Annotated in this window: 52 protein-coding genes and 1 other RNA gene (2 of these 53 running past the window's edge); 32 read left to right on the top strand and 21 right to left on the bottom strand. The window is 45.0% G+C overall.

Annotated features, from left to right (window positions below; genetic code table 11):
• Window positions 1–436, bottom strand: the 5' end (the start) of a protein-coding gene (locus L0U88_RS10235; RefSeq protein WP_234865954.1) for a DUF8428 domain-containing protein. The gene continues 539 nt to the left of window position 1, outside the view; the window shows 436 of its 975 coding nt (coding positions 1–436); its start codon is at window positions 434–436; its stop codon lies off the left edge, out of view.
• A 210-nt stretch (window positions 437–646) separates the two neighbouring features.
• Here L0U88_RS10235 and holA point away from each other — a divergent pair, with 210 nt between their 5' ends.
• Entirely contained in the window at window positions 647–1,645 is a 999-nt protein-coding gene (gene holA / locus L0U88_RS10240) for a DNA polymerase III subunit delta (protein WP_234865955.1), read from the top strand.
• On the opposite strand, the gene L0U88_RS10245 is transcribed toward holA, so the two are convergent.
• On the bottom strand, window positions 1,646–2,596 hold the full coding sequence (locus tag L0U88_RS10245) for a bifunctional riboflavin kinase/FAD synthetase (protein ID WP_234865956.1): 951 nt from the start codon (window positions 2,594–2,596) through the stop codon (window positions 1,646–1,648).
• 119 nt (window positions 2,597–2,715) lie between these two features.
• Here L0U88_RS10245 and L0U88_RS10250 point away from each other — a divergent pair, with 119 nt between their 5' ends.
• From L0U88_RS10250 to rluF, 12 genes are all read left to right on the top strand, one after another.
• The gene (locus tag L0U88_RS10250; protein ID WP_234865957.1) at window positions 2,716–3,891 is read left to right on the top strand and encodes an AIR synthase related protein; all 1,176 of its coding nucleotides are present in this window, start codon (window positions 2,716–2,718) and stop codon (window positions 3,889–3,891) included.
• A gap of 234 nt (window positions 3,892–4,125) precedes the next feature.
• Entirely contained in the window at window positions 4,126–4,983 is an 858-nt protein-coding gene (locus L0U88_RS10255; protein WP_039132713.1) for a sigma-70 family RNA polymerase sigma factor, read from the top strand.
• Between the two features lie 91 nt (window positions 4,984–5,074).
• Entirely contained in the window at window positions 5,075–5,956 is an 882-nt protein-coding gene (locus L0U88_RS10260) for a DUF4249 domain-containing protein (protein WP_234865958.1), read from the top strand.
• A 63-nt stretch (window positions 5,957–6,019) separates the two neighbouring features.
• Entirely contained in the window at window positions 6,020–6,973 is a 954-nt protein-coding gene (trxB, locus tag L0U88_RS10265) for a thioredoxin-disulfide reductase (protein WP_234865959.1), read from the top strand.
• Window positions 6,974–7,043: 70 nt separating this feature from the next.
• Window positions 7,044–7,400 carry a dihydroneopterin aldolase gene (gene folB, locus L0U88_RS10270; RefSeq protein WP_234865960.1) on the top strand — a complete coding sequence of 119 codons (357 nt, stop codon included), beginning with the start codon at window positions 7,044–7,046 and terminating at the stop codon, window positions 7,398–7,400.
• Between the two features lies 1 nt (window position 7,401).
• Complete coding sequence (locus L0U88_RS10275) at window positions 7,402–8,160, top strand: tetratricopeptide repeat protein (RefSeq protein WP_234865961.1); 759 nt, start codon at window positions 7,402–7,404, stop codon at window positions 8,158–8,160.
• 32 nt (window positions 8,161–8,192) lie between these two features.
• On the top strand, window positions 8,193–9,038 hold the full coding sequence (locus tag L0U88_RS10280) for a DUF3822 family protein (protein WP_234865962.1): 846 nt from the start codon (window positions 8,193–8,195) through the stop codon (window positions 9,036–9,038).
• Entirely contained in the window at window positions 9,026–9,568 is a 543-nt protein-coding gene (locus L0U88_RS10285; protein ID WP_234865963.1) for an RsmD family RNA methyltransferase, read from the top strand. Before L0U88_RS10280 ends, L0U88_RS10285 begins: the two co-directional genes overlap by 13 nt.
• Window positions 9,569–9,570: 2 nt before the next feature.
• A complete protein-coding gene (locus L0U88_RS10290; RefSeq protein WP_234865964.1) occupies window positions 9,571–10,143 on the top strand; it encodes a 5-formyltetrahydrofolate cyclo-ligase in 573 nt (190 codons plus the stop codon).
• Window positions 10,133–11,209, top strand: a complete 1,077-nt coding sequence (gene lpxK, locus L0U88_RS10295; protein ID WP_234865965.1) for a tetraacyldisaccharide 4'-kinase — start codon at window positions 10,133–10,135, stop codon at window positions 11,207–11,209. The genes L0U88_RS10290 and lpxK overlap by 11 nt, the downstream gene beginning before the upstream one ends.
• A 10-nt stretch (window positions 11,210–11,219) precedes the next feature.
• Window positions 11,220–13,262, top strand: coding sequence for a ribonuclease R (gene rnr, locus L0U88_RS10300; protein ID WP_234865966.1), 2,043 nt, complete (start codon window positions 11,220–11,222; stop codon window positions 13,260–13,262).
• 4 nt (window positions 13,263–13,266) lie between these two features.
• Window positions 13,267–14,178, top strand: coding sequence for a 23S rRNA pseudouridine(2604) synthase RluF (gene rluF / locus L0U88_RS10305; RefSeq protein WP_234865967.1), 912 nt, complete (start codon window positions 13,267–13,269; stop codon window positions 14,176–14,178).
• A 12-nt stretch (window positions 14,179–14,190) separates the two neighbouring features.
• Here the strand turns inward: rluF and L0U88_RS10310 are convergent, their stop codons facing one another.
• Window positions 14,191–16,326: a DUF2207 domain-containing protein gene (locus L0U88_RS10310; RefSeq protein ID WP_234865968.1), complete on the bottom strand. Its 2,136-nt coding sequence runs from the start codon at window positions 16,324–16,326 to the stop codon at window positions 14,191–14,193.
• An 11-nt stretch (window positions 16,327–16,337) separates the two neighbouring features.
• Window positions 16,338–16,895, bottom strand: coding sequence for a LemA family protein (locus L0U88_RS10315; RefSeq protein ID WP_234865969.1), 558 nt, complete (start codon window positions 16,893–16,895; stop codon window positions 16,338–16,340).
• Window positions 16,896–16,996: 101 nt separating this feature from the next.
• Between L0U88_RS10315 and L0U88_RS10320 the strand changes: the two genes are divergently transcribed.
• Entirely contained in the window at window positions 16,997–19,333 is a 2,337-nt protein-coding gene (locus L0U88_RS10320; RefSeq protein ID WP_234865970.1) for a PAS domain-containing sensor histidine kinase, read from the top strand.
• Here the strand turns inward: L0U88_RS10320 and L0U88_RS10325 are convergent.
• From L0U88_RS10325 to L0U88_RS10345, 5 genes are all read right to left on the bottom strand, one after another.
• Window positions 19,284–21,821 carry a cation-translocating P-type ATPase gene (locus L0U88_RS10325; RefSeq protein ID WP_234865971.1) on the bottom strand — a complete coding sequence of 846 codons (2,538 nt, stop codon included), beginning with the start codon at window positions 21,819–21,821 and terminating at the stop codon, window positions 19,284–19,286. The two genes, L0U88_RS10320 and L0U88_RS10325, sit on opposite strands and share 50 nt — an antisense overlap.
• A 10-nt stretch (window positions 21,822–21,831) precedes the next feature.
• Window positions 21,832–23,451 (bottom strand): amidase, encoded by a 1,620-nt coding sequence (locus L0U88_RS10330; RefSeq protein ID WP_234865972.1) that lies wholly within the window; start codon window positions 23,449–23,451, stop codon window positions 21,832–21,834.
• Window positions 23,452–23,735: 284 nt separating this feature from the next.
• The gene (locus L0U88_RS10335) at window positions 23,736–25,070 is read right to left on the bottom strand and encodes a Gfo/Idh/MocA family protein (RefSeq protein ID WP_234865973.1); all 1,335 of its coding nucleotides are present in this window, start codon (window positions 25,068–25,070) and stop codon (window positions 23,736–23,738) included.
• A gap of 64 nt (window positions 25,071–25,134) precedes the next feature.
• Window positions 25,135–26,100 carry a formylglycine-generating enzyme family protein gene (locus L0U88_RS10340; RefSeq protein WP_234865974.1) on the bottom strand — a complete coding sequence of 322 codons (966 nt, stop codon included), beginning with the start codon at window positions 26,098–26,100 and terminating at the stop codon, window positions 25,135–25,137.
• A 29-nt stretch (window positions 26,101–26,129) separates the two neighbouring features.
• Complete coding sequence (locus tag L0U88_RS10345) at window positions 26,130–27,161, bottom strand: FAD:protein FMN transferase (RefSeq protein ID WP_234865975.1); 1,032 nt, start codon at window positions 27,159–27,161, stop codon at window positions 26,130–26,132.
• A 53-nt stretch (window positions 27,162–27,214) separates the two neighbouring features.
• On the opposite strand from L0U88_RS10345, the gene L0U88_RS10350 reads away from it, so the two are divergent.
• The gene (locus tag L0U88_RS10350) at window positions 27,215–28,156 is read left to right on the top strand and encodes a hydroxypyruvate isomerase family protein (RefSeq protein ID WP_234865976.1); all 942 of its coding nucleotides are present in this window, start codon (window positions 27,215–27,217) and stop codon (window positions 28,154–28,156) included.
• Between the two features lie 130 nt (window positions 28,157–28,286).
• Window positions 28,287–30,827 carry a prolyl oligopeptidase family serine peptidase gene (locus L0U88_RS21065; RefSeq protein WP_234865977.1) on the top strand — a complete coding sequence of 847 codons (2,541 nt, stop codon included), beginning with the start codon at window positions 28,287–28,289 and terminating at the stop codon, window positions 30,825–30,827.
• 52 nt (window positions 30,828–30,879) lie between these two features.
• Here the strand turns inward: L0U88_RS21065 and L0U88_RS10360 are convergent, their stop codons facing one another.
• Together L0U88_RS10360 and L0U88_RS10365 are read right to left on the bottom strand one after the other, a co-directional pair.
• Complete coding sequence (locus tag L0U88_RS10360; RefSeq protein ID WP_234865978.1) at window positions 30,880–31,371, bottom strand: hypothetical protein; 492 nt, start codon at window positions 31,369–31,371, stop codon at window positions 30,880–30,882.
• A 19-nt stretch (window positions 31,372–31,390) separates the two neighbouring features.
• A complete protein-coding gene (locus L0U88_RS10365; protein ID WP_234865979.1) occupies window positions 31,391–31,999 on the bottom strand; it encodes an ankyrin repeat domain-containing protein in 609 nt (202 codons plus the stop codon).
• A 24-nt stretch (window positions 32,000–32,023) separates the two neighbouring features.
• Here L0U88_RS10365 and L0U88_RS10370 point away from each other — a divergent pair, with 24 nt between their 5' ends.
• The 8 genes from L0U88_RS10370 to L0U88_RS10405 all read left to right on the top strand — a co-directional run bounded on the left by L0U88_RS10370 (window position 32,024) and on the right by L0U88_RS10405 (window position 41,499).
• A complete protein-coding gene (locus L0U88_RS10370; protein ID WP_234865980.1) occupies window positions 32,024–33,643 on the top strand; it encodes a serine hydrolase domain-containing protein in 1,620 nt (539 codons plus the stop codon).
• Window positions 33,644–33,705: 62 nt separating this feature from the next.
• Complete coding sequence (locus tag L0U88_RS10375) at window positions 33,706–34,776, top strand: helix-turn-helix domain-containing protein (protein ID WP_234865981.1); 1,071 nt, start codon at window positions 33,706–33,708, stop codon at window positions 34,774–34,776.
• A gap of 84 nt (window positions 34,777–34,860) precedes the next feature.
• The gene (locus L0U88_RS10380) at window positions 34,861–35,997 is read left to right on the top strand and encodes a type 1 glutamine amidotransferase domain-containing protein (RefSeq protein ID WP_234865982.1); all 1,137 of its coding nucleotides are present in this window, start codon (window positions 34,861–34,863) and stop codon (window positions 35,995–35,997) included.
• Window positions 35,998–36,069: 72 nt separating this feature from the next.
• Entirely contained in the window at window positions 36,070–36,585 is a 516-nt protein-coding gene (locus L0U88_RS10385; RefSeq protein ID WP_234865983.1) for a hypothetical protein, read from the top strand.
• 1 nt (window position 36,586) lies between these two features.
• Window positions 36,587–36,793 carry a helix-turn-helix domain-containing protein gene (locus L0U88_RS10390; protein WP_234865984.1) on the top strand — a complete coding sequence of 69 codons (207 nt, stop codon included), beginning with the start codon at window positions 36,587–36,589 and terminating at the stop codon, window positions 36,791–36,793.
• Between the two features lie 74 nt (window positions 36,794–36,867).
• Window positions 36,868–37,743: an ABC transporter ATP-binding protein gene (locus L0U88_RS10395; RefSeq protein ID WP_234865985.1), complete on the top strand. Its 876-nt coding sequence runs from the start codon at window positions 36,868–36,870 to the stop codon at window positions 37,741–37,743.
• On the top strand, window positions 37,740–40,904 hold the full coding sequence (locus tag L0U88_RS10400; RefSeq protein ID WP_234865986.1) for an ABC transporter permease/M1 family aminopeptidase: 3,165 nt from the start codon (window positions 37,740–37,742) through the stop codon (window positions 40,902–40,904). The genes L0U88_RS10395 and L0U88_RS10400 overlap by 4 nt, the downstream gene beginning before the upstream one ends.
• Before the next feature lie 10 nt (window positions 40,905–40,914).
• On the top strand, window positions 40,915–41,499 hold the full coding sequence (locus L0U88_RS10405) for a Crp/Fnr family transcriptional regulator (protein WP_234865987.1): 585 nt from the start codon (window positions 40,915–40,917) through the stop codon (window positions 41,497–41,499).
• On the opposite strand, the gene L0U88_RS10410 is transcribed toward L0U88_RS10405, so the two are convergent.
• From L0U88_RS10410 to L0U88_RS10420, 3 genes are read right to left on the bottom strand one after another with little or no spacing between them, the layout of a single operon-like run.
• Window positions 41,486–42,382, bottom strand: a complete 897-nt coding sequence (locus tag L0U88_RS10410; protein WP_234865988.1) for an alpha/beta hydrolase fold domain-containing protein — start codon at window positions 42,380–42,382, stop codon at window positions 41,486–41,488. The two genes, L0U88_RS10405 and L0U88_RS10410, sit on opposite strands and share 14 nt — an antisense overlap.
• Window positions 42,379–42,972, bottom strand: coding sequence for a hypothetical protein (locus L0U88_RS10415; protein WP_234865989.1), 594 nt, complete (start codon window positions 42,970–42,972; stop codon window positions 42,379–42,381). Before L0U88_RS10415 ends, L0U88_RS10410 begins: the two co-directional genes overlap by 4 nt.
• The gene (locus L0U88_RS10420; protein WP_234865990.1) at window positions 42,969–43,754 is read right to left on the bottom strand and encodes a DUF3108 domain-containing protein; all 786 of its coding nucleotides are present in this window, start codon (window positions 43,752–43,754) and stop codon (window positions 42,969–42,971) included. The genes L0U88_RS10415 and L0U88_RS10420 overlap by 4 nt, the downstream gene beginning before the upstream one ends.
• A 128-nt stretch (window positions 43,755–43,882) precedes the next feature.
• On the opposite strand from L0U88_RS10420, the gene L0U88_RS10425 reads away from it, so the two are divergent.
• Window positions 43,883–44,443, top strand: coding sequence for an ankyrin repeat domain-containing protein (locus L0U88_RS10425; protein ID WP_234865991.1), 561 nt, complete (start codon window positions 43,883–43,885; stop codon window positions 44,441–44,443).
• Here the strand turns inward: L0U88_RS10425 and L0U88_RS10430 are convergent.
• Window positions 44,436–45,854 carry a hypothetical protein gene (locus L0U88_RS10430; RefSeq protein ID WP_234865992.1) on the bottom strand — a complete coding sequence of 473 codons (1,419 nt, stop codon included), beginning with the start codon at window positions 45,852–45,854 and terminating at the stop codon, window positions 44,436–44,438. The two genes, L0U88_RS10425 and L0U88_RS10430, sit on opposite strands and share 8 nt — an antisense overlap.
• A gap of 98 nt (window positions 45,855–45,952) precedes the next feature.
• Between L0U88_RS10430 and L0U88_RS10435 the strand changes: the two genes are divergently transcribed.
• Window positions 45,953–47,908 carry a glycoside hydrolase family 127 protein gene (locus L0U88_RS10435; protein ID WP_234865993.1) on the top strand — a complete coding sequence of 652 codons (1,956 nt, stop codon included), beginning with the start codon at window positions 45,953–45,955 and terminating at the stop codon, window positions 47,906–47,908.
• On the opposite strand, the gene L0U88_RS10440 is transcribed toward L0U88_RS10435, so the two are convergent.
• Together L0U88_RS10440 and L0U88_RS10445 are read right to left on the bottom strand one after the other, a co-directional pair.
• Window positions 47,902–48,444: a M23 family metallopeptidase gene (locus L0U88_RS10440; RefSeq protein ID WP_234865994.1), complete on the bottom strand. Its 543-nt coding sequence runs from the start codon at window positions 48,442–48,444 to the stop codon at window positions 47,902–47,904. The two genes, L0U88_RS10435 and L0U88_RS10440, sit on opposite strands and share 7 nt — an antisense overlap.
• 16 nt (window positions 48,445–48,460) lie before the next feature.
• Window positions 48,461–48,988, bottom strand: coding sequence for a hypothetical protein (locus L0U88_RS10445; protein WP_234865995.1), 528 nt, complete (start codon window positions 48,986–48,988; stop codon window positions 48,461–48,463).
• A gap of 242 nt (window positions 48,989–49,230) precedes the next feature.
• Here L0U88_RS10445 and L0U88_RS10450 point away from each other — a divergent pair, with 242 nt between their 5' ends.
• The 5 genes from L0U88_RS10450 to L0U88_RS10470 all read left to right on the top strand — a co-directional run bounded on the left by L0U88_RS10450 (window position 49,231) and on the right by L0U88_RS10470 (window position 55,723).
• Entirely contained in the window at window positions 49,231–50,394 is a 1,164-nt protein-coding gene (locus L0U88_RS10450) for a tetratricopeptide repeat protein (RefSeq protein WP_234865996.1), read from the top strand.
• 77 nt (window positions 50,395–50,471) lie between these two features.
• Window positions 50,472–51,251 carry a class I SAM-dependent methyltransferase gene (locus tag L0U88_RS10455; RefSeq protein WP_234865997.1) on the top strand — a complete coding sequence of 260 codons (780 nt, stop codon included), beginning with the start codon at window positions 50,472–50,474 and terminating at the stop codon, window positions 51,249–51,251.
• Between the two features lie 740 nt (window positions 51,252–51,991).
• Complete coding sequence (locus L0U88_RS10460; RefSeq protein ID WP_234865998.1) at window positions 51,992–52,957, top strand: polyprenyl synthetase family protein; 966 nt, start codon at window positions 51,992–51,994, stop codon at window positions 52,955–52,957.
• Between the two features lie 44 nt (window positions 52,958–53,001).
• Window positions 53,002–54,681, top strand: coding sequence for an APC family permease (locus tag L0U88_RS10465; protein ID WP_234865999.1), 1,680 nt, complete (start codon window positions 53,002–53,004; stop codon window positions 54,679–54,681).
• Between the two features lie 13 nt (window positions 54,682–54,694).
• On the top strand, window positions 54,695–55,723 hold the full coding sequence (locus tag L0U88_RS10470; protein ID WP_234866000.1) for a Smr/MutS family protein: 1,029 nt from the start codon (window positions 54,695–54,697) through the stop codon (window positions 55,721–55,723).
• A gap of 40 nt (window positions 55,724–55,763) precedes the next feature.
• Here L0U88_RS10470 and L0U88_RS10475 read toward each other — a convergent pair whose 3' ends face one another.
• The 4 genes from L0U88_RS10475 to rnpB form a co-directional block, all read right to left on the bottom strand.
• Window positions 55,764–56,258, bottom strand: coding sequence for a VOC family protein (locus L0U88_RS10475; RefSeq protein ID WP_234866001.1), 495 nt, complete (start codon window positions 56,256–56,258; stop codon window positions 55,764–55,766).
• A 6-nt stretch (window positions 56,259–56,264) separates the two neighbouring features.
• Window positions 56,265–56,612 (bottom strand): nuclear transport factor 2 family protein, encoded by a 348-nt coding sequence (locus L0U88_RS10480; protein WP_234866002.1) that lies wholly within the window; start codon window positions 56,610–56,612, stop codon window positions 56,265–56,267.
• Window positions 56,609–56,902: an RNA polymerase alpha subunit C-terminal domain-containing protein gene (locus tag L0U88_RS10485; protein WP_234866003.1), complete on the bottom strand. Its 294-nt coding sequence runs from the start codon at window positions 56,900–56,902 to the stop codon at window positions 56,609–56,611. Before L0U88_RS10485 ends, L0U88_RS10480 begins: the two co-directional genes overlap by 4 nt.
• Window positions 56,903–57,051: 149 nt before the next feature.
• Window positions 57,052–57,444, bottom strand: an RNA gene (rnpB, locus tag L0U88_RS10490) — RNase P RNA component class A.
• Window positions 57,445–57,635: 191 nt separating this feature from the next.
• On the opposite strand from rnpB, the gene L0U88_RS10495 reads away from it, so the two are divergent.
• On the top strand, window positions 57,636–57,671 hold the beginning of the coding sequence (locus tag L0U88_RS10495) for an alpha/beta fold hydrolase (RefSeq protein WP_234866004.1). Its footprint extends 849 nt past the window's final position; 36 of the gene's 885 nt are visible here — the first part of the coding sequence; the start codon lies at window positions 57,636–57,638; the stop codon falls past the right edge of the window.

The following is a 57,671-nucleotide window of genomic DNA, read 5'->3' on the forward strand; positions in this document are numbered from 1 at the left end:
CAGCAGTCAGACGGGCAACTTCCTGCTCCAGGTTAGCAACCTTCTCGTTCATTTCTGCGATCAGGGTTTTTGCTCTTTTCAGTTCAGATGCAGTTGCGTTGCTCTTGTTCAGAATGCTGCGGATTTCTTTTTTCAGTTTAGAAATTTCGCTGTTTCTGTCGTTCAGTTTTCCTTCCAGTTGATTGTTGTAACCGGTAACGGAATCCAGACGTGCCAGAGAAGCATCAAAGTTGCGCTGCAGTTCAGTTTTTTCATCTGTTACCTGAGCGATGGTTGCTTCTTTCTGCTGAATGGTTTGTTCGTTCTTGTTATTATTCCATAACAAATAACCCCATGTTCCCAACAGACCTGCTGCCAGGAGGGCAATGATCAACCCTTTATAGTCTTTTTTAGGTTCTTGTGTAGGGGTGGCTGAAGGATAGTTTGATGTGCTCATTATGTATTGTTTTTCAGTTTTTAAATTGGTTCTGTAACCGGGTTAACAAGGTTTTTGGTGTTTGATATGGAAGGCATTTCGAAAACCGTGCCAAAAAAATAAAAGAGGGTAAACGGAGTAGTCTCCAGGAAGGGTAGAATGCAGGCGCTGCGCGAATTTCCGATTTTTTTCCCAGCTTTCAATTATTATTGCAATCCTGAATAAAAAAGCATGTCGGTAGAAAAAATTCTGGAGAACTGGAAGAAAAAACAATACCAGCCGGTTTACTGGCTGGAAGGAGAGGAAGACTATTATATTGACAAAGTGGTGCAGGTTGCAGAGCACCAGATACTCACCGAATCGGAAGCAAGTTTCAATCTTTCCATTTTTTACGGACGTGAAGCCAACTGGGCGGATGTGATCAATGCCTGTATGCGGTATCCTATGTTTTCTGAAAAGCAGGTAGTGCTTTTAAAAGAAGCACAGCAAATGAAAGACCTGGATAAACTGGAAAACTATATTGCCAATCCACTTGCCTCTACGATCCTGGTAGTGGCGCACAAAGAAAAAAAGATAGACGGCAGAAGTAAACTTGCCAAACTGCTGAAAGAAAAAACAGTTTTCGTACAAACCAAGAAAATGTATGAAAACCAGTTGCCTGCCTGGGCGGAAAAACTGGTTCAGTCGAAGGGCTATTCGATTCAGCAAAAGGCCTGCTTATTATTAGTGGATCATATCGGCAATGATCTCAGCCGGATCGAAAACGAGATTGATAAATTACTGATCAACCTGGGCGGACGAACCACCATCACCGAAGATGATATTGAACGGTTCATCGGTGTGAGCAAGGAGTTCAATGTGTTTGAACTGCAGGATGCCATCGCGCGTAAAGATCTGCCCAAGGCCATCCGGATTGTTCAATACTTTGAAAGCAATCCCAAAGCGGGACCGATTCAGATGATCCTGCCGGCTCTGTATAATTATTTCAGTAAGGTATTCATGATTTTTGGCGCGCGCAGCAACGACGAAAAGCTGATCGCCTCCACTATTGGCACTTCCCCTTTTTTCGTGAAAGACTATATTCAGTGTTCCCAGCGCTACGGGTATGAAGGGGTCGAAAAGATCCTGCTGCTTTTACATGAATACAACCTGCGTTCGATTGGTATTAATGATGGAGGCACTTCAGACAGTGCGTTGATGAAGGAATTGCTGGTAAAGATCATGCAGTAATTACAGGCTGTTCAGGAGCCCCACGCTGGTGGCTTTATCCCTGGCCAGTTGCTCTTTCAATGCTTCCAGTCCGCTGAATTTTTGTTCAGCACGTAACCAGTGCTTGAGGGTAACCTGGATGGTTTGACCATATATATCGGCGTCAAAGTCAAAAATGTTTACCTCAATCACGCGGCTTAAGCCATCCACGGTAGGGCGCACCCCGATATTCATCATACCTTTCAGTTGTGCTTCACCGTTACTAACAGGACCGGATAACCGCACGGTGACTGCATACACCCCGTTTGCCGGAATCAGTTTTTCATTGTCGGTCAACTGCAGGTTGGCGGTAGGGTAACCCAGGGTTCGACCCAACTGGTTACCTTTAACTACCATTCCGTCAAAGAAATAATCATAACCCAGCAAGTTGGATGCCAGGTGTACATCGCCCTGGAGCAGGGCCTGGCGGATGCGGGTGGAACTGATAGTAGAAGCTTCCAGCAGTTTACCGGGGATCTCAACCAGTCCGAATGCCTTGTTTTGGGCATAGGTTTCCAGCAATTTGAAATCGCCTTCGCGGTTATGGCCAAAGCGATGATCGTATCCTATAATGACCGTATGCGGTTTGAAATAGCGGATCAGAAAATCTTCCACGTAAGCCCTGGGAGGCTGAATAGCAAATTCGGGCGTAAAGGGAATAACCACCAGGTGATCAATCCCTGCTTCTTCCAGTAGCCTGATTTTTTCAGGCAGGGTATTCAGCAACAAAACCGCCTGTGGTTCCTTACCTACAATGCGCCTTGGGTGCGGGTGAAAGGTCAGGATAACTGTTTCGCCAGCTACTTCCTTTGCGAGGCTTTTCATTTGCGCAATTATGGAACCATGTCCCAGATGCACACCATCAAAAGTACCAATGGTGAGAATGGCATTTCGGAAGGAGGGTAGTTGTTCTATGTTGCGGTGTACCTGCATAGGAGGCGCAAATATAGTGAAACGTGAGACGTCAGACGTCAGATGTGAGACGTCAGACGTGAGACTTCTCACGTTTCACGTCTCACATTTCACTACTTTCGCAGTTCGAATAACCAATCATGAGTCTGTATTCAAAAAGGGGAGTATCTGCACAGAAGGAAGAAGTTCACAAAGCAACCGAAAAACTGGACCAGGGTCTGTATCCCCATGCATTTTGTAAAATATATCCGGATTATTTAGGAAATGATGCCGACTGGGTGAACCTGATGCACGCAGATGGGGCCGGTACCAAAAGTATCCTGGCTTACCTGTATTGGAAACAGACTGGTAACCTGGAAGTGTGGAAAGGCATTGCGCAGGATGCCATCGTAATGAATATAGACGACCTGCTCTGTGTGGGTATTCATGATAATCTCTTGTTTTCCTCCACCATTGATCGCAATAAAGGCTTGATTCCGGGGGAAGTGCTGGAAGCCATCATCTCCGGAACCCAGGAATTCTTTGACCAGATGAAGACCTATGGGGTCAATATTCATTACCTGGGTGGGGAAACCGCGGATGTTGGTGATGTGGTGAGATCCATCGCGGTAAATGGTACCATGACTGCACGCTGGCCCAAAAACAAGCTGGTTACCAATGATTTGATTCAGGCAGGGGATGTGATTGTAGGATTTTCAAGCGCCGGCCAGGCTAACTATGAAACAGCCTATAACAGTGGTATTGGAAGCAATGGGCTGACCAGCGCCCGGCATGATGCCCTGCATAAAGACTATGCCCGCAATTTCCCGGAATCCTTTGATACCAACCTGAACGATGAAGTTGTGTATATCGGGCCACACCGGCTGACGGATTCCATTGAGGTACCAGGCTTCCCGACTACCGATATCGGGCATCTGCTGTTGAGTCCGACCCGCACCTATGCACCTCTCATGAAAGTCTTGCTGGATGAGCATTTCAGCGATATACACGGATTGGTGCATTGCAGTGGAGGAGGACAGACCAAGTGCATGAAATACCTGCCGGCTCCCTTCAAAATCATCAAGGATAATCTGTTTGCGCCACCGGTTGTATTTGACCTGTTGAAAGCTGCTTCGGGTAGCGATTGGCGGGAGATGTACCAGGTATTTAACATGGGGCATCGTCTGGAAGTTTTTACCAGTGAAAAAGCGGCGGACCAACTCCTGGCAGCAGGAGCAGCCCTTGGCCTGGAAGGCAAAATCGTGGGCAGAGTAGAAGCATCGGAAAAGAAAGAATTAGTTCTGCACAGTCCGGATGGCAGTATCGTAACCTATTAATTTCGGTTACGCAACCGTTTTCGGTAGGCCCAGCCTGCATTTCAAGGCGCTATAAGTCATGCTTTAGCCTTGATAAGCAGATAATTATCCACAAAAGCTATGAGATCTGGAAGGCAAAACTTAACTTTGCAGACAGTTCTGGACCATTTTCGCCTATCTTTAACGTACACCTCGACAACGATCGGCGAACCGTAAGCGTCTTACGAGCGTTATTCACTAAATTAATAGACAGGCATGAGGCAGCTAAAAATTGCTACACAGATTACCAACCGGGACTCCCAGGCGGTAGAAAAGTATTTACAGGAAATCTCTAAAATCTCCATGATTACGCCGGAAGAGGAGACAACTCTTGCGCAGCGTATTAAGATGGGAGATCAGAGAGCGCTGGACAAACTTGTTCAGGCCAACCTTCGTTTCGTAGTATCTGTGGCTAAGCAATATCAGCACCAGGGTTTGTCTCTGAGTGACCTCATCAATGAAGGAAACCTCGGTTTGATCAAAGCTGCACAGCGTTTCGATGAAACCAAAGGTTTTAAATTCATTTCTTACGCTGTATGGTGGATTCGTCAGTCTATTCTGCAGGCTTTGGCTGAGCAGGGACGTCTGGTTCGTCTGCCCCAGAATAAAATCGGAACTTATAACAAAGCGAATAAAGCTTATATGGCTTTCGAACAGGAGCATGAGCGTGAGCCTTCAACTGAAGAGCTGGCTGAGATCCTGGAGATGAGCGAAACTGAAATCAATAATATTTTCCAGAGCAATACCCGTCACACTTCTCTTGATGCGCCTGTTCACGAAGCAGAAGATGTAGCCATGGGTGATTTGCTGGAAGGAAGTGATGATACCGATGAAGACGTTATGCAGGATTCTCTGCGCAATGAAATCCGTCGCGTATTGAAATCACTGAGTCCCCGCGAAGCGGAAATCGTAAATGCTTATTTCGGTCTGGATGGCGAAAATGGTGTAACTATTGAGCAGATTGGTCAGAAATATGATCTTACCAAAGAGCGTATCCGCCAGATCAAGGAAAGAGCGATCAAGCGCCTGCAGAAGGCCCGCTACAGCAATGCATTGAAAGCATACCTGGGTTAATATCCCGGTTTCAAGATAACTACGGGCCATCTCTTTCAAAGGAGATGGCCTTTGTTTTTAACCTTTTCCGAAGCTTCTTGTTATATCGCATATGCGCATCCTTTTGTTAACCCTTATCTTTCTAACCACCCTGGTGGCCTGTGAACGGTCGGTTGATTTCGATCTGGATAAACAGGAGCCCAAACTGGTGGTAGAAGCTACCATTGAAGCCAGGCAGGCGCCCCTTGTATTTTTATCCCGCAGCCTTGATTTTTTCAGTGAGATCAATCCCGAAATCCTGACGGGCTCTTTTGTACGGAATGCCATTGTGCGCATTTCCAATGGATCCAGAACACATCAACTGAAGGAATACAGCATACCAACGCCGGCCGGCACCATTATTTACTATTCGATTGATTCATCCAACCTGGCAACAGCTTTCCCGGGTGTGGAAGGAACTTCTTACCGGCTCGAGATTGAAGTAGATGGTAAAACCTATACTGCCACCACTACTATCCCGGTACATGCTAAAACAGTGGATTCGATTTGGTGGAGGCCCTCAGAGAATAACCCGGATACCAACAAAGTGGTCTTATGGGCAAGGGTAACAGATCCTCCGGGATTCGGAAACTATATCCGCTTTTTCACCTCTACCAATGGCGGTCCTTTTAATCCGGGATTCAACTCGGTATTTGATGACCAGATCGTGGATGGCAGCAGGTACGATATCCAGGTAGAAAAAGGAATTAACCGCAATGAAGAAATTGATTTCGAAACCTATTCCTTCTTTGACAAAGGTGATACGGTTATTCTGAAATTCACCAATATTGACAAAGCCAACTATGATTTCTGGCGTACCATGGAATACAATTATGGATCTATTGGTAGTCCGTTTGGCAATCCCACCAAGGTATTAAGCAATATCAGTGGCGGTGCCCTTGGTTATTTTGGGGGCTATTCCGTGCAGTTTGATACACTGGTTATCCCCAGGTGATTTCCCTCACACTGATTTAACATATTTGCCCCTATTTTTGCAGGCCGTAAATTTTTCAACCGTATGGACAATCAAGCAAACGAACACGTACACTGTTTAATCATAGGCTCTGGTCCCGCTGGATACACAGCCGCTATATATGCCTCCCGTGCTGCACTGAAACCGGTATTGTACCAGGGAATTCAGCCAGGCGGACAGTTAACCATCACTACAGAAGTAGAAAACTATCCTGGTTATGCCGAGGGCGTACAGGGACCGGAAATGATGGTGGATTTTGAAAAGCAGGCCAAGCGCATGGGAGCTGATATCCGTTATGGATTGGCAACCAGCGTCGATTTTTCAAAGCGCCCCTTCAGTGTGGTAATAGATGAAGAGAAAACCATCACAGCAGATTCAGTGATCATTGCAACCGGTGCATCTGCCAAATGGCTGGGTATAGAAAGTGAGCAGCGCCTCAATGGATTTGGAGTAAGTGCCTGCGCGGTATGTGATGGCTTCTTCTTTAAAGGAAGAGAAGTGGCCATTGTTGGTGCGGGTGATACTGCCTGTGAGGAAGCGATCTATCTATCCAAACTGGCTACGCGGGTGCATATGATCGTGCGCAAAGGGGAAGATGGTATGAAGGCATCTAAAGTGATGCAGGATCGCGTAAAAGCAACTCCCAATATTACCATTTACTGGAACAGTGAAACAGATGAGATCCTGGGTGATAAAAAAGTAGAAGGTGTGCGAATCAAGAATAACCTTACGGGAGAAAAGACAGAAATCCCGGTAGGAGGTTTCTTTGTAGCGATTGGTCACCAGCCCAATTCAGATATTTTCAAAGGATGGCTGGACATGGATGAAGCTGGTTATATCAAAACGGTGCCCGGAACCTCCAAAACCAACGTGGAAGGGGTTTTTGCGGCGGGCGACGTGCAGGATAAGATCTATCGCCAGGCTGTAACGGCGGCGGGTAGTGGCTGTATGGCAGCCCTGGATGCAGAGCGTTTTCTGTCTGCTACCGGTATCGTTTAAAAAAATTAATACGGCAGTCTATGCCGGAATCAATAATTTGGCGGCCTGTAAAGCCGCCAAATTTGTTTTTATGGTAACCGTCCATCTTCATCAGTTAATCTTTCATGGCTTCCATGGATTGTATCCGGGCGAAGAAATAATCGGGAATGATTTTGAAGTGAACCTGGATGTTGAATACCATGTAAAAAAAGACAAGTACGACAGTCTCAAGCACCTGGTCAATTACGAAGAAGTGTATGAGATCGTCAAAGCTAGAATGGCAATAAACACCCCTTTGCTGGAAGAAATTGCAGACTCCATTATTGGCAAGATTCACCACCGGTTCAGCAATGTTACCCGGATTACGATCAGCATTTACAAACTAAATGCACCCATCCCGCATTTCAATGGGAAAGTTGGAATCAGTATTGATCGTATTTTTGACTGACATGAAGAAGATCCTGTTACTCTTTTGTTGTACCTGGTGTTTGCTGATAACCGGCTGGTCGCAGGATGTGAAGCAGTTGCTTCAAAAAGGCGAAGAACTCGAAGCTGGCTTGAAAGATGAAACAGCCTATCAGCAATACCTGAAAGTACTTGAATTGCAGCCCAACAATCATACGGCCCTCTATAAAGCCAGTATACTGGCCGACAGGTTGGGCAATCGGCTCAGTGATAAAGAGCAACGAAACCGCTATTACAGAACAGCCTATAAATACGCCTCCAAAGCCCTGCAGTTGTATCCGCAATCAGCGGATGCCCATTTTGCGATGTCGGTATCCCTGGGCAGGGTGGCCCTGATGAGTTCAGGAAAAGAACTCGTGGAGTCGGTTAAGAAAATCAAATATCATGCGGACCGTGGGATACAGCTCAATCCAACTGATTTCAGGCCTTATCATGTATTGGGCAGGTGGTATTATGAGATATCCAACCTGGGAAGTTTCAAAAGAGGCGCTGTGAAATTATTTTATGGAGCCTTTCCGGATGCCAGTTTTGAACTCTCTGCCAAAGCGTATGAAAAAAGTTTATCATTGAATCCTTCCTTTATTCTGAACTACCTGGAACTGGCGCGTACCTATGATCAGCTGGATCAACGCACCAGGGCAATTGAAATGCTGAAGAAACTGCAATACCTTCCCGCCAAGATGGAAGATGATCAGCGTATCAAGGAGGAGGGCAAAAAACTGCTGCAGAAATTAAGTGCCTGACCCCATAAAGGCGTATTATTGCAGCATAGGTTATGTCATATACAACCAACTATAGTATTGAATTAGAAGGGCCTGAAGCGGTGACGGACAAGCGATTGCTGGTTCAGCAGACAGAAGCGGGTTTTCGCCTGTTTGGTTATACTGCAAACCACCAGCCGCTCCTGCTGGAAGTGATACAGTTTGATGAAGGAGCCGAAGCGATGGATGCTGCACTGGCAGACTGGATTGCAGAAAAGAAAGACTGGTTAAGGCAATGGCAGCAGGTGGATTTCATCTATCAATCTCCCCAGGCAGTTTTGATACCAGCCGCATTGTATGGAAATGATAATGGCAAGGAATGGCTGGATTGCCAGTTTGGGGATCTGTTCAAAGGCACCACGCTGACCGATTTGCATGCAGATGCATCTCATTATACTGTTTTTCGGTTATCCGCCACCGTTTATTCGGCATTGGCGGGTGCGCATCCCAATAGCACACACCGGCACCAGCTAACCTGCTGGATGCAGCAATTGAATCAGTTGCAGCATCCTGAATCAGGCATCCTTTACCTGGTAATTGATCAGCATATTATTTATGCCGCCCTGCATCACGGAGGATGGAAGTTCTTTCAGCAGTTTGAATACCACTCGCCGGATGATGTAAGTTATCTGGTGTTGTCGCTGCTGCAGCAAGCCGGATTATCGGCTGAAACGACGCCTGTTATTTGGTCGGGCTGGATGGATAGTTCAAGCGCACTTTATTTGGATCTGTACAAATACCTCGGCAATCTGAAACTGGATGTGCAACCGGAAACGTTTCAATTAAATGAACGCCAGCTGCAGGGAATGCAGCCTCATTTTTTCACTCCCCTAATTCAGGCAGCGGTATGCGTATCATAAGTGGAAAATTCGGGGGACGAAAAATAAGTCCGCCTGCCAACATGCCGTATACCCGGCCTACAACAGATATCGCGAAAGAAGGACTCTTCAATATACTGCAGAACAATATTGAGTTTGAAGGAGCCAAAACCCTGGATCTGTTTGGTGGCACAGGCAGCATCAGTTATGAGCTGGCTTCGAGGGGTGCTGCGGAACAGGTGATTGTGGAGAAGGATCCTTCGATGCATGCGTTTATCTCTAAAACAGTGGAGCAGTTGGGACTAACAGAAACCATCCGGGTGGTTCGCATGGATGTGTTCAAGTATATGGAAAGCTGCACGGATCAGTATGATTTTATATTTGCGGGTCCGCCGTATGCACTCACCACCATTGATGAGTTACCCAAAAAAGTGGTGGAGAAACAATTGCTCAAACCCGGAGGAATGTTTGTGCTGGAACACACGCCCCGTAATAATTACCAGGGATATGAATGGTTTGTGCAGGAGCGCAATTACGGAACTACTGTATTCTCTTTTTTCATCAATCGGTAAGTATGACGAAAGCAGCCCTGAGAGCCGAATTCCTGAAGCGCCGCATGGCGTTGGCGGAACAGGAGAGGAGTCGCCTGGATGATCTGATCCTGATCCTTTTTCAGCAATGGTATTGGCCAGACCAGCTGCAAATGGTTTTGTCTTATTGGCCGCTAAGAGAAAGAGCAGAACCCAATACTTTTTTACTGACAGATTTCATGGAGTTCCGGATTCCGGAACTGCGGTTATGCTACCCTGTTATCAATGCCAAAGCCTCCACAATGGAAGCGAGGCTGGTAGACATGGACACCGATTATGTGAAAAATCAATATGGAATTGCAGAGCCGAAAACTGAGGAGGTAATAGCACCCATTGAACTGGACCTGGTATTGGTGCCCTTGCTGGCGGTGGATAAAAAAGGGTACCGCCTGGGATATGGAAAAGGCTTTTACGATCGCTACCTGTCACAGGTAAGAACTGATTGTTATACCCTGGGAATTAGTTATTTTGAACCGGTAGAGGAGATCCCGGAGCGGGATGAATATGATCTGCCACTGAATGGCTGTTTAACCCCGGATGCATTTTATGAATTTTAATTTTCCCTTGCTGAAGCCCCTGCGGATCTTGTTGTTTCCGTTTTCACTGGTTTACTGGCTGGCCATTTTTGTACGCAATAAACTCTATGATGCAAATATCCTGAAAGCTGCAAAGTTTAATATTCCCATTGTATGCGTGGGTAATATTGCTGCAGGCGGAACCGGTAAATCGCCTATGGTGGAATGGATCCTGCGACAGTTTGAAAAGGAACTGCAACTCGCAACTCTGAGCAGGGGGTATAAGCGTAAAACCAGGGGCTATGCGCTGGCCAATGAAACCACCACTGCATTGGAAATTGGGGATGAACCCATGCAGTTTCACCTGAAGTTTCCGGATGTTTCAGTAGCGGTTGGAGAAGAAAGGGTAGTGGCAGTACCCTTGTTGCTGCATGATCGTCCGGATACCAAATTGATTGTGCTGGATGATGCATATCAGCATCGGGCGATTGAGGCGGGGTTGAATATTGTGCTAACAGATTACAGTAATTTATACACGCGCGACTGGTACCTGCCAACAGGAGATCTGAGAGATGAAAAGCGAAGTGCCGCCAGGGCGGACCTGATCGTGGTAACCAAATGCCCGCTTAACCTGAGCCAGGAAGATGCAGAACTGATCCGGCAGGAATTGAATCCGGCTCCTCATCAGCAGGTGTTTTTTTCGGGCATCACCTATGGCAAACCCTACCAGTTGGTGGACAGACAGGAAACAGTATTAAGTGCTGAAATGGAAGTGTTGCTGGTAACCGGTATTGCGAATCCCAAGCCACTTAAACGTTATCTGGCCAACCAGGTAGGCAGTTATGAACAACTGGCCTATAGTGATCACCATATTTTCACCATTGACGATATAAAAGAGATCCAGCGAAAATTCAACCAGTTGGGAGGGGGGCAGAAATTGATCCTGACCACTGAAAAGGATGCGGTTCGCTTAATTAAATTCCAGCAGGAACTGAGGGACTGGCCGATCTATGTGTTGCCCATCGAAATGACATTTTTATTTGATGCGGGGGACCGGGTTCGCACGATAATCGGTACATTTAGTAAACAGTATTCTCCTTCTGCTTAACTATGAAAAAATGAGTAAAAAGAAATCTTCTTCAAAGAAAAATAAGGCAAAAGGTACTGGTCCTGAGTTGCCGGTAGGCAGACTTGATATAACCCGAAGTGGAATGGGATTTGTGATCATAGAGGGACTGGAACAGGATATACTGGTAAAGCCGAATGATTTCAATACCGCCTTACATGGAGATAAAGTAAAAGTGCAGGTGATGCGTTCCTCCGGAAGAGGTGGTGGACGCCTGCAGGGAATGATTACAGAAGTGGTAGAGCGCAAGCAGCAATCCTTCCTGGGTAAGATAGAGCTAAGTAAAAGTTTTGCCTTTTTCATTCCGGAAACAGACAAACCCATGCCGGATATTTATATCCCGCTGGATAAACTGCATGGGGCTGAGAATGGCGCGCGGGCAGTAGTGAAAATTGTGGAATGGTCGAACAACAAGAAGCCGGTAGGGGAAGTGATGGAAGTACTGAAAGAAGAGGCTGCGAATGATACGGCGATGAAAGAAATCCTGCTGGAGAATGGATTTCCACTTTCATTCCCGGAGGATGTGCTGGAGGAAACAGCCCGCATACCGGAAACACTGGATGCAAAGGAGATTGCAAAGCGCAAGGATATGCGGGAGGTGCTGACCTTTACGATAGATCCTATGGATGCGAAGGATTTTGATGATGCCTTATCGATACAATCGGTGAAAGGAGGATATGAGATCGGGGTGCATATCGCGGATGTGAGTTATTATGTAGAGCCCGAGACCGAGCTGGATAAGGAAGCTTATCTGCGCGCAACTTCGGTGTATTTACCTGACCGGGTGAATCCCATGTTGCCGGAAAAGATATCCAATGAACTCTGTTCCCTGCGGCCGCATGAAGACAAGTTCACGTTCTCGGCAGTATTCCTGATCAATGCAAGAGGAGATGTAAAGGAGAGTTGGCTTGGCAGAACTGTGACCCATTCGGATCATCGGTTTACCTATGAAGAGGTGCAGGAGATCATCGAGAATGAAGATGGGTTGTACAAAGAGGAAATACTGCTGCTGAATAAATTTGCGCAGCGCATGCGCAAACAGCGTTTTAAAAAAGGCGCGATCAATTTCTCCTCCCAGGAAGTTCGCTTCAAGCTGGATGAGAACCGCAAGCCAATAGGCATCATGATTAAGGAGAGCAAGGAAGCGCATCAGTTGATCGAAGAGTTTATGTTGCTGGCAAACCGGACCGTGGCAGAATTCATCAGCAAGATAGAAGTCAATAAAAAGACATTGCCCTTTCCATACCGGGTGCATGATCAGCCGGATGAGGAAAAGCTTACACCCTTTGCAGCATTTGCCCTCAAATTCGGACATACGTTTCATACCAAATCACCGGAGCAGATTGCAGCATCCTTTAACCAGTTGTTACAGGATGTGCAGGGCAAGCCCGAGCAGCATGTGCTGGAGCAGTTAGGCATCCGTACCATGGCGAAAGCGGTATATACGACCAAGAATATAGGGCATTATGGATTGGGATTTGAGCATTATGCACACTTCACTTCTCCTATTCGCCGCTACCCGGATGTATTGGTGCATCGCGTGCTGCAGCAGGTGCTGGATGAACAATACCTGCCAGACAAGAAGATGGAAGAAAAGTGTAAACACTGCAGTGAACGCGAGCGGGCAGCAATGGATTCAGAAAGAGCTTCCAACAAATACAAACAGGTGGAATACCTGATGAATTTTCTCGGGGATGAATTTGACGGCGTGATCAGCGGGGTATCTTCCTTTGGATTCTGGGTGGAAACGGTTGAGCATAAATGTGAGGGATTGGTAAGTATTACAAGCTTATCTGAATATGATGATTTCCGGCATGTGGAGTCGGATTATATGCTGGCCGGCAGAAGATCGGGGCGGACCTTTCGAATGGGGGATAAAGTGAGGATCAGGGTGGTGGCAGCCAACCTGGAAAAGCGCCAGCTGGATTACGAGTGGGTAATCGCAACCGCCATGAAAGAAGAAACCGGGGATGCGAGAGCAAGAAAAGCGGCAGCTAAAAAAGCAGGAAATAAAAAACACGGAAAGAAAAAATAAGACATTGGAAGAATCCATCAGTATAAATAAGTTCATCAGTGATACCGGTTATTGCTCCAGAAGAGAGGCCGATGACCTGATTGTAGCAGGAAGAGTGTTGTTGAATGGTCGTAAGGCCAAACCAGGAAACCGGGTAAAGCCAGGCGATGAAGTAGAAGTGGATGGCAGTTTGATTACACGCAAGCAAAAAGAGAAACCGGTATATATCCTGCTCAATAAACCGGTAGGCATAACTACTACCACGGAAGAACATGTGGCGGGTAATATTATTTCCTTTCTGAATTATCCCAAACGAGTGTTTCCCATAGGCAGGCTGGATAAGGATTCAGAGGGACTTATCCTGCTTACCAATGATGGCGATATTGTAAACAAAGTGTTGCGGGCAGGAAATGCTCACGAGAAAGAATACCAGGTGAGGGTGAATAAGCCTATTGGTCCCGGTTTTGTAGACCAGATGGAAAAAGGCATACCTATACTGGATACAGTAACACTACCCTGTAAGGTTCGGGTAACAGGTAAGCAGCAATTTACAATCATACTAACGCAGGGGCTTAACCGACAAATCCGGCGTATGTGTGAATACCTCGGGTATGAGGTAACAGCGCTGAGAAGGGTACGATTCATGCACCTGACAATTGGCAACCTGGCTATAGGAAAATGGCGGATGCTGAGTCCGGTTGAACTGGAGAAATTGAATGCGGCCATTGAAGATTCTTCCGGACTACCGGTGAAGATTAAACGAATCAAACCGGAGAGGGCTCCAAAAATTAAAAAGGCGCCTAAAGAAGCACCTGTAGAAAAGGAAACTGTTAAGGCTAAGGCAAGGCCAGCAGCCAAACCAGTTGGCAAAATGGAAAAAGAGCCCGCAAAGAAGGGCTCTTATAAAGCGTTTCGGCAGAAAGGTCGCCAGCGCTAATGGTTGGATGGATTACCATCCTCCACCTCCACCACCGCCGCCTCCACCGCCACTTGATCCTCCGCCTCTGCTGCCACCACTGCTGCTGCTTGGTGGGGTGGATGAGGAAGAAATGGTACTGGATAAACCGGAGGATACGCCCCTGGTCAAATCAGCAAATTGCAGATTTTGTGAAAAGCCCCTGCCTGCATGAAAATAACCTGGTTGATATCCCTGCTCCAGTGCTTTTTTCAGAATGGAATCAAATTGTTCCGCCCATTCGTTTTCAACTTTTAAGGCGATCGCATAGGGGAGGTAACGTTCAAACAGATCCAATGTTTTTTCAGGAGGAGCGAGGGTATTGAACATTCGTTGCTCGGTATGCTCCAGGTACATTTTGAACCCTTCAATATGGTCGGCGATCATTCGGCCTTCTTTAGTATAAGCGGGTAAGATCTTGTAAAAGAAGATCAGGGTAATCAGCAGTACTATGAGGCAGGTGGCTGCAAAAATTCCAAGGGGAACGGTAAAGTTTTGGACCAGGAAAAAAATGCTGGCGCCAAAACAAATGAAGAGCAGAAAGGCACCCCAGAAAATAACTCCGCGGTTTAAGGAAAAATAACCCTCTTTTTTGTTGTGCCCTTTTTCTAATTGGAACTTATTCTTCAGTTGGGTTTCCAGAGAAGTATAAAGTGATTTCAGTGTGCTGTTATAGGTACCTGCTTTTAACTGCATGCCATAGAGGGCAGAAATATCCAGACCGAATCGTTGCATCAGTACACTGGCACTGGGACTAGCAACATGCCTGACATTATTAAACACGTATTCGGTACCTGCAAACCAGGAACCACCCTTGTTCACTTCAATTTCCAGCTGTTTTTGAACTGCTGCATCTACCAGGCTGGCAACAAACAGATGAGAGCCGTATTGCTGCTGTTGGATATACCCTACATCAGCGGGGCGTAAACCGGCAGGAGGTTCAAACTGCGGAAAGATGGTACCCTTCTCGGGGTCTTTTCCTTTTTTTCGCCAGATATTCCAGTAAAACAAAGGAACAAAAAAAAGCACGGCCAGCAGGAAGGGCACCAGCCAGTTGGCGCGCATGAAATTGAGTGCATCATCCGCCTTTCCGGGAGGAATAAGAATACCTTTTTGGATATCAGCAGCGATGGTGAGTCCCTCGTAGGGCTGGAGTCCACGGGTTGTCTGAAATTGAATCGTATTGCCGGTTGGTTTGGTAAAACTGCAGTATTGTTCTGTGGAGCCCATCAGTCCGGTATAACATTGCTGGGCGCCGATTTCAGCCTGCGAGGGGAATTCCAGGGTAGCTGCAACCGTATCAAACCGAAAGCCCCAGCCATTGCCATTTACATTCCAGTAGAGTTCATCGCGATCCTGATGGAAAATCAGCTGGCGGTTGGTTTCGTATTTCAGCACATAGGTATAAATCCCTTTGGGAAGAAGATAATCCGCATTACCAATCTGCACCCGGGTTCCATTCTCGAGTGATTGGGTACTGTAGTTTTCTTCCTTACCATCAAGGGTAACCGATTTCAGGTTAAATCCTGTATGCACCCAATAGCCTTTCTGGTGCAGGTATTTGGTTGGAAAATCGCGCAGGATGCCACGCTTGATATCATCGTTCTCGCTGAGTGCACCACCCTCTCCATTGTAAATTTTGATGGTTTCGGTAACCTCGATTTGTCCGTCAGGTTGAACCTTCAGGTAGGAATGAAAATTGAGTACACGATCCGATTCATCAGCTTCCATCAGGGGATGAACAGAGGCCGGTGTTGAAATAATGCGCTCCAGCGCTTCATTCAGTTTGGAGAGATAGGCAGCCTGCCTCGATTGAAAAGCAGGAGAGCCAGTGGCGGGAATGCCGGGCCTGAATTTCATATCCAGTTCCCGGAAGGAAAACAGGGAAAGGGATTTAACTAATTCGGCTATACGGGGCCGATAGGCATTGTAGCGATCATTAAAAAGAGACGGGCCCACAGCTCTATTTGCAGCTGCAGTCCGAAGTGTGGAGCTGGTGATGGAATCCACCATGGTAGGTGGAATATAGTTGGCTGAATAGTCGGTAATGGTGAAGCCTTCCTGCGCAAAAGCGGATCGAAGCAGCAGGCAGCAACAGCCGAGCAGGAAAAGCAATCTGAATGTTCGCATAAGCGGGTCAGTTAGGAACCGAATTTTACTTTTGGTACTTCCCGGCTTTCCGGATTTTCTTCAAAGAAAGGTTCAGCTTTGAAACCGAACAGGGAAGCCACGATATTACTCGGAAACACTTCTACAGAAGAATTGAGATTGCGGACAGTGGCATTGTAGTAACGACGGCTCTGGTTCAGATTGGTTTCAATTTCCTTCAGATCCTGCTGGAGTTGCAGGAAATTCTGATTGGCTTTGAGTTCGGGATACGCTTCTGCCAGGGCAAAGAACTTACTAAGAGCAGCATTCAGCTGGTTGCTGGCTTCCATCTGTTGGGCGGGTGAAGTTCCTGCCTGTAATTGATTGCGCCATTTAATTACATCGGTGAGGGTACTGCTTTCGTGAAGGGCATATCCTTTCACGGTTTCCACCAGGTTGGGAATAAGATCGTTGCGTTGTTGCAGGAAAGTGCCAATACCACTCCAGCCTTCCCGGACCAGAATTCGCTGTTTTACGAGGCGGTTGTAGAAGTAGATCATTACAATTCCAACCAGAACGATGATGAGTATAACCAGGTAGGAGACTGCCATGGATTAAATTTATTTATAATAATAAGGTTTTTCGTGAAATTCGCCCAAAAGGATTAAACAAGACAAGTAACAGGTATTATTGCAGAAATATTTGTACAGGTATGAAGAGAGGGTTCAGTGAAATCGCTAAACAGGCTCCTGTGGGATTGTGTACCCTCATAGGTGAGGAATTTATTGTAGAAATGGCGAATGAAGCCTATCTCGAAATGGCTGACAAAACAGAAGAGGAAGTTTTAAATAAACGGCTATTTGAGGTGATCCCGGAAATTCGGGAACTGGTAGAACCTGTATTTTTTAATGTTTATCACACCGGGATTCCTTTCACTGCAACAGATTATAGGGTTGTTTTAAATCGAAGCGGGAAACCCCAAACAGCCTATTTTAATCTGATTTACCAACCCTTGCGCAATGAGGAAAGCAATATTGTTGGCATCATTGTAATTGCCATTGAGGTAACTGATTTGGTAGTATCCAGGAAAAAACTGGAGCAAAGGGAGCAGAATTTTCGCCAAATGGTGATGGATTCTCCAATTGCCATGACCATATTAAGAGGGCGGGATTTGAGAATTGAAATGGCGAATGAACTGATGTTAACCAGGTTTTGGAGACGCACAGCAGCAGAGGTGAATGGCAGGCCACTGCTGGAGGTATTTCCGGAGCTCAAAGGTCAGCGATTTCCTGATTTGCTGTTGAACGTGCTGGAATCTGGCCAGGTATGCCGGGATAAGGAGGCTGAGGCGATTATTGATGCGCAGGATGGTCGCAAAGTTTTTTACATGGATTTTGAATATGCGCCTCTCATGGAAGATTCGGAAGAAGGGGTGACAGGTGTTATGGTGAGTGCCTATGATGTAACTGAAACGGTACTTGCAAAGCGAGCAGCAAAAGAGGCAGAGGAACGGTTGAAACTGGCCATTGAATCAACCGGAATGGGAACCTATGAAGTTGATCTGCTGAGTAATGAAATGACTCATTCCCGTAGTTTCCTCCAAATATTTGGTATGAATCCGGATTTGCCGGTGGATAGAAAGGAATTGGTAAGCAGGATTCATCCGGATGACCTGGAAATCCGGCGCAAGGCGCATGAGCGATCTTTAAAAACAGGCGTACTTACCTACGAATTCAGGTTAAACAGGGGAGACAATGAATGGCATTGGATCAAAGCCTGGGGCAGGGTATTGTTTGATGAATCAGGAAAACCAATTCGGTTAACCGGGACCATCCTGGACACAACTGATGAGAAACTCACCTTGCTGGCATTAAGAAGCAGTGAGAAGCGATTCAGAACTCTGGCTGATACATTGCCAGCCATGGTTTGGATAAGTGATCCTGAGGGGAATCTGTATTATTACAATCGATCTGTGCACGAATATTCGGGTTTCACACCTGAAGAGTTAGCGAGGGTTGGATGGCTTGAAATTGTTCATCCCGAAGATCGCGAAGAGAATGTTGCCAAATGGATGCACTGTATCCAGACCCAGGAACCATTTTTGTTTGAGCATCGCTTCCGCAGGCATGATGGGGCGTATCGCTGGCAACTGAGCAGGGCGGTTCCTCAATACAATGAAAATGGGCAGGTGGAAATGTGGGTTGGAAGTAGTACTGATATTCATGAGCACAAAATATTTGCGGATGAATTGGAGGAACAGGTAATCCAGCGTACGCAGGAATTGATCAATTCAAATGAAGCATTGCTGAAGTCGAATACGGAATTGGCCCAATTTGCATATGTAGCCAGTCATGATTTACAGGAACCCCTGCGTAAGATCCAGACTTTTGTAACCATGGTGTCTGACCTGGAAAGAACCCGGATTTCTGAAAAAGGTGCAGAAATTCTCCAACGCTTACGGTCAACCGCAGAACGCATGCAACAACTGGTAATTGATCTGCTATCTTATTCCAGGGTAAATAAGATGGAAAATCATTTTGCCAAAACGGATTTGAACTACCTGGTGCACAGCATTCTTCAACAGTTGGAAGAAAGGATTGATCACCTTCGAATCAAATTGCAACTGGATACCTTACCGGTGATATGGGCAGTGCCTTTTCAAATGGAGCAGTTGTTTACCAATCTGCTAAGCAATGCAATCAAATTTTCCGATCCTTCCAAATCCTCCAAAATTGAAGTTCGTTATCAGCACTTGCCTGCAGGAACAGAAAAGAGTGCGTTGTTGAATGAGACATGGGATTATCACAAAATTGAAATCGCGGATAACGGGATTGGATTTGATAATGAATACAAGGAAAAAATATTCCAGGTATTCCAGCGGCTGCATGGAAAAGATATTTTTCCCGGTACCGGAATCGGTCTTGCTATTTGCAAAAAGATCATCGATAATCACCAGGGCCTAATCAGCGCCAATGGGGCTATAGGTGAGGGGGCATTGTTTACGATTTATATCCCCGATTTTTCTCCTGAAGGCCTCTCCAATATTTAATTGGTTCCATCCATAAAACGGAAACTGCACCCGCCAGCAAGCAATAGAGATACAGGTTGGTTTCGAGGTGACGGAAACCAAAGAAATCACGGAAGGCCGGGATCCATAATAACAGTATTGTCAACAATACGGTGAGGAAAGTGATCAGGGGTATCAGTCGGTTCCGGTACTGAATCGTGGTGAAAATGGTAAAGCGAAAAGACCGGTTGACAAGAGTTAAAAAGATATTCGCGGTCACCAGCGTCAGAAACACCATGGTGCGTGTAGCCGTTTCATCCAGTCCGGATCTCCAGGCATACTGATAAATACCAAGGCAGGCAGCTGTTATAACCAATCCCTGTACAACACTCACACTAAGTTCGGACCAGCTGAAGAAAGTAGATTGAAAGGGACGGGGAGGGGCCTGCATGGTACCAGCTTCCATCGGTTCATTTTCATAGATGATGGAACAGGTAGGACCCATAATCAGTTCCAGGAAAATCACATGAACCGGAGTGAAAATGCTGGGGAAAGCCCAGCCTAAAACCAGCGGAATAAATACAGTGAGGATGATTGGAATGTGAATGGAAATAATGTACCGGATGGCTTTTTTGAGGTTGGTATAAATTTTCCGGCCCATGGCAACAGCTTCTGCCATCTTGCCCAGGTCATCGTCAGTAATAACCAGCGAGGCTGCTTTTTTAGCCAGCTCCGAACCTTGGTTGCCCATGGCAATACCAATATGGGCTGCTTTTAACGCGGGACCATCATTCACTCCATCACCTGTCATGGCTACCACTTCCTGGTTGGCTTTCAGGGCTTCAATGATGCGCAGTTTCGCTTCCGGAAAGAGGCGCGCATACAATTGGTATTGTTCCACTTCCTGCTTAAGCGCGGCATCGGAAAGTTTCACCAGTTCATTGCCCTCTATAACGGTGTCGCTACCACGAAAATGAATTTCTTTTGCAATGGACTGGGTAGTCAGGGCATTGTCGCCGGTTAAAATTTTCACCTTGATACCGGCATTGTAGAACGTCTCCAATACTTGCTGAATGCCTTGTTTGGGTGGATCATAAAATGCGATAAGTCCTAATAACCGGAACTGAATTTCCTGCTGGGTTTCCGGATACGCGCGAGATTCCGGATCAAATATACCCTCTGCTATTCCAAGCACGCGATAACCCTGCTTCGCAAAAGTTTCAATAGCCTGATAATAGTCGGAATGTTGGCTGGCAGGAATCTGACTCACGTTTAAAATAGCTTCAGGAGCACCTTTGGCGGCGATGATGCGTTGCCCGTCGGCGGACCTGAAAATATGTGTCATCATAGGAGGTTTGCCTCCCAGCGGATATTCTTTTTCCATTTGGTAAGCCGGACGTTCATCCTGCTCACGGCCTTGTATATACGCTTCGTGCAGAGCCTTTTCCATCGGGTCGAAGGGGATGGGTTCACTGCCAAACATAGCCACCCGGATCAGTTCTTTGATGGCAGGTGAGTGGGAGTTTGCAGGATCATGAAAACTGCGATCCTCCCAGCTGTACAAGCCAGCCAGCGACATCCGGTTTTCGGTAAGGGTGCCGGTTTTATCGGTGCAGATAACAGAAGCGGAGCCAAGTGCTTCTACAGTAGTAGTTTGTTTTACGATGATTCCTTTCTGCAGGAGTCGCCAGGCACCCAGCGCCATAAACGTGGTGAAGGCAACAGGGATTTCTTCCGGCAGAATACTCATCGCAAGGGTGAGGGCTTTGAGCAGGCTATCCAGAATGATTCTTGTTTGCAGGTAATGAATCAACCATACAATTACAAAAACCAAAATGCCTGCCAGGGCCATTTTTTTTACAAAGGAGGCGATCTGAGCCTGCAGCGGGGTGGGTTCTTCTTTAATACTGACCAGCTGTTTGCCGATTTGTCCCATCCGGGTTCGCTTACCCGTTGCTGTTACCCTTGCAATTGCTAGTCCGCCTGTGACAAGAGTTCCCTGGTAGAGTTCATCATTGCGTTCATCGTTGTCACTGACAGATTTGGTAACTGTAAAAGATTCACCCGTTAGAATAGATTCGTTTACGCTGCAATCATTGGCCTGGAGAATGGTGCCATCTGCCGGTATCAAATTGCCTTCTTCAACTATGAAAATATCTCCAGGTACCAGTTCGCTGGAGGGTATGGTCTGGTGCTGGCCATCCCGGATCACCTGGGTAAGGGGTTCAGTGAGTTTTTTGAGCGCATCCAGGGCATGTCTGCTTCTCGCATCCTGGTAAAGAGAAATGGTGCTGACCAATACAGTTGCTACCACCATAAAAATCCCTTCACCTGTTTGGCCGCTGATGAAGTATAAAATAGAGGCAGCCAGCAGCAGGATGAACATCGGTTCTCTGAAGAGGTCCTTTACAGCTCTCCAGATGGGCGATTCACCGTCCTTCTCTAGTTCATTGAGGCCATACTTTTCCCTGGCTGCTGCTACTTCATCTGCATTCAGGCCAGTAAATTGTATGGATGAGGGTTCGGCCATTTAGTTATTGCTAACTGGTAAAAAGTTTTTTGAATGTTGGTGTCACTCTTGCCTTGGCTGCCTGTTCGAATGCAAAAGCAAGACCAAGCAGTACGGACTCTGAATACGCCGGACCAAAGAAAGAGAAACCTACCGGGAGTTCATAAACCAGTCCGGCTGGCACAGTGATGTGCGGATATCCGGAAACTGCAGCAGGAGAAGTCAGCGAAACATCTCCCCAGCGATCACCATACCAGAGATCAATGGCGCAGGATGGCCCCATAGTAATACCGGCAATAGCATCCAGTTGGTTGGCTTTGATCACATCATCCAGAATCTTACGTGAACCTATATGCGAAGCTTGCAGCGCTTCCTTGTATTCTTTTGAATCCAGTCCGCCTAATGCTTCACAGGCTTCCAGGGTTTCCTGTTTGAAGTAGGGCATGGCGCGGTCAACATTGGCTTTATTGAAGGCGATGACTTCGGCGAGGCTTTTCACTTTCGCATTACCGTTAGCCAGGTACTTGTTGACACCCTCCTTGAATTCGTATTTCAGCACATTGTATTCATGCCGACCCAGTTCATCAATTTTATCAAGGTATTCAATCTCAACAACGGTCGCACCCTGGGCAGTTAAAAGCGCCTTGCATTTGTCCAGTAAAGCAAGTATGTAATGATTGGTTCCCTGAGGTTTTTTCTCTATGCCAATTCGTTTGCCTGCCAATGCTTTTGCATCCAGGAATTGCGTGTAGTCCTTTGCTGCTTTACCCTGAGCAGCAACAGAAGCAGGATCCTGTTGATCAGTGGCAGTTAATGCACTTAATGTTATGGCTACATCGGTAACTGTTCTGCCCATGGGGCCTGCAGTGTCCTGGGTGTGGGAAATTGGAATGATGCCAGATCTGCTGAGTAATCCAACTGTAGGTTTCAATCCCACCAGGGCGGCTACAGAAGAGGGACAGGTAATGGATCCATCAGTTTCTGTACCTATGGTGATGGCTGCTAAGTTAGCTGCTGCTGCAGTACCGGAACCGGAACTGGAACCACAGGGGTTATGCGTGAGCAGGTAGGGACTGCGTGTTTGTCCGCCTCTGCTGCTCCAGCCGGAGCAGGAACGATTGGACCTGAAGTTTGCCCATTCCGACAGGTTGGTTTTACCCAGGATGATGGCCCCTGCTGCTCTTAGCTGTTGTACAATAAAGGCATCTTTGGATGCGATATTTCCTTCCAGGGCCAGGGCACCGGCGGTTGTCTGCATTTTGTCAGCCGTATCAATATTGTCTTTGATAAGAATAGGAATGCCATGTAGGGGACCGCGAACCTTACCATCTTTTCTTTCCTTGTCAAGGTCTTTGGCAATTGCCAAAGCGTCGGGATTGAGTTCAATAACGGAATTTAAAAGCGGACCATCTCTATCAATAGCATGAATCCGGTCTATGTACAACTGGGTAATGGCTGCAGCAGTATATTTTCCTGAAGCCATTGCCTCCTGTAATTGAGGGATAGTCCACTCGAGGAGTTCAAACCGGTCTTCCTGATCCTCCGATGTTTTGGTTTCTTTGGGCGTTTCGGTTTTGCAGCCTACCAGGCTGGCGGCCGTAACGGAGAGTCCGGCCAGGCTACCACTTTTTAAAAAATTACGACGATTCATAACATTGAATGTACTGAATCTGTCAGTTATCTGGAGCAGGTTGGGGTGAGATTTCTACAACCTGTTGATGGTGTACCTCTGTTGGGGTATAAAACCCTGAACGTTTCCGTTATAGGGTGCTGGCATAGGAATTGAACTTATACAATTAGTTTTTCATAGGATATTGGATTTAAAAACGGGGTGTATGTCAATACTGCCCTCAATCTTGAACTACAATCAGAACAAAACAAAAGCCCCTGCATTTTTGATGCGGGGGCTTTGTATACTGCTACTAATATAAAGTCTTAAATGTATTTTGTTTTACCTGGAACTGCAATTGGATAGAATCCGTCTGCACCTGGAACAATTGGTGGTGCGGCTGTCCAGCTGAACTCTTTGGGCATAATATCAAGTCCGGAGTTGATTGCTTTATCCCATTCAATCACCTGACCGCTGTAGGTGGCCATACGACCCAGGACGGAAGTCATGCTGCTTTTAGCTCCATTTTCTGCATCTGCAAATTTGTATTGACCCTTTGCGATGGCTGCAAACAGTTCATCATGTTCCGTCTGATAGGGGTTGTTTTCTGTATTGCTGTCGAACTTATAAAGTTGTTTTCCTTTGTTATCTGTGATACTGCCGGCTCCGGTAGCTATTCTTCCTTTGGTACCGATCAGTAATTCATCCACGCGCGCCATGGTGCCGGGAATATGGCGGCACTGGCTGTTGAGAATGGAACCATCTGCATACGTGAATTCCACATAGTGGTGATCAAAAATCTCACCATGATCTTTCCCATTCCGTACCTGGCGGCCGCCCATCCCCTGGGCTTTTACGGGGTAGCCACCTTTGAACCAGTTGATGACATCAATATTGTGAATATGCTGCTCGGTAATGTGATCGCCGCAAAGCCAGTTGAAATAATACCAGTTGCGCATCTGGTATTCCATTTCTGTTTGTCCGGGTTTACGCTCCCGCACCCAAACACCATCATTATTCCACCAGGCTTGTGCTGAAGTGATTTCTCCGATCAGGTCTTTGCGTTTAAAGAGTTCGCGGTAGGAGTTTTGGTAATGACGCTGCAAACCAACCACCACATTCAGTTTTTTCTGTTTAGCGATGGCTGCAGCCGCCAGAACTTTCTGTACACCTGCAGGATCTACTGCAACCGGCTTCTCCATGAAAATATGTTTGCCCTGTTTAACAGCTTCTTCAAAATGAATAGGGCGGAAACCGGGAGGAGTGGCCAGGATAACTACATCGGCAAGTGGAATAGCTTTCTGGTAGCTATCAAAACCACTGAAGCGTCTATCTTCCGGAACATCGATTTTTGCTTTGATGGTTGGGTTTTCTGCTGCTTCACCCATGATGGCTTTCAGCGAATTGTCAAGATTGTCGCGAAAAGCATCTGCCATCGCCACCAATTTTACATTTTGCTTGGTAAGCAGGGCCTGGATGGCAGCACCGGTACCACGACCGCCACAACCAACAAGGGCAACTTTAATAATATCTGAGGAACCTGAGAAAAAATTGGCCTGTGAAAGCAGGGGCGCGGCCATCAGTCCGCCAGCCAGCAAACCTGAATTTTTTACAAACTCGCGGCGGCTTTTGCCGGCATCATTGGAAGCATCGTGTATCATATCGGAAGTTTAGAGGTTTGAATGTAGTTGGTTTCCCTGGTTAATTATGTTACAATTTTATCCATTAGTTGCCTAATATTTCCTTGAAGAAGGCAGCTGCTTCTTCTTTTGTGGGTTGCTGCAGAGGGCGCACCACGCGAAAACCAACTGATGCGGCATCCGTCAGCCACCAGCGGCTCTTTGGGATTTGCGGATCTCTTTTGTTCCAGGAGGGGTCAGATTGTTGACGGTCTGAGCAGCGCAGGGCTGGCTCCAGATCTGTATATCCACCCCCTTTTAAAACCTTGGGGTATTTGACAGGATTCACTGCAACCCGGGGATCCTGTGGCTCACCGGTCAATTGTTGCAGGCGATCTTCCTGGTAGTGATCCAGGGTCCACTCACTTACATTCCCCAGCATATCATAGAGGCCCCAGGCATTTGGTTTTTTCTGTCCGCTTTTCTGAAACTTGTTTTTGCTGTTGCCTTTGAACCAGGCATAGTCGCCAAGTTGTTTGGGATCATCACCATAGTAATAAGCAGTAGTGCTACCTGCCTTACAGGCATATTCCCATTCGGCTTCTGTGGGCAGGCGATAGAAGATGCCGGTTTTATCATACAGCCAGCGGCAGAACATCAGGGCAGTAAACTGCGACATAGAATTGACCGGGAAGCCACCTTCCTTGCCCATGCCCCAGGTAAGATCGATGTACTGGGCGCTTGGCCGGGTAACGGCATCCACTTTAGAGTTCTGGCTGGTGTTGGCATCTTTGAAATAGACATCGAAAATATCTCTGCTGAGTTCAAAGCTGGCCATCCAGAAGGCGGAGAGCTGAACCTTTTGTTGCGGACTTTCATCCGGCTGGCGGTTTTTCTCCGTATCCGGGCTGCCCATTAAAAAGGAGCCAGCTGGAATTGGCACCATGGACATTTCCAGGGGGGTGCCCGGAATGGTTTGTTTGTAGGGTTTGAAATCCGGGTTATTTTCCTGGGCCAGGGTAAACTGTGAAAGCGAAAGCAGCAATCCACCTGCTGCAAGGATTTTCTTCATACTCATACAACTAAGCTATAAATCTAGGATTAATGTTCTGGTTCAGGTGACGCAAACGTTTTCATAAATTCTTCAAAGCCACGAGTGTGCCTGAACAGCAGTTGTTCATTTTTGTATTCCGCCACCAGGAAATCGGCATTCCATTTTCGGGCCAGGCGTTTCGCTTTTCTGTAGGAAAGCAGGCTGACGGACTTGGTCAGCCAGTCGGCTACTAAAGGATCCTTTGCTATAACGGTAACGGATAAGCGTTTTGTAATACCATACCCGGTTTTAGGATTCAGGATATGGGAATAACGCTTGCCTTCATGTTCCATGTATTGATAAAGATCGCCGGAGGTAGTGACAGAATGATCTTTTAAAAGAAGGTGTTCATGTAACCATTCTGCTTCGTGGTGGGGGGTATTGATTGCCACAACCCAGCCGGCTTTACCGGGGGGATTTCCTCTTGCAGTGATATCGCCGCTCACATCCACCAGGGCGGCAGTAATGCCCTGGTCAAGCAGGAAACGCATCACTTTTTCTCCTATATATCCTTGTGCGATGCCACCCAGATCGAGCTGGATACCTGCTTTGAGCATGCGGGCGGTACCTGTTTTAGGATCCAGCTGCAGGTATTTCATGCCAGTCAGTTCTTTGGCGGCAGCAATGGCTTCTTTGGAAGGCCATTGATCGGATTGGCGGGCTGCGCGCCAGAGTTTGGTCAGTCGGCCTATGGAAATATCAAAACTGCCCTTGCTGGTGGCGTGGGCTCTTTTGCTCAGCAGCAGGATATCAAAAAGGGCAGGAGAAATCGGATGATAGGTGGCGGTATCAGCAGCAGTTGCGCAGAATTGATTGAGTTCGCTGTTGGGGTCATAATCCGTAAAGATGGCAGCCAGGCTGTCAACGATATGAAAAGCACGGGCAGCAATCTGTTGTGCCTGCAGGCTGTCGGTATGATAAAATACAATGGTAAAAGGCGAGGCCATTTTGGTTTCCACAAACTCGAAGCGTTTCGGTTGTGCGTAACTGGTATAGCCGGCAATTAACCAGGACAGGGAAAAAATTAACTTCTGGATCAAATTGGTCGTTTTTGAACGGGATTCCGGTAAATTTAGTCATCAAATTGTTTTCCATGCAAAGAAGAAATTTTGTTCGCCAGTCTTTACTGGCTGGGGGAGCCCTGGCCGGCGGTGTTTTAACAGGAACCGGTGCCCTGGCAGCAGCCGGGGATAAACTGGATACCAGTTCTTTATCCGATAAACCCTTCAACCTGGATTATGCCTTTCATGATGGGATGTTTTCGAGCCATGCCGGCAAAGATTTTATCGAGCAGATCAAGTTTGGGCACAGCATGGGCTTCCGGTCCATTGAGGACAATGGCATGATGGGGCGTTCGGTGGACCAGCAGAAAAAGATAGGCGAAACCCTCGCCAAACTGGGCATGCGGATGGGGGTGTTTGTGATCACCTCGGACAGCTGGCATTGGAAAACATCTTTGACTACCGGTAAGAAAGAGCATATTGACCGGATGAAAAAGGATTGCTATCAAGCAATTGAAGTAGCCAAGCGTTGTGGAGCAAAATGGATGACCGTAGTGCCTGGCAATTATGATCGCAGTCTGCCCCATGATCAGCAAACCGCGAATGTGATAGAAGCTTTGCGCATTGCATCGGATATTCTGGCACCGCATGGATTGGTGATGGTGCTGGAAGCGCTGAGTGATAATCCGGACTTGTTCCTTCGTTATACCAACCAGACCTATATGATCTGCAGGGCGGTTAATAGTCCGGCTTGCAAGTTCTTATATGATATGTACCACATGCAGCGCAATGAAGGAGATATCATCAAAAACATTGACCGCACCTGGTCGGAAACGCCTTATTTCCAGATTGGTGATAATCCGGGCAGAAATGAGCCGGGAACAGGTGAAATGAATTACCGCAATATTTTCAAACACATTCATTCAAAAGGATACAAAGGAATATTGGGAATGGAGCATGGAAATGCGAAACCTGGGAAAGAGGGAGAGCTGGCGTTGATAAAAGCTTATCGCGATGCAGATAATTTTATCTAGCAGGTAAAGTTTTCAGAAATTGGACTAATCCTGCTTAAATATTAACCTTCTTATAGCGAAGGGTAGAAAGCAACAACGCAAAAGGACTAAATTGAAGGCGAAACAATAAACCTTCATCAAAATTGCGCTCGTGAAGTTTTCTACCCTTTTTTTAGCGGCAGCGATGACACTGACTGCCGGCAGGATTACAGCACAGGAAAATGAAAATGCTCCTGCTTCGTTTAACCATATCCGTTCAACACATTCCTTTACCAGTGGTCTGATTGCTCCATTTCCATCGAGGTATGGAAGAGAAGCCGTATATAGTGATGAACTGGCCTACCTGTATTTCAACAAGCAGTTACAGGAACCTAAGGAAGGCGCAAGTGTAGGAACTACCGCAGACGGACAACCGATCGTTTGGGAATCATTGGATATTGACAGCACAGGCCGGCTTCGTCCAAAAAGAGGGCGGGCATTGGGAGGCGCACCTGCGGGCCCGGGTGTACGGGCCGGAGCAACCCGGGGTGGATTATCCTGGGGCAGCCGGATTATTTATCTGACCTATACAGCACCCAAAGCACAAACAGCGATATTATCAGTAAAAGGAAACAGCAGTGTATTGATCAATGGAGAAATGCATACAGGTGATCCGTACAACATGGGATTTCTGTTCATACCGGTTCAACTGAAAAAAGGAAAGAATGAATTTTTCCTTCGTGGATCAACAGCAGTAGCCAGTTTGTTATTTCCATCCAAACCGGTGCAGTTGCAGGCGGAAGATATGACCTTGCCACATATTGTACCAGGCGTACAAACCGGAATGCAGGAAGGAGGCGTGGTGATCATGAATACAGGCAATCAACCCCTGAAGGGATTGCGTATTCAGGCCATCGTATCGGGACAAAGCCAGGAGACAACCTTGCCCGATATACCGGCCATGAGTACGCGAAAAGTTGCTTTTCGCTTTGATGGAACCGGCATCACAACAAAAGGAGCTTTTACCGGAACCTTGAATTTATTGAATGGCAGAACGATCCTGGATCAGCGATCTTTCACAGTGGAGAGTATGAATCCGGGAGATGCTTATAGCAGCACCTTTATCAGTGAGATCGATGGAAGTTTGCAATATTATTCGGTACGTCCCCAAACTCCAGGTTCTGTTTGGGAGCCAGGAAAAAATGCCTTGTTTTTATCTGTGCATGGGGCGGGAGTGGAAGCGATCAGCCAGGCAAGAGCATATAAATCCAAAGATTGGGGAACCCTGGTAGCAGCAACGAACAGAAGGCCACGTGGCTTTAACTGGGAGGACTGGGGCCGCCTGGATGCGCTGGAAGTATTGAGTATTGCAAAACAACGATTCCAGCCGGATCCCGCAAAAGTGTACCTGACAGGGCACTCCATGGGAGGACATGGTACCTGGTTTTTAGGAGCAACTTATCCCGATAAATGGGCGGCGATTGCACCCTGTGCGGGATATCCTACAATGAAAGGGTATGGTTCGGCAGACGGACTCATTCCTGATTCCAGTGGTAACCTGTATGAGCAGCTATTGCTCCGGGCCAGTAACCAGAGTGATGTAATTAAGCTGGCAACCAATTATAAACATCATGGCGTTTATATTTTCCATGGAGATGATGACCGTACGGTATCGGTTCGGTATGCTCGCCAGATGAGAGAGTTGCTGGGAACCTTCCAGCCTGATTTTGTGCATTATGAATATCCGGGAGGAAGTCACTGGTTTGGAGATCACAGTGTGGACTGGAAACCATTGTTTGATTATTTCCAGTGGCATGAACGTTTGCCGGACAGCAGTGTAAGCAGTATTGATTTCACAACTGCGCATCCGGGCATATCAGCCAGTTCACGCTGGGCGACCATCCTGCATCAGCAGGAGATACTGGAGTATAGCAGGGTGCAGTTGAATCGCAACCGTGCAAAAGGACTGATCAGTGGTACTACCACAAATATCAAATTACTGCAACTGGATTTGTCCGATTTTTCAGTTGGAAGCACTGTGGAAATAAGACTAGACAGTTTATCGATGGTGAAACATATTGTTGGAACCTCTTCTGATAAAATTGTGTTGCAAAGAACAGCATCCGGATGGGAAAAAGGGGTAGCGCCAACAGCAGATCAAAAAGGTCCACATCGTTATGGAACATTGAAAGAGGCTTTCAATAACCGAATGGTATTTGTGGTTGGAACAATTGGTAATAAAGAGGAGAATGCCTGGAACTGGAACAAGGCACGCTATGATGCGGAGACCTGGTATTACCGGGGAAATGGCGCGGTAGATATCATAACGGACAAAGAGTATTCACTGGAAAAATACAAAGACAGGGGAGTGATCCTGATAGGTAATAAGAGTACCAATGCGGCCTGGAATATGCTGTTGGCGGATTGTCCGATTCAGGTAGAGCGCAACCTGATTACTGCAGGTGAGCAGCGTTGGGAAGGGGATGACCTGGCTACTTATTTTGTATGGCCGTTGAAAAACTCTTCTCAAGCATCGGTGGCGGTATTAACCGGTACCGGCATGAAAGGTAACAATGCTGCTTATGCGAATCAATACTTCGCGGGTGCCAGTGGATTTCCGGACTACATGATCTTCAGCTTTGACATGTTGAAAGAAGGAGCAAAGCACCTGAAGCTGACCGGCTTCTTTGATGAGAACTGGAAGTTGAAATAGTGTTCAGCTAATAGGTTTGAGCCCGTTTGCAGGAAACTGCAGGCGGGCTTTTTTATAAGGCCATATCGCACAAGAATACATGCGAACTGTCAGTGCCGAAAAATAAAGTTTGTGCTCTTTTGGGATTATTACTGTAGCGTAGTTTATAAACAGTATCTCTTATTACTGCAGGATTCCACCAGGAGGGTCTATCTGCAAAAGAAGTGCTTAGAGTCAAGGAATCCGGATGATTATAAATAGAAATCTCGTAATTTTTTTGTTGTACGATTCGTTTCAGTTCATCTGGGCAAAGTTGAATTTCCATCCAGATGCAACAGTCCAGGATCGGCAGTAGCTGATCTTTGGTATTTCTTATTGTAACGCAATTTTCAAGAGGCGGTTTGAAAAGAACTGAATAAATCTGTTCTGGCGTTTTCGGACTGGAGTTTTTAATAATTCTGCTGAGATTTTCAGTCATGTTTCGGGATCCTGTGAAAAGTAGTATAGCGGTAATTGCTACAACAATCAGTATAGCACCTACAAGTATTCTTTTTGTTGATAGCATATGGGTATAAAAACTTGAATTAAAAAAGCTGGTAGGATTCCAGCCGAAAATTAATCAGGTCTGATTTTGCACTATCTCGGGTTGCATTGCTTGCATCCGGATCTGCTCCTGCATCAATAAGTTCCTTAAAAACCTTTCTTAATTGTTCGATGAGGATTCCATTTTGTAAGTCTGCACTGGGATTGTTTATCATTTGTCTAGCATCCAAAATAGCCCTTCCTAAACATGAATTTCCATATGAATCGGTAGCATTTGGATTGGCTTTATTTTCCAACATTCGTTTCAAAAGAGAAAAAGCTTTGTCGAATTTTGAAGTATCCTGTTGAAGGGTATAACTATTGAATATGGTAGCCCTTATGCAATCGTGCAACACAGGTGTAGTCCATTCATTAATGGTGGATGTTTCCTGAAAGTTGACATCTGATCCGCGATCAATCAATAGTTGAGCAATTTCAAACCGGCCTGTTTTAAATGCCAGTTGAAGTCCGGATTGTCCATCGTCTTTTTTGGGTGGTGCAACATTGCAAACTTTCAGGTATTCCGGCTTTTCATCCAGGAGCCGGTTTAAAGTTGCCAGGTCTCCATCAGTTATAGCTTTGAAATAGGTCTTGATTTCTTTTTTCGTCATAACGAAAACAGTGTAGTTTAGGGAATGAAACTACTGCTTTTGTTGGGATTATTTCCCCTGCAGCTATTGGCACAATCCAACTTTTCGGACACTGCCCGCCAGATTGAAACAGTATTAAAACCCTGGTCGAATCCAAACTTACCAGGGATGTCAGTAGCAATCAGCCGGAATGGACAGCTGATCTATGCACAAGCATTCGGCGCTGCTGATTTAGAACACGATGTGCTTAATGATACTGCGACCATTTTTGAAGCAGGATCCGTTTCCAAACAATTTACGGCTGCAGCTATCTTATTGCTGGAGCAGGACGGCAAACTCAGCCAGCAGGACGATGTACGTAAATACATTCCCGAATTACCGGATTATGGTTCGGTAATCACTATTTATGATCTGATACATCACCAGAGTGGTTTGCGAGACTGGGGATCGGTTGCGGAAGTTGAAGGCTGGGGGCGCGGTTCAAGAGCTCACACCAATGCACATGCGCTGCAGATTATTTGTCGCCAGACAGCGCTCAACAACCCACCGGGCACTGAATACATATACAGTAACAGTAACTACAATTTGATGGCCATTATTGTGGAGCGGGTGGCCAAAACAAGCTTTGCGCAATTCTGCAAGGACCGCATTTTTATTCCGGCAGGTATGACCCATACCAGTTGGCGAAATGATTTCCGGCAGGTTGTGAAAAAACGTGCGGTCGCTTATCAGCAAACACCGATGGTACTTAAATTGTCCATGCCTTTTGAAGATGCCCATGGAAATGGAGGCATGCTGACAACCGCCTCGGACCTGGTTAAATGGGCTGCCTTTATGCATGGTGGTAAATTAGGCGGAAAAGTACTGCTGGATCGGCAACTGGAACTGGGAAGATTCAGAAATGGCAAAGTACATCCCTATGCTGCCGGCTTACGCATCAGTACGTTTAATGGTCGGGATCAGGTATCGCATAGCGGGGCTACTGCAGGGTATCGGGCCAACCTGGATTATTTCCCAGAATTGGGATTGTCCATCGCCTTATTATCTAATACCAGTAGTTTTTCTCCGGTGCAAATAGCTGAAAAGCTTGCGCGAATTTTTGTTCCTGACCAACTCCGGATTTCTGCTGCTGCAGAGCCGGAAGTATATAAAGCAGACCCGGCAACGCAAAAAAAACTGGCAGGCTGGTATCGGGATGACAGAACAGATGAAGGCATCTTCTTACAGGTATCGGACAGTACATTATTGATGCCCAATAAGAAACCGGTTTATGCAGCTAAAGATGGTAAGTTGATGGCCAATGGATACCAGCTTCTATTTGAAAAATCAGGTTTGAAAAGGATTGATTTCGGTCCGCCTGCTGATACCTTACAATTTATTAAAGAACCCGCTGCAATCGGATCGCCGGAAGAATTGAAACAATTTGAAGGAACTTATAGCAGTAAAGACGCGAACACCACCATACGGATAAAAGTTAGCGGTAAACAGCTACAGCACATACAGGAACCCACTGCCCTTGTCCAATTTGCTCCTACTTACAAAGATGGATTTGCAGCACCTGGATCCAACATTCGATTCGTAAGAGATAAAAAAGGAAAGATTACCGGGTTTACTTTATCAGTTGGCAGAGCCAGGAGAATTTGGTTTAGTCGTTCAGCTATCTAAGCTTGAACCACAAAATACAGTAACTCTATTCATGTTAACTTTTGAACCGCTAATTTAGCTACATGGCTGACAAGCTTGTATTTTTTATCAGTACAATTGGGTGGTTCAATGGCCTGCTGTTAAGCGCCTACTTTCTGTTTTTCTATAAAAACAGGAAATTATCCGGACTCCTGTTCGGCGCTATGCTGCTGGCCCTGAGTCTGCGTGTAGCTAAGTCTGTGATCTGGTGGTTTTATCCGCAACTCCCGGTTATCTGGGTCCAGCTTGGATTGGTGGCCTGTTTGTTCATCGGACCACTTTTATTTTATTTTCTCAAAGCATCCACCTTTGGAATAAAAGAAATGCCTGCCAGGTGGAGCTATACCCTGGTTGGGTATGCGATTGTTTCCCTGGTGCTGTTGTTGTTCTTTTCGGCCAGGCCGTATTATCCAATATGGCGACAGTATATTATCCCTTTTATTTACCTGCAATGGTTCATTTATATAATCGTGAGTGGCTGGCTGATCAGGCCAGTAGTTCGTAAACTTATCAGGAAGGGGGTATCCCTTCAACCGAATGAAAAATGGGTACTGGGCATTTATATCGGAAGCCTGGTAACCGCTACTGCTTATTTATTGTCCTATTTCGATATCAAGCTATCTTATATTGCCGGTCCCATCAGTTTTTCTGTATTACTGTATCTCAACAGCCTGATCCTGCTGTATCGGAAAAGAACCGATGAGCTGTTTCAGTCGGAGCCGGAAAAATATGCCAATAAAAAGCTGGATGCGCAATTGGCCAGCGACAGTTTGACAAAGTTGGAAGAACTAATGCTCAGCCAGGAGGTTCATGCAAACCCGGATTTAAAACTGAATGACCTGGCTGCGCTACTGAATCTTTCCGGTCACCAGCTTTCCCAGTTGCTGAATGAACGGCTCGGGAAAAACTTCAACACCTATATTAACGAGTACCGGATCCGGCGGGCTTGTGAAATTATTTCGAAGGATCGCAACCTGAAGCTGGAAGCCGTGGGTTATGAAGTTGGTTTCAACTCTAAATCGGCATTCTTCAGTGCCTTTAAAAAATATACGGGCAAAACCCCGAACCTCTTTAAACAGGAGCAAATCCAGTCAGTTTCTGGTTCTGATTTATAGATTTTGACCTAAAAACAGGAAATCAATACCTCTTTTTGATAGGCAAACCTGATTTTCGAAAGATTATCAATTAAATCTTTTTAAATGAAAATCAAGGTCTTGTTGTTTTTTGCCCTGCTACCCATGTTGCTGGTTGGGCAATCCAAACCCATTGCTCAGCATTCAACCCAGGCTGGTAAGAAAGTGCTGATTGTAGTAAGCAGTTATGGTAAAAAAGAGGGTAAACTGCGCCCCGGTTTCGAGTTCGACGAGTACTCACAGGCTTACCTTATTTTTAAAGCAAATGGGCTGGAGATCGATGTTGCCAGTCCTAAAGGGGGACCTGCTGAAGCAGATGAATTTAATCGCGCCAAAGCCTATAATAAAGAACTGCTGGAGGATAAAGTGGCGATGGCCAAATTGCAGCATACGATTCCAACGGCGAAGGTGAATCCTGCGTTGTACTCGGCCATTTATGTGGTAGGAGGTAAGGGAGCCATGTTCGATTTGCCCTATGATCCTTCACTGCAGGAACTCATCAGTTCGATTTATAAAAAACCAGATGGAGTGATTGCAGCAGTTTGTCATGGTCCGGCTGCTTTTGTAAACGTAAAACTGGAAGATGGTTCCTATTTGATTGCCAACAGGAAGATCACTGGTTTTTGTAATGAAGAAGAAGATAAGTTCGGCAAGACCTGGAAGGCCGAGTTTCCTTTTTTGCTGGAAGACAAACTAAAGGCCAGAGGGGCACAGTATGAGCGAAATGCTGCTATGTTGCCTCAGTTAATCAGGGATGGGAAACTCATAACAGGACAAAATCCATTTAGTACCACTGTGCTGGCAGAAGAGCTGGTGAGGGCAATTGGTGTAGAGCCTGTTTCAAGAACATTGTATCCCGATGAGCGCAGCATCAATCTGGTAGATAAATACCTGAAAGGAGCAACATCCTGGGCAGAAGAGGAACTCAGGAAGAATCATGGCGCATATGATCTTGAACTGATTGCTGTTTATGGATACTATGGCTTAATCAAAGGGGATGGCAGTAAAGAAGGCATTGGGTCTGCTCTTGGTATTATTGAACTGGTAAAACCCTGGGTTTCCAATGAAAACCTGGAGTACGAAATGGCAAGGGGTTATTTAAAACTGGGCAATAAAGAAAAAGCGAAAGCAATTTTACAGCAGGTGGTGGCAAAAGCTCCCTCATTTAAGGAGGCAAAAAAATTGTTAGAAGAAATTAACTAGTCTAAAAAAGATAATAAATTATTGTTTTACGATAATTAATATATACATTTGTATAATTAAATCGTAATTGGTATGATCCCTTCCAGGTTGATTTCAAAATTGGTGGCCTTTATTTTTTTACTGCTTGGGGCTGTATATGGGTTGGCATCTATATATGCGTTGATTTGTCTTTTTACCGGTTGGAACATAGTTCCGTTTAATGATGGAACGCAACTGAATATCCTGTATCCCTTTTCGGCAAAGCCCTTTTTGATTTTGGATAACAATGGTCTTTATATTGTTTTTTCATTTTTGTTGCCCTTTTTATTGTATACCGTTTTCTTTTTTTTGACAGCCAGAATGTTCGGGGTATTCAAGCGTCCAAGATTGTTTACGGCTCCCAATCACCTACAGTTGAAACGATTTTATGTATTCAATTTGCTGGTGCCGCCACTTAGTGTTGCTGTAGCTTTTTTCTTTGTAGAAATTGAATTTATAATCGGCGTACTGGTAGTGCTGCACCTGATCATGGGCATCTTTGTATGGTTTGTAGCAGCCATATTCAAACAGGGAATCCAATTGCAAAACGAACAAGATTTATTTATCTGACATGCCGATAATCGTAAACCTTGATGTGATGCTTGCGAAACGCAAAATGCAAAGCAAGGAATTGGCAGAGAAACTGGACATCACACCAGTGAATCTTTCTATTTTAAAAACAGGAAAAGCAAAAGGTATCCGGTTCGATACACTGGAAGCGATCTGCAGAATTTTGGATTGCCAGCCCGGTGATATCCTTGAGTATCGGGAAGAATAAATCAATCAACATATAGCAGTAAAAAATAGCAACTATCAGGTTGCCAGGTATACTATTGTCTAAACCTTATCAATATGAATCAACTTTGCATTGAAAAACTCAACCTTCAGTATAAGAATGGTGTAAAGGCCATTGATGATATCAGTCTTACCATCCGGAATGGTATGTTTGGTTTGCTGGGTCCCAATGGAGCAGGAAAATCTTCCCTGATGAAAACCATTGTCGGACTACAACAACCACAATCAGGGAAACTGCTTTTCAATGGAATTGATATCATTCAACAACCTGAATTTATCCGGAAGCAACTCGGTTTTCTGCCCCAGGATTTTGGTGTTTATCCGCGAACCAGTGCCCTTCAGTTATTACAACATCTTGCTGTACTGAAAGGAGTAGCAGATGCCAAAGAAAGAAAAAAGCAGATTGATATCCTCCTGGAAAAGGTCAACCTGAGCGCTGAGAAAAACAAGGAGGTCTTTCGTTTTTCGGGAGGAATGCGACAGCGTTTTGGCATTGCACAGGCATTGCTGGGTAATCCTTCCATCATCATTGTGGATGAACCAACAGCGGGATTGGATCCGGAAGAAAGAAATCGTTTTAATGGAATATTAAGTGAAATCAGCAAGGAAGTGATTGTGCTGCTCTCTACGCACCTGGTGGAGGATGTACGCAACCTGTGCAGTTCGATGGCTATTCTGAAGGATGGAAGGATCCGCGTTGTTGGTAGTCCGGGTGACCTGGTATCCACCTTGCAGGGAAAGATTTGGGCAAAAAAGATCAGCAAAACTGAATTGACGGATGTTGAACAACGCTTCAATGTAATCAGTCACCAGTGGGTGGAGAATCAGCAGGTAATTTCAGTTTATGCAACCCAACAGCCGGAAGGCTTTGAAGCAGTGCATCCCACACTGGAGCATTTTTATTTTTATACCATCAAGCAGTCAGTAGCATGAGATCCGTATTGTTATTCGATATCCATTCCTATATAAGAAACTATGTGTCTTATTTAGTGCTGCTGCTCTGTGCCGCAATGGGCTGGTATGCAGGCGCCAATTTTAATATTTCAGTAGGAGAAGGGGTGTACCTGAATTCCGCTTTTTCAATAGGTTATATTACAGGTTTTCTCAGCCTGGCTGTAATCTTTATTTCAAGTATCATTGGCAGTCAGTTACTCTTTAAGGATTGGGATGCGCGGATGGACAGTTTACTCTTTACCACACCGCTTTCAAAAGCCGGATTTCTTTCAGGGAGGGCTCTTTCATATGGATTGGTGGTGCTTTTTGTTTTTCTTTCTCTATATACCGGATTCGTGATCGGGCAAAGCAATCGTACCGGTTCCGAAATGCAGCCGGGATTTTTCCTGGTTCGGTACCTCTATGCTTTCCTCGTTCTTGTACTGCCATCTCTGCTGTTTGTTTGCTCATTCCTGCTGTTTGTTGCCATGCGTTCAAAGCATAAGTTGTTATTGGTAATTTCCGGTTTATTAGTGTATGTCTTGTATATGGTAGTGCTGGTCTATTCCAATTCGCCTTTTATGAATGCCGCTTCTCCGCAATCGGTAGTTGCTCAAAAATTGGCTGCACTATTGGATCCGTTCGGACTCTCTGCTTATTATTATTCGGCACGCGACTTTACAGTTGATCAACGAAACCAGGAACTGGTGCCTTTAACAGGTTTCTTTTTATTGAACCGGTTACTCTATAGCGCACTGGCTATTGCATTTATTTATTTGTCGTATCTGTCTTTTTCTGTTAGGCAGGTTAAAAAGAGTGGGAAAGGAAAAAGCCCGGCTGTTCTTCCTGAAAAAAAATCCGTTGCTTTCAGTCCGGTTGTAACCGCGCAGGTAAAGTTTGATTTTTCACAAAAACTAAAAGCGATTTATTCCTTTGTGAAACTGGACCTGGTGTATGTATTTAAAAGCGTACTCCTGCCTGCGTCCAGCCTGCTGTTGGTATTTGCTGTGGGAATGGAAATGTATGGTGAGATTGAAAAAGGGATCCGCATGCCGCAACGCTTCGCCAGTTCAGGATTATTGGCAGGTGTGATCCATGAAAACTTTCAGGTGCTGGGTTTGTTCCTGATCACTTATTTTATCAACGATCTCTACTGGAGGAGTGCAGCTTACCGCTTCAATACGGTAGAGGGCAATACAGGTTTTGCGCATGCGAAAGTTGTGGCGCATGGATTCAGTATAACAGTCCTGATTCTGTTTTATTCCATACTGCTTATTGGAGAAGGATTGCTATTCCAACTGGCTTATCAGTACAGTATAGTTGATGCAGGTGCCTACCTGGGTGTCTTATTATTCAACAGCGTCCCACTAGTACTGTTGGGTAGTTTTCTGTTGCTCATCAATACAATAGTACCGCAAAAGTATATCGCATTGGGATTGGCATTCCTGTTTGCTCTGCTGCTTGCAAGTCCGATTGCGTTGAATCTGTTCAAACATCCTCTAGCATTGTTACTAACCGGTTATTCAGCCACCTGGACAGACTTTAGCGGCTATGGCGGGTATCTTGATTCATTTCTGCAAAAGATGGTGATAGGAGCAGGAGTGGCAGCCATTTTATGGATGGGTGCACACGCAATTGCTACTAGAAGATTTGCGCTTTTTTTGGGAATCTTACCAATTGCCGGATTACTTGCCTTTACAATACCCAACTACATCGAGGGATATAAGAACCTGGATAAAAAGGAGCAAGAGCAGAAAGCTGTCAACTATGAGAAAAGTTATAGAAAATTCCAGGTGCTTGCTCAGCCGACTATACAGCGCGTAACTACCACCATTGACCTGTATCCGGATAAAAGAAGTTATCGAATCGAGGGAACTTATCTGTTGCGTAATACAACTGCTGCGGAAATGCCGGCAGTATTGGTGAATTTTCCGGAAGGATTCCAGCTTGAATCAGCAGCACTCAATTATGGAGAGGAGCTGGTTCCTGTAAAAGAAGCGGTAGAAGCTATTCGATTAAAAAAAGCAATTCAACCCGGAGATAGTGCTTATCTGAGATTTCGTTTGCACTATCAATGGTATCCGGTCAATGCGCACCAGCCAGTAAATCTCATTCAGGAAAATGGAAGTTTCATGCGCATCAGTCGATATTTTCCAAGCATCGGTTATAATGCTGCAATTGAACTGGAAGATTCCCTGGAGCGTGTGCAATATGGGTTAGGACCCGCAACTCAGCTGAAAAAACTGGAGGCCCCAAAAAACAACAGCGAAGATTTTATTGCGCTCGATATGATTGTATCCACCAGTGCGCAGGAGCAGGTGATTGGTACCGGTGAGTTGCTGAAACAATGGGAGCAGGAAGGCAGAAATTATTTTCAATTCCGGGCAGAAAAAATCCCCTTTCGTTTTGCGTTATCATCAGCCAGCTATGCGGTAAGCAAAACTGTTCACAGCGGCATCCCCATTCAGGTGTATCATCATCCCCTGCATAGTGAAAATGTAAACGCCCTGATTGAACAAAGCAAAAGAAGCCTGGACTATTGTCAGCAACATTTTGGAACCTATCCATTCAGGAGTATCACCTATGCGGAAGTTCCTTCTTTCGTGAGAGGATTTAATGCCACTGCTTATCCGGGTGTGATCTTTATGACTGAGCAAATGGCCTTTTCTTCCAATCTGCAGGCAGAACCTGATAACGATGTGATTATTGAACTGGCAGCACATGAATTATCGCATTACTGGTGGGGAAATAACCAGCTTTCACCAGATGAACGGGAGGGTGCCAGTATGTTGACAGAGAGCCTGGCTATGTACACGGAAATGATGCTCTATAAACAGCAATACGGGGCAGCAAAAATGAAAGCGCGATTGGCCCTGCAAGAACAGATTTACCAGGCTGAAAAAGGATATTTTAAATCAGAACCGCTTTATAAGGTTAGTCCCGGAGCCACTCACTTGGCTTATTCCAAAGGTGCCCTTGTGATGGTAAAACTGTCTGAACTATTGGGTGAAGAAAAGCTGAATCTTTTTTTGAAGGAGTTTTTGGAGCGATATAAATATCCGTATCGGGCCACCACGCTGGATTTTCTGGAGCTACTAAAAAGCAGGGTGCCTGCCACGAAACAGGAGGAAATCCTGTCATTGTTTACAAGTATGGATTAAAAAACGAATCATGAATTTAGCAGCACAACTGAAACAGGCTTTTGATCCTTATTTTTCTGCTTCCCTACAGGTATGGGAGCGCGTAGTAGAGCTGGGAGAATGGTATACGGCAAATGCAGGAGAAGTACTGAAGCGACCCAACAGCAGCGAATATTACCTGAGTTTTATCATTCAGGGATCAGGTGGTGTATTCCTGACAAAGCGAAACAGTTTATTCTGTATTGATCTTTGTTATGAGAATGAATTCTTTGGCGACTATATGTCGTTTTTATCTGGCCAGCCTACCGAACTGGAAATTAAAACCTTTGAACAAACGGAATTGTTTCGGATTTCCAGAACCAGCTTTGAGCAATTGCAAAAAGCCAATGCCTATGGCGATAAGTTCTTTCGCTATGCTGCGGAATCGCTGTTCATGCATAAACAACAGCAGCAGATAGATTTGATCAGCAAAACCGCTGAAGAACGATATGATAATTTACAGAAAAAGCAATCTCAAATCCTGCAGCGAACTCCCCAGAAATACATTGCATCCTATCTGGGCATCACACCCCAGAGCCTGAGCCGGATCCGGAAAAAAAGCCTTATCCGGAATTAGCGTTCAGTAAGGCAATAAGTTGATTTCTGGCTTGTTTTGCTTCCTTCATAACTGGTAATAGAGGCCATATATGCGGCATCCCTTTTCCAATAACCAGGGAAAAATTCACATTGGCTTCCTGAAGGCGCTCAGCAAAAACCTGTTGATCCGGATAGGTAATATCAAGTTCCCCTGCAAATAAATGCGTTTCTGGAAATCCTTTACAGGATCCGTAGAGCGGGGAGATTCGGGGGTCTCTTAGATCACCGGCGATCGCGCATAGTTGTTTGGCACTTTTTGCACCTGCTACAGAAAGCATGGGATCCAGGGGTTCAATGGCAGCAATGGCAGGATTGCTGAAACTGGCATCCAGTACCGGTGATAGCAGGATCAGCTTAGATGGAAGCGGTTGCTGGTTTTTAATAAGTCGCTGTACTAATGCTATAATCAGGGTGCCACCTACTGAATCACCCATCAATACTATATTTTCAGCTGCATAGTGGGAAAGCGCAAAGGAATACACTTCGTCCAGGTTTTCTGAAATAAGGTTGATTCGGTGCTCAGGAGCTTTGGGATAGTTGCAGAGCCAGCTGCAAACATTGGCAGCGTTTGTAAGGGTTTCCAAAAAATCCCAGTGGTGCTGACCCGGACCGGCAACAAAAGCTCCTCCATGAACATAGAGGAGCAATCGTTCCGGCCGGCTGGTTTTTCTGATAACTGTTATGGAGCTTTCGTCAATTTTAAAAGTTGTGGTATTAAATTTTCTCAGTAAACCATTGGTAGGACGATAAACATCCTTTTCTCTGATTTGCCGGTAGTTGATTGGGTTTTCACTGAATTGTTTTTTTATACCCTTGATTTTGAGCATACCCAACACCAGGTAATAGGATAAACTGCGACTCATCTTAAAACAACCTCCGTTATTTCGTTTTCATTTTTAACCTCAATGAACTGTTCCAGCCGGTGGTTTTTAGATACGCTGTATCGTTCCTTTTGATAAAAGCGGGTGCCATAGGAATTGGTACCTACTTCTACATCCTGAGAGTAGCGTTGGGTGGTGGTCATAAAGGCCTGAAGAAAATACTTGCCGGGTTTCATTTTTTCAAAAACAAAGCGTCCATAGTTATCGGAAGTGGTTTCCAGCCGATACCGGAAGGCTTCATCTGAAATAAATACACGGGTCCGCTTGTCTTCTTTTTTCTCGCGCAATTCATACCATTCCATAAAATAGGGAGTAACCGGATACAAGGTGATTTTGACACCAGTTCCATAGGTCTTGCCACCCCCAATGGTCATTTTATCTGTTTTTTTAAAAATGATGCCCTTGATTGTGGCCGTTCCGTAGGTCAGCATTTTCTTAGCTGATAGCGAATCAAATGCCTGCTGCGGATATAGGTTTTGGATTTCATTTTTGGAGGCACGTTTGTCTGCATTTTTAACCGGACTGCAGGCTGCCGCTAACATAATGAAGGCAGGATAAAACAGTGATTTCATAGTGATGAGGTAGCTATTTTTATTTTATATCGGTAAAACTGGTTATTAATAACCTGTTCGAGTTTCAGCACTTCTTTGGTTTTTTTGCTGATCCAGAAAGTTTCTTTGTTTCCTTTCGTTTCATGAACCAGTAACCAACAGTCTATTTTTTGTTGATCATATCCTTCCAGTTGAGCCGATCCGGTAACGGTATACACCACCTGTTGCAGCCCTGTTCTGGTGGCAGGATCATAAAAGGGAATTCTGAATACAGCATCTTTTTTGAACGGTAAAGTTGAAAATACCTCGAGGTCGAGATGCCAGTTGAAGTTCGTTTGGGTGCGGCTGTTGGTAAAACCCTGCCAGGCCTCCTTAAATCGTTGTGTGGTATCCTGATCTGAAAGTTCATGATCATTGACTACTAATTTGCCGGCTGGAAAATCAACTTTAGTAGTGCCTGCATTGATCCATTGACTGCCTGATTTCCACCAGAATTCATGGGTGACAGGGGTAAAAGTTTTGGCATCACAAACTGAATGGGTAGTATGAACGATTGTATCTTCAGCAACCCATCGCTGGTCGATTACGAGTTGATTGTTTTGAAGTTGGATGGTTCTGGTCCAGAATTGGGGTTTCGAAATCGGTTTATCTTTTCCCATCTTGAAATAGACGAGATACTGGTGAGTTCCTTGTTTCAGGACAGCGGTTGAAATATGCTTTGAAGTGATGTCCAGTGTGTCCCCTGGATTAGCAAATGATGACAGGTGTAATAACAGTGCAAAAGCAAGAACAGAAAAGCGCATACCTAATTTTTAGGAAAGGTAAAATCGTGCCATTTTCTATTTCTTACCTTATGGTAATTTATCAAGAAATCTAGTTCTTGATAAGTTTGCATTTATCTGTATGATGTAATTTTCCACAAATAATTGAGATGAAATTTTTGGTACTAATCAGTTTGTTTATCAACAGTTCAGTTTGTGCACAACAGAAGGATAGTTTGAATCAGTTATTGCTCGCTGCAGCCCTTCACGGCAATGTACAGGATATTAAAAAGGCGCTTGAGTTGGGTGCTGATATCAACGCAAAAAATGAACAGGGAGCCACTGCCCTGAATATGGTTTGTAAATTGAGTTATGAGTTTTTAGTCCCTTTTTTAATCGAAAAAGGGGCAACTGTTAACAGTCCGAATAACGATCACATATATCCCTTACATTATGCAGTTGAGTATGATAATGTAGCCATTGTTAAGGCGCTGTTGAAAAATGGGGCGGATATCAATGTGTTGGATGGTATCCAGGAAACACCGTTGCACTGGGCAGGCTGGACAGGCAATATCCGGGCGGCAAAAATGCTGCTGAAACGGGGTGCCAATCCATACAAAGGGAATAATAGTGGAGTTACTCCCATTGATTTAACCATCCGGCAGGAGCATAAAAAGTTGCAGCGATTATTTCAGAAAAGAAAGTATCGGCATTTTAAAGCATCTAACTAATGTTTTCAGTTCTTAGATTCAACCACCACTGTAACAGTTGTTCGAGTGAAAGAAGGGATCTTTTGTATTCAATATTTAGATCGGGTTGATCTTTCCAATAAGTAGATTCCTCCAGCATTTCTGCTGGTGTTTTTGCATAGATGGTTTTAACGATTCGCTTCCTGCTATAGGCTTCCATCATTAAAGTAGTAAATCGTTCACGGTCCATTGCAAGTCCGTATTCCAATAAATTGGGAAGTAGGTTTTCTGTACCTCTTTGAGGCATGGAATCAAGGATAAATAGTATGGTTCGCTCAAATATATTCAGTATTTCAGGTCTCTTATCGGGTTCATGTGTGCTGGTTAATATAAGCCCTTCGGCAATCGATACGGCTGACCACTGGTGATCGAAGTTTTCCTTTAAGGCATTTTCCATGATTCCGAGTTCCTTTCGACCTAGTTTCCAGCTTACCCGGTGGCCCATTTCCAGCAAAAAATCTCCCATCCAGAACTCGATCAAGTAGGCAGGTTTGCGAAGGAAGCTTATCCATTCCTCTATGTCTCCTGGCTGTTCCAGTTCTGCCAGTAAAAGAAATCCCGCAAGTGCCAAATCCGGTTGTATGCTTTCCGGAGTGAATTCACGGTAATAAAAGTCGTTAAAATAGATGTCACGAATAGCTGAACGTAAATCAGGCAGTAAACTTTCACGCGGCAACTGTAGCAACTGCATCAGAGCAGGAATATCTTCCGGAAATAACTCCCGTTGCAAAATGGATAGTTCCGGATGCCGTAAGGATGGCATTTTGTAATACTGATTACCTGCAACCTTTTTATAAAGGAGTTGCAGCATCTCGTGCGTAGCAGCATCATATTCTTCCGGCTCAAGATAATCGTCAATTAATTCAATGAGTTCTTCGTATTCCTGGAATTCCTTTGGCATTGTCTCCAATACCTGAATAATTTTTCGGAATCGATCATACCCCAGATGAAATTCACCGTTAACAAACAGCCATTCTGCAACTAATTGTTCATATGGCAACCATTCTTCCAGGGCAACCGACATTCTGTGGGGGAATTGTTGCTCAAATGGTAGGGAGAAATCTGCCAAAACTTCCATCATATCAAATTCTTCCAGCTCCAGTAAAATCTCACCAAGAGAAGTAAGAACAATTGGTTCGCGGGGATAAGATTCATTTAACGGTAGTAAAAGATCAAGTGCCTGCCTGGATTTCTCCTGGTAATGATAGACTCTTGCCAACGTACACGTAGGTTCAGGAAAACCTGGATAGTCGATTCTTAGTGATTTCAACTTATGTACTACTGGTTGATTGCTGTTTAGTACTTGTTCCTCCAGCGTATCCAATTCTAGCTTCAGGCTGACAGGTAGTAGAGGAGATCGATCTGTAGCGAAATAATCGGAAATGATTTTCATGTTTGATATGTAGGCCAGGTTGTAAAAAACTTACCGTAAAGGTGAAGAAAATGAACCAAATAGAATGTAAATTGATTATTCACCTAAATCCGCCAACAATGACCCGATTGTTTCTTGCCGCAATAGTTTGTTTGTCCTCAACAACTCTTCATAGCCAATCCCTCCAGAAGTTGCAACCTGTCTCTTTTTCTGAAGTGACAATTGAGGATGGTTTCTGGTCGCCCAAACTGGCTACCGTAGCAAATGTTACGATTAAAGCATGTATTGACTATACGGAAAATAAAACCGGTCGTATTCGCAATTTCGAGAGAGCGGCCGCTCATAAGCCGGGTGCTTTTGAAGGAATTTTTTACGATGATTCTGATGTGTACAAGGCCCTGGAGGCAATTGCCTATTCTCTGCGCAATCATCCCGATGCTGCAATTGAAGCAAAAGCGGATGAATGGATTGCTAAAATTGCTGCTGCACAATTGCCGGATGGGTATCTCAATTCGTATTATACACTAACTGGGTTGGATAAGCGCTGGTCAGATATGGACAAGCATGAAACCTATTGTGCCGGACACTTGATTGAAGCAGGAATCGCCTATCACAATACTACTGGAAAAAGATTGTTACTGGATGTGGGTGTTCGTTTTGCCAATTATATGGATTCAATTTTCCGGTTGGCAAACAACGCCTGGGTGCCTGGCCACCAGGAAATAGAACTGGCGCTGATGAAACTGTACCATCATACAGGCAATAACCGCTACATGGAGCTGTCTAGATGGTTCCTGGACCAGCGGGGAAGGGGACATTGGAAAGGAGCTATCAAGTACGATGAAAATAGTCGGCAGTACTATCAGAATATGGAACCGGTAAAGGAACAAAAAGAAATCACCGGTCATGCTGTTCGTGCTATGTATCTCTATACCGGAGCGGCGGATGTGGCAGCTGTAACAAACGATGCCGGATATGTACAGGCAATGAAAACCATCTGGGAGGATGTAGTTTATCGGAACATGTACCTGACAGGAGGTATTGGTGCCCAGGCAAGAAATGAGGGATTTGGTGTCGATTACGATCTGCCCAATGAAGATGCCTACAGTGAAACCTGTGCCTCGGTAGGTATGGTCTTCTGGAACCAGCGCATGCACATGCTCAGTGGGGATGGCAAATATGTGGATGTCCTTGAACGCAGCCTGTACAATGCTGCCCTGGATGGCCTTTCACTCAGCGGGGATCGTTTTTTCTATGGCAATCCGCTTGCCTCTACTGGTACGCATAACCGAAGCGAGTGGTTTGGAACAGCTTGTTGTCCGTCTAATATAGCGCGACTCGTAGCATCGTTGGGTAACTACATTTATGCTACTTCAGCAGATGCCATCTGGGTAAATCTCTATGTGGGCAGTAAAACAACTCTGAAGATGACGGGTACCAGGGTAGGGCTGCAACTGGAAACCGGTTATCCCTGGAAGGGAAGTACGCAGCTAACGGTAACACCTGATCGAAAGAAAGCCTTTTCCCTGCGTCTGCGCATGCCGGGTTGGATGAACCAGCCGGTGCCAGGGGCCTTGTATCAATATGCCGAAACTAAAACGATGGCAGCAAGGATTGAAGTAAATGGCAAGCCGGTTGAGTATACGCAGGAGGATGGATATGCGGTTATCAATCGTATCTGGGCAAAAGGTGATAAGGTAACCATTGACTTGCCTATGAAACCACGACTGGTGGTAAGTCGCCCTGAACTAAAGCAGAACAATAACCGGATGGCTATCCAGTATGGTCCTCTTGTGTATTGCGTGGAAGGGAAGGATAACAACAATGCGGCCTGGAATATCGTGCTGCCGGATAAGCCCTCCTTTACTGTTTCGTATCGAGCTGATTTGCTGGGAGGAATTAATGTGATCAATTTTTCTGCACCAGTAACTAGTATTGGAGCTGATCGCAAAACAGTACAAACGAACCTGCAAACAGTAACAGCTATTCCCTATTTCAGTTGGAATAACCGGGGCGCAAGTCCCATGCAGGTTTGGTTACCGGTGTATGTTGAGGAAGTGAAGTTGAATTATTGATGGCTTTCAGCTTTTTTCATCAGTTTATTTTGCTTTGCCGTATAATATTTTTTTAAGTCGGGATTGAACCAATCTTCAATGGATTCAATTTCTTTACTTTTAAAGTAAGCTAAAAATTCAAGTTCATATTTGTCGTCAAATTTTTTTCTTAAACGACCAATTTTACTGTTTGTAAAGACAAGATCATTCTTATTAACGTAACATTCCTCCAATTCTGAATAAATTAAATAATAATCTCCGTATTTAATAATTACTGCTTTTATCTCCCCAATTGAAAAGATTGATATAACTTTTCCTTCTGCGACGCTATATACTTCGGATGGTTTGTTTGTAATAAATACAATTCCATAGAAAGGAATTGACGTTATCATAAGTCCTGAAGCAAATTTATTTGGAAGAAAAATATTAGTGACATTATCTAATGGCATCCTCCATTTGCCCTTACTAAGTTCAAATGTTTTATTTGAGTCTAATTGGGCATAAGCGCAAGAGGTGACAAGGCAACAAAATACAATAATGAAGATGCGAGTGATCATTTCAGTTTTTTGAATATTAAGGGTAAAGTTCAAAAAATTCAATTTCAGATCCCGCGAGTATTATTTTCTTTATATTTTTATTGTTGTTTAAAAAGTTGGTAGATGATATCGCTTTCTTAATATCATTTTTCAGTACATCAACAAGCTGATTACCTGACATCTTTTGATACTCTTGAAGTTGAATATTGGGATGGCCTGCAATTGGCATATTTTTCATTTTGCTCACTAATTCATATAGATCATTTGAACGGTTACTAAAGTAACCCATCGTTAAGTAAAACTGCGAGCTGGTTTCTGCAAGCCGAAAGACAACAATTTTCTCTGTTGTATCTGATGGGTTTGGTGATTTTATTTTATTTAACCATTGATTCAATGTTGGATAGGTTGAATCGGGAGGTAGTGGAGGAGGAGGTTCCTCATATTTTTTTGTGCTGGAAATCGGTTCAAGAACAAGCTGGTTATTCGTGTAATTGTTGCACGATACTAGCAGTGAGATTAGAAGAAATGTAATAATTAAACCATTGGGGTATTTTTGATCGACCATTTAGCACTGTTTAACCATTCAAGTACCACTGTTTAACCACTCCGGCACCGTTCATTAACTACTAATGAACCGCTAGTGAACCACTCTGGAATCGTTCCCAACCGCTCTGTCTGCAAATTAGAAGTAGAACACAATTCTGATTTGCTACTGTTATTTTACTCTTTTTTTTTGAAAATGAAAAGAAAATTTCCTTTGGTAAACAAGCTTTGGAGGGTAAAAGGAAAAGCCATAAGTTTCAGTTAATGAACTATTGGTTATTTGTCTGCTTCTTTTATTTTGGTTCTGTTTTGCCTTTGGTTGCTCAGCAGGAAAGGTATATGCCGCGCTATTCTTCCACCTTGCATACAGTGTTGAAGATGGAAGAAGTTCGGATAGGACGGACAGATCTGATCAATCGTTACGATTCAACCTTTCGGTTGGTAGATCACCTGATTGACCGTGCCCATAAGGAAATAAGTTTCAGTCCCGGTGAAAATTCAAATGCTGCTGCCAAGCTGGTCCTGAAAAATATACACGAATTATTATTGGATGAAGGTTTTATTTTCAATCGATCCAAAGGAAGCTTCTATGAATCATTGACACCTATCGCTCCTGATTCACCTGAAATTCCAAAATACCTGGGCAATCTTCGTCCGGCTGAGCGCCGTGCGGCAGCTAAACGTAAACCGGAAGCTTATTACCTGGCCGATTGTGACATCAGTGTGCTCTTGTATATGGCAATAGGTGAATTGCTGCAACTGCCTGTAACTGCAGTATGGCTTCCTAAACATATGATCTTACGATGGGAATTACCGGACAATAACATGCTGCTGGTAGAAACGCAAACTGGCAGGATTAGCAATAGCGAGGTTGCCTATCGTGAAAAATATCGTATCAGTTTAGCGGAAGAAGTAGCGTATGAATATTTTAAGCCCCTAGGACCAACTGAACTAAAAGGTTTATACAGTATGTTATTTGGTATCGATAAATGGATGTATCCTCCATGCAGCGACAGTGTTCGAGGACAGTTACTAGACCAGGCGCTGCAACTACGACCTGCGATGCCATTTTTACAGGTGATGTGTATCAATCACTGGCTGATAACAAATGATACAGCCCGATTTAATAAAGCATCCGAACTGGCAGCTACCTTACTGAAAATTACACCGCGACACAACTACTATCAATTGGTTCATGCCTATGCAGCCATTAAAACCGGTAAAGCCAGTGAAATGGTAGTACAGCTTGAACAGGAACTGCAGGCAAATCCTGCAAATGGCGCTATGGTTGATATGCTCGGTTATGCCTATCTGAAAACAGGCCAATCTGAAAAAGCATGTGAATTCTTCTCTAAAGCAAAGGTGCTGGGAATTACAGCGCATGCTGAAAAAGAGATCCAGTCTTTTATTGAGAAAAGTTGTAATTAGATACCCTTCTTGATTACGATCAAGAAATGAAATATCTATTCAAGCTGATCTTTGGGGGATTCAAAATTCTACTGCACATGAATGAAACTGAACTTGCCAGTTATTGGAATAATAATGCGCCTGCCTGGATTGAACTTTCACGGGCAGGATATGATATTTACCGGGACTATCTGAATACACCTGCTTTTTTTACTATCCTTCCGGATGTTAAAGGATTAAAGGGAATTGATATCGGATGTGGGGAAGGTCATAATACAAGGCTATTGGCAACAAAAGGAGCAATTGTGGATGCAATCGATATTTCATCCCTGTTTATTGAAAGTGCCATTAAAATGGAAAAGGAATATCCACTGGGGATTCGTTATACCGTTGCGAGTGCAACAAAACTTCCGTTTAATAATGACAGTTTTGATTTCGCTACTTCTTTTATGTGTTTGATGGATTTGCCTGATCAGGAGCAAGCGGTATCCGAAGCGTATCGGGTACTTAAGCCAGGAGGATTTTTCCAGTTTTCAATTGAACATCCCTGTTTCAAAACGCCGTACCAGAGAAAAGTGGAGAATGCGCAGGGAGATATCGCTTTTGAAGTGGGCAATTACTTTAAAAGCGCTAACGGTACTATTGAAGAATGGATTTTTGGTGATGCGCCGGATGAGTTAAAAAACCGCCTGCCAAAATTCCGCATACCCAATTTTCATCGAACCTTAAGTTGGTGGATCAATACCCTCATTTCGGTAGGATTCTCTATTGAGCTTCTTCACGAACCTTATCCTGATGAGGAGGCCGTTCTGAATAAGCCCAAGTTAAAAGCCGCCAGAGAAATTAGCTACTTTTTACAGGTGAGATGCAGAAAATAAACAGCCCAGCATCGCATAATCAAGGCAATTGGATTCGGATTTTACGAAAGGGTATAATTAATTTAATTTAAGAATTCATCTGGGCATTTTTATTGTCGTTCTGTATGGTATATTTAGAAAAAATTATTGACTAGCTGTTTTCAAATGACAAAGAGGCAAGTCGTCATACATTCGGGTAACTGTAAATTAAAAATTACAACAAACAAGCGCACTTTATTTAGCAGGATTATCATAACCTTACTATTTGTACTTTCAATTTTAAGTATTCTACTCTGGATTTATTTAAATATCAATAAAAAGTGGGATTATTTTGAATATCTCTCTTTCAGTATTATTTGCATCTTTTTATTTATACTGTCACAGCGAATGATTCATAATTCATCCTTTACAATTGAAAGCATATCGAATCAGTTCCTTATTAATGGTAAATATCTTCATAGTAACATGGATTCTAAAAGTTTGGTAGTTTACGAATATGCAGGAGAAACAATTATAAATTCAATAGGAAATCTATCGATTAAAATGGGTGGCCGGGAATATAAAATCTTTAATTCGGCTAATGAACAAACGATAAATGAGATTAAATCGGCTCTAAATGAATTTTTCGCTATCTCGTTAAATGTAGAAAAGAAAATTATTTATTAGTGTACCCTATTTTTTGATTTATAAACTGAATTCGATACGCACTTCATTCGTCTTATCCCCAAAACACCTATTTTAGCCCTTCGCAATTTATAGGTATGCAATCATTCGAACAGCTTTCTTCCCAATTCGGTAGTTTTTTTAACCAGGCACATTTTCCTGCGCAGCCGGAAAGCCTTTATCGTCCGGCGGAATATTTCCTGGGACTCGGAGGCAAGCGCGTGCGGCCGGTTTGCTGCCTCATGGGAAATGAACTGTTTGATGAAATCCTGCCCGATACCTGGCAGGTGGCCACCGCCATTGAACTGTTTCACAATTTCACCCTCATCCATGATGATATCATGGACAAAGCTCCCCTGCGTCGCGGGCTGGAGACCGTGCACATCAAATATGGTGAACCTACCGCGCTGTTAGCCGGGGATGTGATGCTGGTGGTTGCGTACGATTATCTCAACAAGGTCAAATCGCCCCATTACCACCGGCTGGTTTCTCTGTTCAATACCACCGCCAAAGAGGTCTGTGAAGGTCAGCAGCTGGATATGGATTTCGAAAAACAGGATACCGTTTCCCTGGATGCCTATCTTCACATGATCGAACTCAAAACCTCCGTGCTCCTTGCTGCCAGCCTCAAACTAGGCGCCATCCTCGGCGGGGCAGGAGAGGGCAATCTTCATCATATCTATGAATTCGGAAAAAACCTGGGCATCGCTTTCCAGGTGCAGGATGATTACCTCGATTGCTTTGGTGATCCCTCCAAATTCGGGAAACAGGTCGGAGGCGATATCCTCTCCAATAAAAAGACTTTTCTGCTGATTCGGGCGCTGGAAACTGCCCAGGGCAAAGACCAGCAGGACCTGCAGGCCCTCCTGCAATCCAACCCGCCTGATAAAGTACAACAGGTGCTCCGTATTTATAAAAATACAGGGGTCGACCAATGGGCCGTGCAACTCAAAAACCAGTTCATGGAGAAGGCCCTCCAGCACCTGGATGATATTGCCGTACTCAGCAAACGCAAGGAACCCCTCCGCCAACTGGCGCATTTCCTGGTACAACGCGATTACTGATCAACAGGAAATCCCTATATTGGCCCTTTAAAACCTAACGCTGCATGTCGAATTCTTTTTTCCGGAAAAAGTCGATTGAGAAAATTATTGCGGATCACGAACAGGGACTGGCCGATGATCACGGTCACGGTGGCATGCGAAAAGTACTGGGCGTACGGGATCTTACCCTGATGGGTATCGCGGCTGTAATTGGTGCCGGAATCTTTTCTACCATTGGCGCGGCAGCTTATAATGGAGGTCCGGGTGTGATCTTTCTTTTTATCATCACTGCCATCACCTGCGGTTTCACTGCCCTTTGTTATGCAGAATTTGCTTCCCGGGTACCAGTATCCGGGAGTGCTTATACCTATTCATATGTAACTTTTGGAGAGCTCATCGCCTGGATCCTGGGCTGGGCCCTGATCCTGGAATACAGTATCGGTAATATCGTGGTGGCGATCAGCTGGAGCTCCTATTTCAAAAATATCCTGGAGAATGTTTTTGGATTTGATTTGCCGGATCACCTGAGTGTCGGGTACCAGACCGCCAAGCATGCCTATGAAGCAGCCCTCGCGGAAGGTAAACCGGTGCAGGATATGATCTACGCAACCGCGCCAAAAATTGCCGGGATTCCATTTATTATCAACCTGCCGGCCTTTGTCATTGTGGTACTGGTAACCATGCTGGCCTATATCGGGATCAAGGAAAGTAAGAATACCGCCAATTTTATGGTGGGATTAAAAATCGCTGTACTGCTCCTGATCGCGGCTATCGGGATCTGGATCATCTTTACGGATGACCTCACAGGTAACTGGTCGCCTTTCCTGCCCAACGGCATGGCAGGAGTGCTTAAAGGTGTGTCTGCGGTTTTCTTTGCCTATATCGGTTTTGATGCTATCTCCACTACAGCAGAAGAATGCCGGGACCCGCAGCGCGATATGCCCCGCGGTATGATTTATTCGCTGATCATCTGTACGGTGATTTATGTAATCACTACCCTGGTGATCACCGGCCTTGTAAAGTACGAGAATTTCAAGGGTGTTACGGATCCCCTGGCATTTGTATTCGACAGCATCAATATGCAGAAGCTGGGTACATTTATCTCCATCTCTGCGGTGGTAGCAGCCACTAGTGTAATGCTGGTTTTCCAGATCGGGCAGCCCCGGATCTGGATGAGTATGAGCAGAGACGGATTGATGCCTAAATCCTTCGGTAAAATTCATAAAAAATACCAGACACCCTGGTTCGCGACCATTATTACCGGATTGGTGGTTGGTATACCTGTGCTCTTTGTGGATGATCTGCTGATGACGGATCTTACCTCCATTGGTACCTTGTTCGCTTTTGTGCTGGTGTGTGGAGGCGTGCTGATTCTGCCACGTATGGCGAATAAACCCGGACGTTTCAACCTGCCTTATATCAATGCGAAGTTTATCATTCCGGTAGTTGTATTGCTGTTTACGATTTTATTCTGGGAGCGGATACAGCTCGCCGTTAGTAACATCAACAATGAAGGGTACCAGGAAGTGTTGTTCCTCGTATTCATGGTGGTGGCCTGGCTGATCGCCGTATTTTCTTTTATCCGCAACTATTCCCTGATCCCGGTACTGGGCATGCTCTGTTGTTTGTACCTGATGATCGAGATCCCGGCCAAAAGCTGGCTGGTATTTTTCGGTTGGATGGCAGCCGGATTGCTGATCTATTTCCTCTACGGGTATCGCAAGAGCAAGCTGGCGGGAAGTTGATTATCTTTGCGCCATGAAATTTGAAGTGGGCGATAAAGTAGTAGTGCGACTTACCAATGAAGACGCGGAAGTAGTGGAAGTCATCAATGAACGGATGGTGATGGTTAATGTGCGGGGAGTGAAATTTCCTGCCTATACCGATCAGCTCGATTTCCCGTATTTTAAACAATTCTCCAAGCAAAAGCTGGTGCCGGAAAAGAAACCGGTTCCTAAAACCTATATTGATCAGGTCCCGACGGAGAAGATCAAACAACTTCCCAAACGTGATCCCAATGGCGTTTGGATTACGTTTATCCCGGTATTTGAGCAGGATGATTTTGGGGATGAAGTAGTGAGCCTGCTGAAAGTGCATCTTCATAACCAAAACGATGAGGGGTATTCCTTTACCTACAAATTGAATTATTTCGGAGAGCCTGATTTCGAGTTGAAGAACCAGGTATTGAGTCACCAGGATTTTTACCTGCACGATATTCCCTTCGCCAACCTGAATGATTCACCCTCTTATCATTTTGAATTCCAATTGCTGACACCGGTCAAAAACAAAGCACCATTTTACGAGGCTTCGTTGAAACTGAAGCCGAAGCAATTGTTTCAACGCATCCAGCAGTTGCAGGAGAAGGGGGAACCTACTTTTTCGTACCAGTTGTTCAAGACCTATCCTGATAAAGTAGAGGAGGAGAAGATGGAATTGGGCAAACTGGCTGCAGCCGGTTATAAAGTATATGAAGCAGCGAAGGCCCGGCAACATTTACCTCCTGCCCGTACGGTGGTGGATCTGCATATTGAAAAACTGACTGACAACTGGAAGAACATGAGCAATGCAGAGATCCTGCAATTCCAGGTGGATGAATTTGAAAAATATTACGAGCTGGCGCTGGCACATTACCAGCCCATGTTAACGGTGATACATGGCCTTGGTTCCGGTAGGTTGCGCGATGAAATTCATTCGCTGCTGAGACTCCGCAAGCCGGTGAAGTATTTTGTGAATCAGTATCATCCGAATTATGGATACGGGGCAACGGAGATATATTTTCAATACTAGAAAGTGAGATGTGAGACGTGAGATGTGAGAAGGTGTGTTGTTATCCTACACCGTCATAGGCGTTCTTCAATGCCGCCATATCAAATTTCTTCATTTTGAGAAAGGCGGCAGTTACGCGTTGAACTTTGGATGAATCCGGGTCGGACATATACTGCGCCAGGATGGAAGGTACAATCTGCCAGGATAGACCAAATTTGTCTTTTAACCAGCCACAGGGACCTTCTTCTCCTTCAAGAGTTAGGTTATTCCAGTAGTGATCAATTTCTTCCTGGGTATCGCAGTTGACCACAACAGAAACGGATTCATTGAATTTGAATTGAGGTCCGCCATTGAGTGCCATAAACTGCATATCATTCAGGGTGAATTCAACTACCATTGCGGTGCCTTCCGGCTTTTTGTGAAATTCAAAACCTTCTTTGCCATACCGGCTTATTTTACCAAGCGTACCATTCTTAAATATGGATAGGTAATGGTTGGCGGCTGCTTCTGCCTGGTCATCAAACCAGAGACAGATGGACATGGTTTGTTTGTTCATAGCTGCTTATTTTGACTGTATGCAATAGGAAGTGATCGATTGTATTTGCCCTTGCTCGTTAAACAGGTAGATATCACACCCATGTACAAAAGAAATACGTTGACCATTGCGAATAAATTCAGCGGTTCCTGTTACTGCAATTTTATTTTTCTCTTCAATTACCTGGAGCACTTCAAAATGGGTAGTAACGGATTTGAAATAAGCGGCCACCTGACTGCACTGTTTAATAATAGCCTGTTTGTTTTCATATGTATTTTCGCCCAGTACCACCCAGCGGGCATCTTCTGAGAGGTGATCATTGGTTTGATCAAATGCTCCTTTTGAAAATGCGATTGCGATAGCTGATTTAGTCATGGTGTTGATTTAAATGTTAAGCCTTCTTTTTTTAGCGCTTCTTTCAATTTAGGTAGGGAAGAGGGCCCTATGCCGTGCAATTGGAGTATTTCTTTTTCCGAGTGCAGGGAAAGATCTTTTACTGAATGGATGCCTGCCTGTTCCAGGGCTCTTCTGGCAGGAGCGCTTAGGATGGATTGAAATCCTTCCAGGGGTTTTCGTGCTGCTTCACAAATCGGGCAGGTGGGACAATCACTGGTTTTGTAGAATGAATGCCCAATAGAACAGGTTTTAAGTGATGCTATTGCCATGCTATTGTTTTCTTGGCATCTCAAATTTGGTTCAATCTATCCTATCTGAGCAGTTAGAAATACGACAGTTTCAAGGGTTGATCGCGACAGGCAAGCTGCAGGAAGAAATACACGCAGTAGTTGTATCGATAAGGGACATCGATAAGAAAAAAATCTTCTCTCCTGTAAGCCGGATTCTGTTCCCGGAGCCGGTTTCCCGGGCACCAGGCCGCTGCCATTTATCTGGCCGCACCATTACTGGGGCGATCTATCTGCCTACCCTCCGGCGTGAAAGCATTGCTGCTTTCTTGAACGGGCCGCTCTCGACCACCGGTTTACATGGCATTTCAGCATACAAGGTTTACCCGCATCATCCATTACTGGAGAATGCCGTAGGCTCTTACCCTACATTTTCACCTTTTCCCTCTTACGAGGGTAGTTATTTTCTGTGGCACTATCTGTGAATGGTTACCCACCCCCTGGCCGTTAGCCAGTGTATTGCCCTATGCTGTCCGGACTTTCCTCGATACGCCAAAGCGCACCGCGGCAGCGCGGAGAGAAGGGTACGAAGATAGCAATATCGGAGGAAAGGAAGAGGGAGGAAAGGAAGAGGGGCCATAGGAGACAAAGGAGGCATGGAGAAGGGAGACGGGAGGAGGGAGGAATGGAAGAGGGAGGAATCTTAACATATGGTAATTTATTTGCTCTAAATGCTGCTTAATTTACCTTGGTTCATCAATAAGAAATACATTAAATGCATCCAAGGCTGGCCAATTGGATTTCTCAGGGT

The organism is Flavihumibacter fluminis, assembly GCF_021491375.1.
GTDB lineage: Bacteria > Bacteroidota > Bacteroidia > Chitinophagales > Chitinophagaceae > Flavihumibacter > Flavihumibacter fluminis.

Bases quoted from the DNA above. Each gene is read 5' to 3' on its own strand.
- L0U88_RS10485 (WP_234866003.1), bottom strand. From the start codon at position 56,902: ATGGCAATAGCATCACTTAAAACCTGTTCTATTGGGCATTCATTCTAC.
- folB (WP_234865960.1), top strand. From the start codon at position 7,044: ATGGTAACCGTCCATCTTCATCAGTTAATCTTTCATGGCTTCCATGGA.
- L0U88_RS10460 (WP_234865998.1), top strand. From the start codon at position 51,992: ATGCAATCATTCGAACAGCTTTCTTCCCAATTCGGTAGTTTTTTTAAC.
- L0U88_RS10285 (WP_234865963.1), top strand. From the start codon at position 9,026: ATGCGTATCATAAGTGGAAAATTCGGGGGACGAAAAATAAGTCCGCCT.
- L0U88_RS10415 (WP_234865989.1), bottom strand. From the start codon at position 42,972: ATGAAATCACTGTTTTATCCTGCCTTCATTATGTTAGCGGCAGCCTGC.
- L0U88_RS10380 (WP_234865982.1), top strand. From the start codon at position 34,861: ATGAAAATCAAGGTCTTGTTGTTTTTTGCCCTGCTACCCATGTTGCTG.
- L0U88_RS10280 (WP_234865962.1), top strand. From the start codon at position 8,193: ATGTCATATACAACCAACTATAGTATTGAATTAGAAGGGCCTGAAGCG.
- L0U88_RS10445 (WP_234865995.1), bottom strand. From the start codon at position 48,988: ATGGTCGATCAAAAATACCCCAATGGTTTAATTATTACATTTCTTCTA.
- L0U88_RS10255 (WP_039132713.1), top strand. From the start codon at position 4,126: ATGAGGCAGCTAAAAATTGCTACACAGATTACCAACCGGGACTCCCAG.
- rnr (WP_234865966.1), top strand. From the start codon at position 11,220: ATGAGTAAAAAGAAATCTTCTTCAAAGAAAAATAAGGCAAAAGGTACT.
- L0U88_RS10475 (WP_234866001.1), bottom strand. From the start codon at position 56,258: ATGAACAAACAAACCATGTCCATCTGTCTCTGGTTTGATGACCAGGCA.
- L0U88_RS10420 (WP_234865990.1), bottom strand. From the start codon at position 43,754: ATGCGCTTTTCTGTTCTTGCTTTTGCACTGTTATTACACCTGTCATCA.
- L0U88_RS10250 (WP_234865957.1), top strand. From the start codon at position 2,716: ATGAGTCTGTATTCAAAAAGGGGAGTATCTGCACAGAAGGAAGAAGTT.
- L0U88_RS10330 (WP_234865972.1), bottom strand. From the start codon at position 23,451: ATGAATCGTCGTAATTTTTTAAAAAGTGGTAGCCTGGCCGGACTCTCC.
- L0U88_RS10440 (WP_234865994.1), bottom strand. From the start codon at position 48,444: ATGATCACTCGCATCTTCATTATTGTATTTTGTTGCCTTGTCACCTCT.
- L0U88_RS10260 (WP_234865958.1), top strand. From the start codon at position 5,075: ATGCGCATCCTTTTGTTAACCCTTATCTTTCTAACCACCCTGGTGGCC.
- L0U88_RS10390 (WP_234865984.1), top strand. From the start codon at position 36,587: ATGCCGATAATCGTAAACCTTGATGTGATGCTTGCGAAACGCAAAATG.
- holA (WP_234865955.1), top strand. From the start codon at position 647: ATGTCGGTAGAAAAAATTCTGGAGAACTGGAAGAAAAAACAATACCAG.
- L0U88_RS10275 (WP_234865961.1), top strand. From the start codon at position 7,402: ATGAAGAAGATCCTGTTACTCTTTTGTTGTACCTGGTGTTTGCTGATA.
- L0U88_RS10375 (WP_234865981.1), top strand. From the start codon at position 33,706: ATGGCTGACAAGCTTGTATTTTTTATCAGTACAATTGGGTGGTTCAAT.
- L0U88_RS10480 (WP_234866002.1), bottom strand. From the start codon at position 56,612: ATGACTAAATCAGCTATCGCAATCGCATTTTCAAAAGGAGCATTTGAT.
- L0U88_RS10310 (WP_234865968.1), bottom strand. From the start codon at position 16,326: ATGCGAACATTCAGATTGCTTTTCCTGCTCGGCTGTTGCTGCCTGCTG.
- L0U88_RS10425 (WP_234865991.1), top strand. From the start codon at position 43,883: ATGAAATTTTTGGTACTAATCAGTTTGTTTATCAACAGTTCAGTTTGT.
- L0U88_RS10465 (WP_234865999.1), top strand. From the start codon at position 53,002: ATGTCGAATTCTTTTTTCCGGAAAAAGTCGATTGAGAAAATTATTGCG.
- lpxK (WP_234865965.1), top strand. From the start codon at position 10,133: ATGAATTTTAATTTTCCCTTGCTGAAGCCCCTGCGGATCTTGTTGTTT.
- L0U88_RS10450 (WP_234865996.1), top strand. From the start codon at position 49,231: ATGAACTATTGGTTATTTGTCTGCTTCTTTTATTTTGGTTCTGTTTTG.
- L0U88_RS10290 (WP_234865964.1), top strand. From the start codon at position 9,571: ATGACGAAAGCAGCCCTGAGAGCCGAATTCCTGAAGCGCCGCATGGCG.
- trxB (WP_234865959.1), top strand. From the start codon at position 6,020: ATGGACAATCAAGCAAACGAACACGTACACTGTTTAATCATAGGCTCT.
- L0U88_RS10435 (WP_234865993.1), top strand. From the start codon at position 45,953: ATGACCCGATTGTTTCTTGCCGCAATAGTTTGTTTGTCCTCAACAACT.
- L0U88_RS10400 (WP_234865986.1), top strand. From the start codon at position 37,740: ATGAGATCCGTATTGTTATTCGATATCCATTCCTATATAAGAAACTAT.
- L0U88_RS10405 (WP_234865987.1), top strand. From the start codon at position 40,915: ATGAATTTAGCAGCACAACTGAAACAGGCTTTTGATCCTTATTTTTCT.
- L0U88_RS10370 (WP_234865980.1), top strand. From the start codon at position 32,024: ATGAAACTACTGCTTTTGTTGGGATTATTTCCCCTGCAGCTATTGGCA.
- L0U88_RS10335 (WP_234865973.1), bottom strand. From the start codon at position 25,070: ATGATACACGATGCTTCCAATGATGCCGGCAAAAGCCGCCGCGAGTTT.
- L0U88_RS10340 (WP_234865974.1), bottom strand. From the start codon at position 26,100: ATGAAGAAAATCCTTGCAGCAGGTGGATTGCTGCTTTCGCTTTCACAG.
- L0U88_RS10320 (WP_234865970.1), top strand. From the start codon at position 16,997: ATGAAGAGAGGGTTCAGTGAAATCGCTAAACAGGCTCCTGTGGGATTG.
- L0U88_RS10325 (WP_234865971.1), bottom strand. From the start codon at position 21,821: ATGGCCGAACCCTCATCCATACAATTTACTGGCCTGAATGCAGATGAA.
- L0U88_RS10395 (WP_234865985.1), top strand. From the start codon at position 36,868: ATGAATCAACTTTGCATTGAAAAACTCAACCTTCAGTATAAGAATGGT.
- L0U88_RS10385 (WP_234865983.1), top strand. From the start codon at position 36,070: ATGATCCCTTCCAGGTTGATTTCAAAATTGGTGGCCTTTATTTTTTTA.
- L0U88_RS10365 (WP_234865979.1), bottom strand. From the start codon at position 31,999: ATGACGAAAAAAGAAATCAAGACCTATTTCAAAGCTATAACTGATGGA.
- L0U88_RS10455 (WP_234865997.1), top strand. From the start codon at position 50,472: ATGAATGAAACTGAACTTGCCAGTTATTGGAATAATAATGCGCCTGCC.
- L0U88_RS10350 (WP_234865976.1), top strand. From the start codon at position 27,215: ATGCAAAGAAGAAATTTTGTTCGCCAGTCTTTACTGGCTGGGGGAGCC.
- L0U88_RS10430 (WP_234865992.1), bottom strand. From the start codon at position 45,854: ATGAAAATCATTTCCGATTATTTCGCTACAGATCGATCTCCTCTACTA.
- L0U88_RS10360 (WP_234865978.1), bottom strand. From the start codon at position 31,371: ATGCTATCAACAAAAAGAATACTTGTAGGTGCTATACTGATTGTTGTA.
- L0U88_RS10245 (WP_234865956.1), bottom strand. From the start codon at position 2,596: ATGCAGGTACACCGCAACATAGAACAACTACCCTCCTTCCGAAATGCC.
- L0U88_RS10470 (WP_234866000.1), top strand. From the start codon at position 54,695: ATGAAATTTGAAGTGGGCGATAAAGTAGTAGTGCGACTTACCAATGAA.
- L0U88_RS10410 (WP_234865988.1), bottom strand. From the start codon at position 42,382: ATGAGTCGCAGTTTATCCTATTACCTGGTGTTGGGTATGCTCAAAATC.
- L0U88_RS10315 (WP_234865969.1), bottom strand. From the start codon at position 16,895: ATGGCAGTCTCCTACCTGGTTATACTCATCATCGTTCTGGTTGGAATT.